This is a genomic window from Burkholderia sp. Bp9142, from assembly GCF_003853415.1.
Classification (GTDB): Bacteria; Pseudomonadota; Gammaproteobacteria; order Burkholderiales; family Burkholderiaceae; genus Burkholderia.
The window spans coordinates 1-56,043 of record NZ_QTPP01000051.1; the positions used below are offsets into that span (position 1 = coordinate 1).

43 protein-coding genes and 2 pseudogenes are annotated in these 56,043 nt (G+C 66.0%); 27 read left to right on the forward strand and 18 right to left on the reverse strand.

The window, feature by feature from the left end; translation table 11 throughout:
- Together DIE22_RS34135 and DIE22_RS34140 are read left to right on the forward strand one after the other, a co-directional pair.
- Positions 1–1,569 (forward strand): ATP-binding protein (locus tag DIE22_RS34135; protein WP_311767761.1); only part of this gene is annotated, 1,569 nt, incomplete at its 5' end.
- Positions 1,570–1,607: 38 nt separating this feature from the next.
- Complete coding sequence (locus DIE22_RS34140) at positions 1,608–3,449, forward strand: TnsD family Tn7-like transposition protein (protein WP_185640755.1); 1,842 nt, start codon at positions 1,608–1,610, stop codon at positions 3,447–3,449.
- A 261-nt stretch (positions 3,450–3,710) separates the two neighbouring features.
- On the opposite strand, the pseudogene DIE22_RS34145 reads toward DIE22_RS34140, so the two are convergent.
- Positions 3,711–3,980, reverse strand: a pseudogene (locus DIE22_RS34145) (dihydroxyacetone kinase subunit DhaK); the annotation flags it as partial.
- A 340-nt stretch (positions 3,981–4,320) separates the two neighbouring features.
- On the opposite strand from DIE22_RS34145, the gene DIE22_RS34150 reads away from it, so the two are divergent.
- The gene (locus tag DIE22_RS34150) at positions 4,321–5,583 is read left to right on the forward strand and encodes a collagen-like triple helix repeat-containing protein (protein ID WP_124607151.1); all 1,263 of its coding nucleotides are present in this window, start codon (positions 4,321–4,323) and stop codon (positions 5,581–5,583) included.
- 154 nt (positions 5,584–5,737) lie between these two features.
- Here the strand turns inward: DIE22_RS34150 and DIE22_RS34155 are convergent, their stop codons facing one another.
- The gene (locus DIE22_RS34155; RefSeq protein WP_124497095.1) at positions 5,738–6,883 is read right to left on the reverse strand and encodes a sigma-54-dependent Fis family transcriptional regulator; all 1,146 of its coding nucleotides are present in this window, start codon (positions 6,881–6,883) and stop codon (positions 5,738–5,740) included.
- A gap of 524 nt (positions 6,884–7,407) precedes the next feature.
- On the opposite strand from DIE22_RS34155, the gene msuE reads away from it, so the two are divergent.
- The gene (gene msuE / locus DIE22_RS34165) at positions 7,408–7,968 is read left to right on the forward strand and encodes an FMN reductase (RefSeq protein WP_124497093.1); all 561 of its coding nucleotides are present in this window, start codon (positions 7,408–7,410) and stop codon (positions 7,966–7,968) included.
- 36 nt (positions 7,969–8,004) lie between these two features.
- Positions 8,005–9,108 carry a dimethylsulfone monooxygenase SfnG gene (gene sfnG / locus DIE22_RS34170; RefSeq protein WP_124497092.1) on the forward strand — a complete coding sequence of 368 codons (1,104 nt, stop codon included), beginning with the start codon at positions 8,005–8,007 and terminating at the stop codon, positions 9,106–9,108.
- A 162-nt stretch (positions 9,109–9,270) separates the two neighbouring features.
- Here the strand turns inward: sfnG and DIE22_RS34175 are convergent, their stop codons facing one another.
- Positions 9,271–9,918: a LysE family translocator gene (locus DIE22_RS34175; RefSeq protein ID WP_124497091.1), complete on the reverse strand. Its 648-nt coding sequence runs from the start codon at positions 9,916–9,918 to the stop codon at positions 9,271–9,273.
- Positions 9,919–10,021: 103 nt separating this feature from the next.
- Between DIE22_RS34175 and DIE22_RS34180 the strand changes: the two genes are divergently transcribed.
- A complete protein-coding gene (locus tag DIE22_RS34180; RefSeq protein ID WP_124607152.1) occupies positions 10,022–10,870 on the forward strand; it encodes a LysR substrate-binding domain-containing protein in 849 nt (282 codons plus the stop codon).
- A gap of 24 nt (positions 10,871–10,894) precedes the next feature.
- Here the strand turns inward: DIE22_RS34180 and DIE22_RS34185 are convergent, their stop codons facing one another.
- A complete protein-coding gene (locus tag DIE22_RS34185) occupies positions 10,895–11,785 on the reverse strand; it encodes a LysR substrate-binding domain-containing protein (RefSeq protein ID WP_124497089.1) in 891 nt (296 codons plus the stop codon).
- A 153-nt stretch (positions 11,786–11,938) separates the two neighbouring features.
- Here DIE22_RS34185 and DIE22_RS34190 point away from each other — a divergent pair, with 153 nt between their 5' ends.
- From DIE22_RS34190 to DIE22_RS34205, 4 genes are all read left to right on the forward strand, one after another.
- Positions 11,939–14,992, forward strand: a complete 3,054-nt coding sequence (locus DIE22_RS34190; RefSeq protein WP_124497088.1) for an FAD-binding and (Fe-S)-binding domain-containing protein — start codon at positions 11,939–11,941, stop codon at positions 14,990–14,992.
- A gap of 180 nt (positions 14,993–15,172) precedes the next feature.
- Positions 15,173–16,060 carry a LysR family transcriptional regulator gene (locus DIE22_RS34195; RefSeq protein ID WP_124497087.1) on the forward strand — a complete coding sequence of 296 codons (888 nt, stop codon included), beginning with the start codon at positions 15,173–15,175 and terminating at the stop codon, positions 16,058–16,060.
- Positions 16,061–16,167: 107 nt separating this feature from the next.
- A complete protein-coding gene (locus DIE22_RS34200) occupies positions 16,168–18,162 on the forward strand; it encodes an aconitase family protein (RefSeq protein WP_124607153.1) in 1,995 nt (664 codons plus the stop codon).
- A gap of 60 nt (positions 18,163–18,222) precedes the next feature.
- Positions 18,223–19,674 (forward strand): MFS transporter, encoded by a 1,452-nt coding sequence (locus tag DIE22_RS34205; protein WP_124607154.1) that lies wholly within the window; start codon positions 18,223–18,225, stop codon positions 19,672–19,674.
- 55 nt (positions 19,675–19,729) lie between these two features.
- Here DIE22_RS34205 and DIE22_RS34210 read toward each other — a convergent pair whose 3' ends face one another.
- Positions 19,730–20,635 carry a LysR family transcriptional regulator gene (locus tag DIE22_RS34210; protein ID WP_124607155.1) on the reverse strand — a complete coding sequence of 302 codons (906 nt, stop codon included), beginning with the start codon at positions 20,633–20,635 and terminating at the stop codon, positions 19,730–19,732.
- A gap of 103 nt (positions 20,636–20,738) precedes the next feature.
- Between DIE22_RS34210 and DIE22_RS34215 the strand changes: the two genes are divergently transcribed.
- On the forward strand, positions 20,739–24,335 hold the full coding sequence (locus DIE22_RS34215; RefSeq protein WP_124607156.1) for an indolepyruvate ferredoxin oxidoreductase family protein: 3,597 nt from the start codon (positions 20,739–20,741) through the stop codon (positions 24,333–24,335).
- A gap of 118 nt (positions 24,336–24,453) precedes the next feature.
- On the opposite strand, the gene DIE22_RS34220 is transcribed toward DIE22_RS34215, so the two are convergent.
- Together DIE22_RS34220 and DIE22_RS34225 are read right to left on the reverse strand one after the other, a co-directional pair.
- Positions 24,454–24,762 (reverse strand): XRE family transcriptional regulator, encoded by a 309-nt coding sequence (locus tag DIE22_RS34220; RefSeq protein ID WP_124497082.1) that lies wholly within the window; start codon positions 24,760–24,762, stop codon positions 24,454–24,456.
- A gap of 87 nt (positions 24,763–24,849) precedes the next feature.
- Positions 24,850–26,004: a branched-chain amino acid ABC transporter substrate-binding protein gene (locus tag DIE22_RS34225; RefSeq protein ID WP_124497081.1), complete on the reverse strand. Its 1,155-nt coding sequence runs from the start codon at positions 26,002–26,004 to the stop codon at positions 24,850–24,852.
- 358 nt (positions 26,005–26,362) lie between these two features.
- Here DIE22_RS34225 and DIE22_RS34230 point away from each other — a divergent pair, with 358 nt between their 5' ends.
- On the forward strand, positions 26,363–26,569 hold the full coding sequence (locus DIE22_RS34230) for a hypothetical protein (protein WP_124607157.1): 207 nt from the start codon (positions 26,363–26,365) through the stop codon (positions 26,567–26,569).
- Positions 26,570–26,646: 77 nt separating this feature from the next.
- On the opposite strand, the gene DIE22_RS34235 is transcribed toward DIE22_RS34230, so the two are convergent.
- Positions 26,647–27,546, reverse strand: a complete 900-nt coding sequence (locus tag DIE22_RS34235) for a DMT family transporter (RefSeq protein WP_124607158.1) — start codon at positions 27,544–27,546, stop codon at positions 26,647–26,649.
- Positions 27,547–27,603: 57 nt separating this feature from the next.
- Between DIE22_RS34235 and DIE22_RS34240 the strand changes: the two genes are divergently transcribed.
- The 4 genes from DIE22_RS34240 (at position 27,604) to DIE22_RS34255 (ending at position 30,536) form a co-directional block, all read left to right on the forward strand.
- Positions 27,604–28,584 (forward strand): LysR substrate-binding domain-containing protein, encoded by a 981-nt coding sequence (locus tag DIE22_RS34240; protein WP_124607159.1) that lies wholly within the window; start codon positions 27,604–27,606, stop codon positions 28,582–28,584.
- A gap of 162 nt (positions 28,585–28,746) precedes the next feature.
- Complete coding sequence (locus DIE22_RS34245; RefSeq protein WP_124497078.1) at positions 28,747–29,406, forward strand: nitroreductase; 660 nt, start codon at positions 28,747–28,749, stop codon at positions 29,404–29,406.
- 33 nt (positions 29,407–29,439) lie between these two features.
- Entirely contained in the window at positions 29,440–29,907 is a 468-nt protein-coding gene (locus DIE22_RS34250; protein ID WP_124607160.1) for a sodium:proline symporter, read from the forward strand.
- A 155-nt stretch (positions 29,908–30,062) separates the two neighbouring features.
- Positions 30,063–30,536, forward strand: a complete 474-nt coding sequence (locus DIE22_RS34255; protein ID WP_124607161.1) for a hypothetical protein — start codon at positions 30,063–30,065, stop codon at positions 30,534–30,536.
- 155 nt (positions 30,537–30,691) lie between these two features.
- On the opposite strand, the gene DIE22_RS34260 is transcribed toward DIE22_RS34255, so the two are convergent.
- Entirely contained in the window at positions 30,692–31,999 is a 1,308-nt protein-coding gene (locus DIE22_RS34260; protein ID WP_124607162.1) for an MFS transporter, read from the reverse strand.
- A 704-nt stretch (positions 32,000–32,703) separates the two neighbouring features.
- On the opposite strand from DIE22_RS34260, the pseudogene DIE22_RS34265 reads away from it, so the two are divergent.
- Positions 32,704–32,961: pseudogene (locus DIE22_RS34265) on the forward strand (ArsB/NhaD family transporter); the annotation flags it as partial.
- Between the two features lie 38 nt (positions 32,962–32,999).
- Here the strand turns inward: DIE22_RS34265 and DIE22_RS34270 are convergent.
- Positions 33,000–35,105, reverse strand: coding sequence for a TonB-dependent siderophore receptor (locus DIE22_RS34270; RefSeq protein ID WP_124607163.1), 2,106 nt, complete (start codon positions 35,103–35,105; stop codon positions 33,000–33,002).
- Positions 35,106–35,505: 400 nt separating this feature from the next.
- Here DIE22_RS34270 and DIE22_RS34275 point away from each other — a divergent pair, with 400 nt between their 5' ends.
- The 9 genes from DIE22_RS34275 to DIE22_RS34315 all read left to right on the forward strand — a co-directional run bounded on the left by DIE22_RS34275 (position 35,506) and on the right by DIE22_RS34315 (position 44,583).
- Positions 35,506–37,086 carry an acetolactate synthase large subunit gene (locus DIE22_RS34275; RefSeq protein ID WP_124607164.1) on the forward strand — a complete coding sequence of 527 codons (1,581 nt, stop codon included), beginning with the start codon at positions 35,506–35,508 and terminating at the stop codon, positions 37,084–37,086.
- A 49-nt stretch (positions 37,087–37,135) separates the two neighbouring features.
- Positions 37,136–37,948 carry an SDR family NAD(P)-dependent oxidoreductase gene (locus tag DIE22_RS34280; protein WP_124497072.1) on the forward strand — a complete coding sequence of 271 codons (813 nt, stop codon included), beginning with the start codon at positions 37,136–37,138 and terminating at the stop codon, positions 37,946–37,948.
- A 15-nt stretch (positions 37,949–37,963) separates the two neighbouring features.
- Entirely contained in the window at positions 37,964–39,001 is a 1,038-nt protein-coding gene (locus DIE22_RS34285; protein WP_124607165.1) for a sialidase family protein, read from the forward strand.
- A gap of 12 nt (positions 39,002–39,013) precedes the next feature.
- The gene (locus DIE22_RS34290) at positions 39,014–39,529 is read left to right on the forward strand and encodes a VOC family protein (protein ID WP_124607166.1); all 516 of its coding nucleotides are present in this window, start codon (positions 39,014–39,016) and stop codon (positions 39,527–39,529) included.
- A 51-nt stretch (positions 39,530–39,580) separates the two neighbouring features.
- Entirely contained in the window at positions 39,581–40,186 is a 606-nt protein-coding gene (locus DIE22_RS34295) for an amino acid synthesis family protein (RefSeq protein ID WP_124497069.1), read from the forward strand.
- A gap of 25 nt (positions 40,187–40,211) precedes the next feature.
- Positions 40,212–41,090: an alpha/beta fold hydrolase gene (locus DIE22_RS34300; RefSeq protein WP_185640757.1), complete on the forward strand. Its 879-nt coding sequence runs from the start codon at positions 40,212–40,214 to the stop codon at positions 41,088–41,090.
- Positions 41,091–41,093: 3 nt separating this feature from the next.
- Positions 41,094–42,725, forward strand: coding sequence for a bifunctional 3-(3-hydroxy-phenyl)propionate/3-hydroxycinnamic acid hydroxylase (locus DIE22_RS34305; protein ID WP_124607168.1), 1,632 nt, complete (start codon positions 41,094–41,096; stop codon positions 42,723–42,725).
- Positions 42,715–43,047 carry an NIPSNAP family protein gene (locus DIE22_RS34310; protein WP_124497066.1) on the forward strand — a complete coding sequence of 111 codons (333 nt, stop codon included), beginning with the start codon at positions 42,715–42,717 and terminating at the stop codon, positions 43,045–43,047. The genes DIE22_RS34305 and DIE22_RS34310 overlap by 11 nt, the downstream gene beginning before the upstream one ends.
- A gap of 84 nt (positions 43,048–43,131) precedes the next feature.
- Entirely contained in the window at positions 43,132–44,583 is a 1,452-nt protein-coding gene (locus tag DIE22_RS34315; RefSeq protein ID WP_185640758.1) for an NAD-dependent succinate-semialdehyde dehydrogenase, read from the forward strand.
- A 54-nt stretch (positions 44,584–44,637) separates the two neighbouring features.
- On the opposite strand, the gene DIE22_RS34320 is transcribed toward DIE22_RS34315, so the two are convergent.
- Positions 44,638–45,366 carry an IclR family transcriptional regulator gene (locus DIE22_RS34320; protein WP_124497064.1) on the reverse strand — a complete coding sequence of 243 codons (729 nt, stop codon included), beginning with the start codon at positions 45,364–45,366 and terminating at the stop codon, positions 44,638–44,640.
- A gap of 311 nt (positions 45,367–45,677) precedes the next feature.
- Here DIE22_RS34320 and DIE22_RS34325 point away from each other — a divergent pair, with 311 nt between their 5' ends.
- Positions 45,678–46,733: a porin gene (locus tag DIE22_RS34325; protein ID WP_124607170.1), complete on the forward strand. Its 1,056-nt coding sequence runs from the start codon at positions 45,678–45,680 to the stop codon at positions 46,731–46,733.
- A gap of 61 nt (positions 46,734–46,794) precedes the next feature.
- Here DIE22_RS34325 and DIE22_RS34330 read toward each other — a convergent pair whose 3' ends face one another.
- The 7 genes from DIE22_RS34330 to DIE22_RS34360 all read right to left on the reverse strand — a co-directional run bounded on the left by DIE22_RS34330 (position 46,795) and on the right by DIE22_RS34360 (position 55,742).
- Positions 46,795–47,943, reverse strand: coding sequence for a porin (locus DIE22_RS34330; RefSeq protein WP_124607171.1), 1,149 nt, complete (start codon positions 47,941–47,943; stop codon positions 46,795–46,797).
- A 194-nt stretch (positions 47,944–48,137) separates the two neighbouring features.
- Positions 48,138–48,701, reverse strand: coding sequence for a cytochrome b (locus DIE22_RS34335; protein WP_124607172.1), 564 nt, complete (start codon positions 48,699–48,701; stop codon positions 48,138–48,140).
- Between the two features lie 151 nt (positions 48,702–48,852).
- On the reverse strand, positions 48,853–50,217 hold the full coding sequence (locus DIE22_RS34340; protein WP_124607173.1) for an aspartate aminotransferase family protein: 1,365 nt from the start codon (positions 50,215–50,217) through the stop codon (positions 48,853–48,855).
- A 55-nt stretch (positions 50,218–50,272) separates the two neighbouring features.
- On the reverse strand, positions 50,273–51,718 hold the full coding sequence (locus DIE22_RS34345) for an aldehyde dehydrogenase (protein ID WP_124497059.1): 1,446 nt from the start codon (positions 51,716–51,718) through the stop codon (positions 50,273–50,275).
- 276 nt (positions 51,719–51,994) lie between these two features.
- Positions 51,995–53,434 (reverse strand): APC family permease, encoded by a 1,440-nt coding sequence (locus DIE22_RS34350; RefSeq protein WP_124607174.1) that lies wholly within the window; start codon positions 53,432–53,434, stop codon positions 51,995–51,997.
- 285 nt (positions 53,435–53,719) lie between these two features.
- Complete coding sequence (locus DIE22_RS34355) at positions 53,720–54,664, reverse strand: helix-turn-helix domain-containing protein (protein WP_124497057.1); 945 nt, start codon at positions 54,662–54,664, stop codon at positions 53,720–53,722.
- Between the two features lie 376 nt (positions 54,665–55,040).
- On the reverse strand, positions 55,041–55,742 hold the full coding sequence (locus tag DIE22_RS34360; RefSeq protein WP_124497142.1) for a FadR/GntR family transcriptional regulator: 702 nt from the start codon (positions 55,740–55,742) through the stop codon (positions 55,041–55,043).
- Between the last annotated feature and the right edge of the window lie 301 nt (positions 55,743–56,043).

Consider the following 56,043-nt stretch of genomic DNA (forward strand, 5'->3'; position numbering starts at 1 on the left):
GTTCGGCGAGCGATTTATGCAGGCGCGTGGATAACGCGTTGTTCAACCGCCTCGCCCACAAAAATGCGGACAGGTTCGCCATGCAAGGAGATCCTCGAGGCGAAATACTACCAAGGTGACGACCTACCCCTAGAGTACAAGAGCAATCCGCTCATCTCGGCGTTAGGGCCGTTGTGGGACAGCAAATCGATGATGCGATCGCTCTCCGTCCCAGTTGCCTCATCCATCTCGGAGCGTTCTCGATCAGAGGAATATCGCTTGCATGTCATTGGCCGTTTATCAGGATTGGTTGTTCCAGTACCTGCGAGTTTGGAAATTTGCCATCTGGTGCAAATGATTGTTCGACAAAATTATGTCGGGCAAAGTGTATTCGTAGATAGTGCTGAAGGGGCTAAGGATAGGTATAGGTCGGTGCACGAGGGTAAGCTGATTCCAGTATTTGATCATGAGCGAACGCATGCATATTGCGCAGGAATATTTGGATTGTCAGGTGCAGGGAAGTCAAATGTGATTGAGGATGCTCTCAGATTTATACCGAGGACGATCAATCACGTGAACTACGGGTTGACTCAGGTCGTGGTAATTAAGGTTGATTGCCCTACTAGTGCAAGCCTGAAAGATATAATAAAGAGGATGATAGGGGAGTATGATAGATTGCTTGGATTGAAATATTTGGACCATATATGGAGGGGCGCAACGGTTATAGATCTGGCGAACCTCCTGTATCGCATTGCTCAGCGGCATCGGACGGGGTTGATTGTCATTGATGAGCTTCAAAATGCGCTCCGGGCTGTCGAAAGAAGTGACCCTCTATTCGATTTTTTTGTCGGTCTGACAAATGGGCGTGGCATACCGATTATTGTTATTGGCACGCCAAAATCTGAGCGACTGTTCAGAAAAACGCTTCGATCAGCGCGGCGAATTAGTAGTCATGGCGTGTTTCAGTGGAACGGCATGCGGGATGAGCGGGAGTGGAATCGGCTATGCGACCAATTGGAGAAATATCAGTGGCTTGCAAATGCAAGGCCGCTATCTCCTGATATAAGGAAAGAGTTCTATTTTAGAACCCAAGGGTTGCCGGGAATTGCCATCCCCTTGTATCAGCTAGCTCAATACAGTGCCATATACACCGGGATCGAGGAAATTACGAAGGACCTAATTCGTGATGTCTTTGAGGAGAGGATGGCCTCCTTGGCGCCGATGCTTGAAGCGATTCGTTCGAACAATAAAGCAAGGATGGCTCAATACGAAGATCTATTGGGCGATACGTTGAAGGATGTTGTTGCGACGATGGAGGCGCAGGCCAAACGCCACATGTACTTCGAGAATGCTATTCAGCATGACCGGGAGGAATCTGCAATTGATGCGGTTTCGAGATTATTGCTTCTCAACATGTCAGAGGAAGCCGCGTCAAATCTAGTTGACATCGTGCAAAAAGAGCTTCCCGCTGCTTCAACAGAAGAGTTATGTGCTGAAGCTATTCGGCGTTTCTATAGCCAGCAACCTCAAAAAAGATCGCCGAGTAACAGAAGGGAAAAGACCTCGACTGTGGCCGATCAATGCGGTTGAGTTATTTATTATCTCCAATTTGCAATAGGAGATCTTGGATGTCGATCGCACTATTCCCTCTTTGTGATAACGAAACGCTTGAAAGCAATTTTGGGCGTTATGCAGAATTCTTTGGACTTAAGTCCACGAAATGGTTGCGAGGGCAGCTTTTCGGATATTGTGGCAAGCCTGGTATAAGATTGCCAAATTCTATATCGAGGCTCGCTGAGCAGGCGCGTGATTATTGGCGAATTAGTGCTGAAGATGTAGTTAAAAATCATACAGAATATTTGTATGCAACAAGAATCGTGTCGCCGGCCATGCGAGTGGAGGTTCTCCGTAATATGTTGCAGCCACCGGAAAGGGGTTCGTCTGGTAGGGTGAGCGCCTACGGACAGAGGCGTGAGCGTATTCCGGGGTTGCGGTATTGTGAGGAGTGTTTGGCGCAATGGCGGGATAAGCGTGTTGAGGCGTATTGGAAATTGAATCATCAGTTGCCCGGGGTATTATACTGCGATGAGCATAAGATCGCATTGAAGGTGGTTGATCAAACCAGGGTTGATTATGATTTCGGGGTAACAATTGGGCGATGTGTGAGCGCTCTCGATCGTGTGATTATTCAACCGGCGTCTCAATCGGAGCTGAGAGCGCTTATGGATATCGCGAGGTTGAGTGTTGATCGAAGGAGATTCGACGAAAGCATTCCGATGCCGCTGAATTATCGTGACTTGCTGCAGAAGGGTGGATTTTTGCGGTTGGATTCAACCGTAAATAGAGTTGCCCTTGTTTCTGAGTGGTTGGAGTACTTTGGTCCGGAATACTGCTGTCTCACAGGTATAAATGCGCGACGAATTTTGAAATGGCTGGGCACTATTGAAGCGTGTGCATCTGTGGAAAAATTTTCCCATCCATTCATGTATGTTGCTGCTGAATCATTTCTCGAGAATCGAATATTATCTATGGGATCATTTGCGCCGGCTCGTCGAAGGAAACTAATTCCGGTGAGGTGCAAGGGTGAGAATCCACCATGTCTTGATCTGCCGCTGTGCACTGGAGCATTGCATCAAGATGGCGACATCTACAAAGTATCGGGGTACCTAATCAGGTCTGGTGGTTGGAAGGTGGTATGTTCGTGTGGAATATCATATCGCGTGCTGGATGTCTGTATAGACGAAGCGGCGAGAATGATTCCGTTTGCATACGGGGTGCGATATCATAAAAAATTCGTTGAGTTGTTAGAGAGAGGGTTTAGTCCCAAAAAAGCAGCGCGTGAATTGCATCTTGGCGAGACAACAGGATTGTTATGGGCGCGTAAAAGCGAGCCCAAGCACCACGAACCGATATCCATGGCGGAAATTAAAAAAAATCGAACAGAATGGTGTCGTCTCGTTGACGGCGCCCCCCGGACGATGCGTATCACGTCAGCCCAGCGTGCGAATCCCAGCTTGTATGAGATATTGAACAAGAACGATCATGTATGGTTTTCTAAATTCAATCGAAGTCACAGGTCGTGGCGAACTGAGGCACCATTTCACGTAAACGGGATAGATTTAGAGGGAGGAAGGGCTCGGAAAGCATGGTCTGAAATCATGCAGATGGAACCCCCGGTGCGTGCGACCCGGATTGCTATTCTCGATCGGGCGGGTTTGCCTCTGCACTTGGCTTCTGAGACTCACGCTCGATCTCCACTTTGGGCCGAATTGACGGAAACGCGCGAAGCTCATCGTGAAAGAGTTGTTTCATGGCTATGTTCGTTTTCGACGAAGCATCATATGCGGAAAGGTAATAACTCTATCAATGATGCGATTCGAGGAACGGGTCTAAACATGCGCAGTTTTACCCGTGAGCAGAAGGAGCGGATTCGAGAATTTGTATCGCAAAGTTCAAAGAGTGATACTTGAGAGATCGGCGCTATTTTTCGAGATTGAATGCTTTGCATATAAAATGCGGCATCGCACAATTAATTGTGCTCGACTCGATATGTCACATATTTTTATTAGCGCAAGGAGCACCGATGGCGCAGACATTGTGGTCTTGTGAGAGGGACTTTCCGATGGTCGGCTACGATTATCTGCAAACTCTGCAATCTTCGAGTCGATGCAATCTCTACCAACCGTAAGCGTTTCCGCAGGAAATTACCGCAGACTTTGTTGTACGCCGATAGCGAGCACGGCGTCGGTCGACGGCGACGTGAACACTTCGCCGCAGACGGCCGCGCTCAGCATCCCTTCGCCGACATAGCCACCGTGTGCGGGCTCGTGGCCGCTGCCGCCGCCGGACAGGATCGCGACGGGGCGCTGCGACGGCTCGGGCAGCGGCTGGCGGACGAGCACGTGCTCGTCGCCGAGGATCGCGAGATGCGGCGACTGCCGCGCGATGCCTTCGAGCATTTCGCGCACGACATCGGACGGGTGGTTCACGAGCTTTTTCATGGCGGCGGTTTCCTGACGGTGGGACGGCGGCCGGCGGCAAGCATGCGGTGCCGGCCGGGCGACGTACTGTGGATCGTAGGCGGCGCGACCGGAAACGGCGCGCCGCACGGTCAGCGTTACGTAACATCGAAGCATTCGTAGCACGAATGTAACGAAAACTGCGCCGCTCATGGGCCCGGAACGCGTCGGTCGTGATCGCGGGCGCTCGGCGCGCACCCGGTGCGGATACTGGCCTGGCGGCCGCGACGCCCGTTCGCCAGCGCCAATGGCATGGAAAATGCTAATTGTTCCCCCGGTCCATATTCGAACATTCCATCGCCCGGACCGCAAGGAGACCACCATGTATCGAACCCGCATGCTCACGTCCGCCGCGGTGCTGGCCGCTGTCGGCGTACTGACCGCCTGTGGCGGCAACGACGTCGCCGCGCCGTCGAGCGCGGCCGCCAGCACCAGCGGCGCGACCGTCACCGACAATCGGCCCGGTAACGTGACCGATGGCGGCTGGGGGACCAGCGGCGCACCGGGCACGAACGGGGTCATCAGCACGACGGGTCAGCTCGCCATCGCCGTCGGCAACACCGTCGCCGGCACGTCATTGCCGGTACTCGGCAACAACGTGACGCGCAGCGCCGGCGACACCATTGCGAGCGTCAGCACGATCTCCCGCGCGGCGAGCAATGCGTTGAGTGACGGCCTCGGGCGGATCGGCTCGACTGCCGACCCGGTCGGCACGACGGTCGCCGGGCTCGGCGAAGTCGTCGCCACCACGGGCAATCCGATAGCGGGCCTCGCGCAGACGATGCGCGCGCTCGGTTCAGGGCCGCTGGCACCACTCGCGCCCGTGACGACACCCGTCGACGCGGTGCTCGATACCGTGGCGGGCGGCCTCGGCACGGCGGGCAACACGATCGGCGCGACGCTGGCGTCGGGCGCCGTGCAACAGGTCACGCAACCGCTCGGCTCGGCCGTCACGCCGCTCGTCATCGCGGCCGGCCAGGCCACGCAGCAGGTCGGCGCGACGACGGGGCTCGGGCAACCGGTGGCCGGCCTGCTCGGTCAGGTCGGCGGCGCGGTGTCGACGGCAGGCTGGCGGCTGGGGATCCCGGCGCAGCCGGCCGTCGGCCCGGCGAGTGAGATCGTCGGCGCGGCAGGCGGGCTCGCCGGTGCGGTCGGTAACACCGTGACGAACGCGGGCGGGCTCGTCGACTACAACGGCCCGAACGGCATCGCGCCGATTCCCGGGCTCATCGTGAGTCTCGCCGGTGCTTCGGTCACGACCGTGCAGAACGGGCCGACGAACGGCGCGACGAGCGGCACGACGAGCGGCACGACGAGCGGCACGACGAGCGGGGCGGGGCCGCTCGGCGGCTTGCTGCCGGGACTCGGATCGACACCGCTCGGTTCGGTGACCGGCGCGCTCGGCGGCTCGACCGGCGCCGGTGCGGCAAGTCCGCTGGCACCGGTGACGAGTCTCGTATCGACGGTCACCGGCACGCTCGGGCGTGCAGCGGGCGGCGCGGGATCGAGCGCCGGTTTCGCGGCGAATCCGCTGGCGCCGGTGACGTCGCTGCTCGGCGGCGTGCCGGGCGGCGTCGGGAAGTAGTTGCGCACGATGCGGCGAGCAGGCTCGCTGCTTGCCGTTCGCGCCGGCCGTGGCGCGCTTCGCAGCGGTTTCACCGGCGCCACCGCCAACGAATCGCGGTGAGCCGGCCCGACCGCTGTCCGCATCGCAGAAGCGCGCCGCCGCGCGCTTGCGCCTACTTGACCGCCGCGATCGCCTTCGCGCGAATCAGCCGCGCACGCAGCACATTGCGGCTGATGCCGAGCAGTCGCGCGGCCTGGATCTGGTTGCGGTGACTGAAGTCGAAGGCGACGCGCATCACGGTGTCCTCGATGTGCTCGAACAGGTGCTCGTGCGCCTCGTCGAACAGCGCGCACAGCGCCAGTTCGAGCGCTTCCTGGGCGGGCGCGCAGCTACGCGCTTCTCGTGCGCCCACGGCCGTGACCGAAACGCCTGACGACGACAGGTCAAGGTCGGTGTCCAGCAGCGCATCGTGGCGGCTCACCAGCAGCGCGTGATGCATCACGTTCTCCAGTTCGCGGATATTGCCGGGCCACGAATGCGCTTCGAGCCGGCGCGCCGCGCGCGGATCGATACCGCGCGGCCCGTGGCCGAGGCGGCTGCGGTATGCGTCGAGGAAGTGGCGCGCGAGCGGCAGGATGTCGCCGGGCCGTTCGCGCAACGTCGGCACGTCGAGCCGCACGACGTTGAGCCGGTAGAACAGGTCGCCGCGAAACCGTCCGGCCGCCACCGCCTGCCGCAGGTCGACGTTGGTCGCGGCCACCACGCGCACGTCGACCGGGATGCCGGTGCGCGAGCCGACCCGCACGACCTCGCGCTCCTGCAGCACGCGCAGCAGCTTGACCTGCATCGACAGCGGCAGGTCGCCGATCTCGTCGAGAAACAGTGTGCCGCCGTTCGCGGCCTCGAACCAGCCGGGCTTCGCGCCGACCGCACCCGTGAATGCCCCTTTCTCATGACCGAACAGTTCGCTGTCGACGAGCGTGTCGGATAGCGCGCCGCAGTTCACGGCAACGAACGGCCCGTCGCCGCGACGGCTGACGTCGTGCACGTGGCGCGCGATCAACTCCTTGCCGGTGCCGGTCTCGCCGACGATCAGCACGTTCGCATCGCTCGGCGCGACGAGCCGCACGCGTTCGAGCAGCGCGAGCGAACGCGGATCGACGAACACGTGCGCACGGGCGCGGCCCGGTGCGTGGTGCGCGGAGTATATGGAGCGTGCGGAAAGCGGCGCGCCGCGCGACCGCGCGAGCGATTCGTCCGGCTGCGTGGTGACGACACGAAGATTGACCGGACGCGGCGCTGCAAGAAGAGTGGTCATGGCGGTGACGGCGTGAGTCGATCGAACGGACCGGACCCGCGCCGACGGGCGCCGTGGTCCCGCCGTGGTCCGGTTGCTGCCTGGTCAGCAGAGTGTTCCGTGTTTTGCGCCGCACGGGAAACATCGATTTCTGATAACGAAAGCGGGATTGCTGCGCAGGATGCAGTTGCGGGGACGTGCGCTGTTGCGACAGCGGATTCGACGTCGTCGCGATCGATGCGACGGTGCGTCACCGCCGCGATCGGGCGAACGGCGCGCGCGACACTGCTGATTGAGCAGCAGTGCATCAGCAACGCTGCTTCCGCCGGTTCATCTCACTGTGGAATATCGATGTGATGCGATTCCCGGAACGCTTGCCACGGCTGGCCATTTGGCCGCGGAAGCCGTGCACGGCAGGGGATCGAGGCAAACTTCGTGATGCAGATGATCGAACGATCGCACATCCGTCGACCATGGCACGCTCCTTGCGAACCCGACACCGTATCGGCGCGATAACGCGCGGCTCGACAACCGGATCGCATGGCATGAGCAACATCCTCAACGTCGTCGCCCTATCGGGCGGCCTGCAACGGCCGTCACGCACGCTGGCGCTGACCAACGCGATCGTCGCCGCGCTCGGCGACGCCTTGCCGATCGACACGCGGCTGATCGAACTCGGCGAGATCGGCAACCGGCTGGCCGGCGCGCTGAAGCGCGCGCAGGTCCCGCCCGATCTCGACGCGCTGATCCGCGCGATCGAGACGGCCGATGCGCTGGTGGTCGCGAGCCCCGTGTATCGCGCGTCGTACACGGGCCTCTTCAAGCACCTGTTCGACCTCGTGCATCACGAGTCGCTGGTCGATGTGCCGGTGCTGCTGGCGGCCACCGGCGGCAGCGAGCGCCACGCGCTCGTGATCGACCATCAACTGCGGCCGCTGTTCAGCTTCTTCCAGGCGCGCACGTTGCCGATCGGCGTGTACGCGGCCGAAAGCGATTTCGATCGCTACGAGATCGCGAACCCCGCGCTGCGCGCACGCATCGCACTCGCGGTCGACCGTGCGGTGCCGCAGTTGCAGCCGCGTGCGCCGGCCGCCGTGGCTGCGTAGCCCGTCTTTCGTTTTCCCCTTCGATCAGGACCTTTCATGAGCATTCACGAACCTTCGGCCGACGGCGTCAAATTCGCGTACTGGGTGCCGAACGTCAGCGGCGGCCTCGTCGTCAGCACGATCGAGCAGCGTACCGACTGGAGCCTCGAATACAACCAGACGCTCGCGCGCACGGCCGAGGCGGCCGGCTTCGACTACGCGCTGAGCCAGATCCGCTTCACGGCCGGCTACGGCGCCGAATACCAGCACGAATCGGTCTCGTTCAGCCAGGCGCTGCTGCACGCGACGACGAAGCTCAAGGTGCTCGCCGCGATCCTGCCGGGGCCATGGCATCCGGCCGTGGTCGCCAAGCAGCTCGCGACGATCGACCATATTTCGAACGGACGCATCGCGATCAACGTGGTCAGCGGCTGGTTCAAGGGCGAGTTCACCGCGATCGGCGAGCCGTGGCTCGAGCATGACGAACGCTATCGGCGCTCGAAGGAATTCATCCAGGCGCTGAAGGGCATCTGGACGCAGGACAACTTCACGTTCAAGGGCGACTTCTACCGCTTCAACGATTACACGCTGAGCCCGAAACCCGTGCAGAAGCCGCATCCGGAGATCTTCCAGGGCGGCAGCTCGCGCGCGGCGCGCGACAACGCAGCCAGTGTGTCGGACTGGTACTTCACGAACGGCAACACGCCGGAGAACCTGAAGGCGCAGATCGACGACATCCGCGCGAAGGCCGCCGCGAACCACCATCGTGTGCGGATCGGCGTCAACGCGTTCGTGATCGCGCGCGACACCGAGGAAGAGGCGCGGGCCGTGCTCGACGACATCATCCGGCACGCGCACGTCGAAGCCGTGCATGCGTTCGGCGATGCGGTGAAGGAAGCAGGCCGCGCGTCGCCGGAAGGCGAGGGCAACTGGGCAAAATCGACGTTCGAGGATCTCGTGCAGTACAACGACGGCTTCCGCACGAACCTGATCGGCACGCCACAGCAGATCGCCGAGCGGATCGTCGCATTGAAGGCGATCGGCGTCGATCTCGTGCTCGCCGGGTTCCTGCATTTCATCGAGGAAGTCGAGTACTTCGGCCAGCGCGTGCTGCCGCTCGTGCGCGAGCTCGAAGCGCAGCGTCAGGCGGTTGCCGCGTGATGCGCACGGGTGTGCCGCGGCCGGTTGCGGTCGCCAGGGACCGCGCGATCGTGTGAACGTCATGGCCGGCGATGCGTATCGCCGGCCGTCAACGATCGCTGCTTCACGACGGGCGGCGCGTGCGGGCCGGTGCTTCACCCGAAACACGACCTGCCGTACGCATCACGCGACCCCTGCCATTCTCGACGCCTCGACGAGCATCTGCACGCCGAGGCCACCGAGCACCGCCCCCATCGCCCAGCGCTGCGCAAGCAGCAGCGCCGGACGTCCGCGCAGGAGTTTCGCGATGCCGCTCGAGCAGATCGCGACCAGCCCGTTGGCCGACGCGAACGCCGCGATCAGCAATGAACCGAGAAACAGCGACTGGCCGAACACGCTGCCTTGCCGGTAATCGATGAACTGCGGCAGCAGCGACACGAACAGCATCGCGAGCTTCGGATTCAGCACGCTGGTGGTCGCGCCCATCGCGAGCAGCCGCAGCGGCTGCGCGTTCGGCAGCGCCTGCACCTCGAACGGCGAACGGCCGCCGGGCCGGACGGCCTGCCACGCGAGGTAGAGCAGATACGCGGCGCCCACCACGCCGAGCACGGTACCCGCGTACGGCACGCGAAGGAACAGCGTCGTGATCCCGAACGCGGCGGCGAACATGTAGAACAGGTAACCCAGCATCACGCCCGCCAGCGAAATCAGCCCGGCGGCGCGCCCCTGCGCGATCGAGCGCGACATCACGTAGACCATGTTCGGTCCCGGCGTGACCGCGAGCATCCCGCCGATGACCAGGAATCCGTAGAGCGAGCCGGAGGTATGCATGGTTGCTTCCCGCAATGAACGTCAACGGCATCCATTGTCCGACCATGGAGGAAGACAGTAAAACGGGATAAACTGAACCGATTAATCAGATTTTCTGAATGCCATGAAAAAGCTCGATCTCGATGTGCTGGCGATGGTGGTGGCCGTGACGGAGTCCGGCTCGTTCGCGCAGGGCGCGCAAGCGGTGCATCGGTCACCGTCGGCGGTGAGCATGCAGATCAAGGCGCTGGAGGATGCGCTCGGCAAGCTGCTGTTCATCCGCGACACGCGCAACGTCACGGCCACCGACGACGGCCGCATGCTCGCCGAATACGGCCGCCGGATGCTGGCGATGCGCGACGAGGCGTGGGCGTCGGTCGTGCGCCCGGAGATTCGCGGCCGCGTGACGATCGGCGTGCCGGACGACTACATCTCGTCGCTGCTGCCGCAGGTGCTCGGCAAGTTCGCCGCGATGCATCCGCGCGTCGAAGTGCGCGTGATCGGCCAGCCGAGCAGCGCGCTCGTGCCGATGCTGAAGGACAACACCGTCGACCTCGCGTGCCTCACGCGCATCAAGGGCGTGACCGGCGAACGGGTGCGGCTCGAGCCGATCGTGTGGACCGGATCGGCGAAGCGCAACGTGTGGGAAGAGCGGCCGCTGCCGGTCGCGTTGTTCGCGCACGGCAGCATGGCGCGCGATCACGCGATCAAGGCGCTGAAGCGGCAGAAGATTCCGTTCCGGATGTCGTATGAAAGCCCGAGTTTCCTCGGGCTGCTCAGCGTGGTCGAGGCCGGCCTCGCGGTGGCGCCGCTCGCGCGCTGCAGCATCCCCGCGCACCTCGTGCAGCTGTCGCCGAACGAAGGGTTGCCGCCGTTGGGCGAGATCGAGGTCGTGCTGGCGCGCAGCGCGCAGTCGGCCCGCCCGCCATGCGACTACCTCGCCGAACAGATTCTCGATGAATGGCGTGCGTGATCGCGCTGTCCGTCCGCCCGAACGTCAGCACGATTTCAGCAGCCATTCCCGAAACGCCACCAGCGACGGCAGCGTGTCGTTTTCCGGCGGATACACGAGGTAGTAGCTGCGCCGGCTGGTGATCGCGTCGCCGATCGACACGAGCTCGTTGCGGCTCAGCTCGTCTTCCACCAGCACCTTCGGCACGAGGCCGATCCCCATTCCGGCCCGCACGGCCTGGATCAGGTGCGACGTCAGCTCGAAGCTCGGGCCGATCCGCATCTCGCGATGATCGAGCCCGAAATGCGAGAACCATTCCGCCCAGGCTTGCTGATTGCTCGTCACGCCCAGCAGCGTCTGCCCGACCGCCCATGCCGGCGCGCGCGGGGCGGCCTTGCGGCGCCCGGCCGCGTCGGGGCGCGCGATCGCGATCAGGAACTCGTTGTACAGCCGATGCGCGTGCAGGCCGGGCCAGTCGCCCGTGCCGACGGTGATGGCCGCATCGAGATCGTCGGTATGGAAGTCGATGCCGCCGATGCGCGAATGCAGGTGCACGGTCACGCCCGGATGCGCGGCATAGAAGTCGTGCAGGTGCGGCAGCAGCCATTTCGAGCCGAAGGTCGGCAAGGTCGCGAGCCGCAGCGTGCCGGCGCCGGCCTGGTGCGACATCGCCTGCAGCGTCGCGCCGCGGATGCGCCCGAGCGCGCCGCTCAGCTCGACGAAGTAGCGCCGCCCGACTTCCGTCAGCTTCACGGAACGGCCCTCACGCCGGAACAGCGGCACGCCGAGCTGATCCTCGAGCGTCTGAACCTGCCGGCTGATCGCGCTCTGGCTCAGCGACAGCTCGTCGGCCGCACGCGTGTAGCTTTCGTGCCGCGCGGCGGCCTCGAACACCAGCAGCAGCGACATGGACGGGGTGAGGCGGCGGTAATTCATGAGTTTTATGCAAGTTTTGCCGGGGGAGAATTCGTTTGTTTCTCGTGCTGATTCGCAAGATACTGGATTTCCGGGTCGCGTGGAATCTTGCTCAAAACTCATGTTTCTGACCGAGGCAGCGCACCGGCTCCCCCCACCTCGCGCTTTCATCCCATGCCGATCGCTCCGTTGCCCCGTCCCGCCAGCCCGCCCGAGGGCCGTTACCGCGACTTTCTCGCCGCCCTTCGGGCCGCCGGATTCGCCGGCGAAATCCGCGCGGACCATGCGAACCGGACCGTGCAGGCCACCGACAACTCGATCTACCAGCGTCTGCCGCAGGCGGTGATCTGTCCCGCGCAGGCGGACGACGTGCGGCTCGTCGCGCGGCTGCTGGCCGAACCCGCGCACCGCGACGTCGCGGTGGCGGCGCGCGGCGGCGGCACCGGCACCAACGGGCAGTCGCTGACCGACGGCGTGGTCGTGGACCTGTCGCGCAACATGAACCGGATCCTGGAAATCAACGCCGACGAGCGCTGGGTGCGCGTGCAGGCAGGCGTCGTCAAGGACCAGCTCAATGCCGCGCTGAAGCCGCATGGCCTCTTTTTCGCGCCGGAACTGTCGACGTCGAACCGCGCGACGGTCGGCGGGATGATCAACACCGATGCGAGCGGGCAGGGCAGCTGCACGTACGGCAAGACGCGCGACCACGTGCTCGCGCTCGACTTCGTGCTGATGGGCGGCGAGCAACTGCACAGCGACGCGCTCGCGGACGACGAACTGGCGCGCCGCTGCGCGCGGCGGGACCGGGTCGGCAAGGTCTATCGCACCGCCCGCCGCATCAGCGACGAAAAGGCCGCGCTGATCGACGCGAAGTTTCCGAAGCTCAATCGCTGCCTGACCGGCTACGATCTCGCGCACCTGCGCGAACCGGACGGCCGCTTCAACCTGAACAGCGTGCTGTGCGGCGCCGAAGGCTCGCTCGGCTTCATCGTCGAAGCGAAGCTGAACGTGCTGCCGATCCCGAAGTATTCGGTGCTCGTCAACGTGCGCTACGCCGGCTTCATGGACGCGCTGCGCGATGCGCGCGCGCTGCTCGAGCTCAAGCCGCTGTCGATCGAGACGGTCGACTCGAAGGTGCTGATGCTCGCGATGAAGGATTTCGTGTGGAGCAGCGTGGCCGAGTATTTCCCGCAGGACGACGCGCGTCCGACGCTCGGCATCAACCTGATCGAATTCAGCGGCGACGATGCGCAGGACGTCGATGTGCGCGTGCGCGCGTTCGTCGACCATCTTCGCACCGACACGAGCGTCGAGCGGCTGGGCCACACGCTCGCGACCGGCGACGATGCGGTGAAGCGCGTCTATGCGATGCGCAAGCGCGCGGTCGGCCTGCTCGGCAACGTGCAGGGCGAGGCGCGCCCGCAGCCGTTCGTCGAGGACACCGCGGTGCCGCCCGAGAACCTGGCTGCATACATCGCCGAATTCCGCGCGCTGCTGGACGGCCACGGGCTGCAGTACGGGATGTTCGGCCACGTCGACGCGGGCGTGCTGCACGTGCGTCCGGCGCTCGACATGAAGGACCCGAAGCAGGCCGCGCTGGTGCGGCCGGTGTCGGACGCGGTGGCTGAACTCACGCAGCGGCATGGTGGCCTGTTATGGGGCGAGCACGGCAAGGGCGTTCGCTCGGAATATGCGCCGGCGTTCTTCGGCGAGCTGTATCCGTCGCTGCAGCAGCTGAAGGCCGCGTTCGATCCGCACAACCAGTTCAACCCGGGCAAGATCGCGACGCCGCCGGACAACACGCTGCGGCTGCTGAAGATCGACGAGGTGCCCACGCGCGGCGACCATGACCGGCAGATCGACGAGCGCGTCTGGCAGAGCTACGGCACGGCGATGCACTGCAACGGCAACGGCGCGTGCTACAACTTCGATCCGGACGACGCGATGTGCCCGTCGTGGAAGGCGACGCGCGAGCGCGTGCAGTCGCCGAAGGGGCGCGCGTCGCTGATGCGCGAATGGTTGCGTCTGCAAGGGCAGGCCGGCGTCGACGTCGTCGCGGCGGCGCGTGCGCGGCAGCCGTTTCTGCGCGGTCTCGCGGCCCGCTGGCGCAACAGCCGCGCGGCACGCAACGGTGAAGCGGATTTCTCGCACGAGGTATACGACGCGATGGCCGGCTGCCTCGCGTGCAAATCGTGCGCGGGGCAGTGCCCGGTCAAGGTCAACGTGCCCGAGTTCCGCTCGCGCTTTCTCGAGCTGTATCACCAGCGCTACCTGCGGCCGGTGCGCGACTACCTGATCGGCTCGCTCGAATTCACGATGCCGTGGATGGCGCGCGTGCCGGCACTGTACAACGGGCTGATGCGCGCCGGCTGGGTGCGCACGCTGCTCGAGCGGCACGTCGGGATGGTCGACAGCCCGCTCTTGAGCCGCTTCGATCTCGCGGCCGTGATCCGGCAGTGGCACGTGCGGCCGGCCGATCCGCAGGCGCTCGCCGCGCTGAGCGACGCGCAGCGCGCGCGCAGCGTCGTCATCGTGCAGGACACGTTCACGCGCTATTTCGACACCGAGCAGCTGGCGACGCTGATCGAGCTGGCCGCGCGCGTCGGCTTCCAGGTGTGGCTGGCGCCGCTCGCGCCGAACGGCAAGGCGTTGCACGTGCAGGGCTTTCTTCGCGCGTTCGGGAAGGCCGCGATTCGCAACGCGACGCAGCTGGCCGCGCTCGCGCGCTCGGGTGTCGCGCTCGTCGGCCTCGATCCGGCGATGACGCTCACGTATCGGCAGGAATACCTGAAGGTGACGGGGCTCGCCGACGTGCCGAAGGTCGCGCTGCCGCAGGAGTGGTTGCTGGATGCGATGCCGGAGGCCGGGGCGGGCGTGGGCGACGGATCGGCGGCGTACCGGCTGCTGCCACATTGCACCGAGAAGACCAACGCGCCGGACAGCGGCAAGCAATGGGCGCAGGTGTTCGCGCGGCGCGGGCTGCGCCTGGCGGTTCAGGCGACCGGATGCTGCGGGATGTCGGGGACCTACGGGCACGAGGCGCGCAACCTGCAGACGTCGAAGACGATCTATGCGCAATCGTGGGCCGCGCATGTCGACGCGCCGGAGCTGGAAGGCGAAGCGCTGGCGACCGGGTATTCGTGCCGCAGCCAGGTGAAGCGGATGTCCGCGCGGCAGGTGCGTCATCCGCTGCAGGCGCTGCTCGAGCACGTGCGTGCGGCGGGGTGACGGGGGATTGACGCGGCGCGGGCAGGTCGCGCTCGCGATGGCGCCGCCGGATGAGCGCATCGGCACTGCAACGCCTGCAGTGGCCGCACCGGACAGCGTGACGCATCCCCGCTGCTAATATGGCTGGAGACGGACGGCCCTGCCGGTCCGCAAGCCACACGTCTCCAAGGATCCCGCCGCATGCGTATCGATCCGTACAGCCTGGAACTGTTCATTTCCGTCGTTCAGGAAGGTTCCATCGCCCGGGCCGCCAGCCGCAACCATATCGCGCCGTCGGCGCTCAGCCGGCGGATCGCCGACCTCGAAGCGGCGATGGGCACGCCGTTGCTGATCCGCTCGCCGTCCGGTGTCGAGTTGACCGAAGCCGGTCGTCACGCGTTTTCCCGTGCGGTGTCGGTTCACGGCCAGTTGCAGTCGCTCGCGCGCGAGGTCCAGTCGCTGAGCGGTCAGGTCGCCGGCATCGTGCGTCTCCATGCGAACGCGTCGGCGATCGTCGGCTTCCTGCCGGAGCGGCTGAAGGCATTTCAGGCACGCTACCCGCTGGTGCAGATCGCGCTGACCGAAAAGATCAGCGACGAGGTGGTTCGCGCATGCCTGGACGACCGCGCCGACGTCGGCATCTCGGCGTGCGGCAAGATCCCCGGTGGGCTGGAGTCGTGGCACTTCGCCGACGATCCGTTGATGGTCGTGCTGCCGCTCGATCATGAACTCGCCGCGCTCCCCGCGCCGACGTTCGGCGACGTGCTCCGCTTTCCGCTCGTTGCATTGCAGGCAGGCGGCTCGCTCGACCAGACCCTGAAGGAACGCGCCGATGCGATGCGCATGCCGCTGAATCTGTCGGTGACGGTCAACAGTTTCGACGCGCAATGCCGGATGGTCGAAGCCGGGCTCGGCATCGGCATCGTGCCGACCAGCGCGGCGTCGGCGTTCGCCGGGTCGAACGGCTTCGTGCGCCGGCCGCTCGACGAGCCGTGGGCGCGCGAACGCGCGCTGCATGTCCACGCGCTCCGCAAATCGTCGCGCCTGAAGGCCGTCCAGGCGTTGATCGACGCGCTCGCGGCCGTCTGACGCCACGGGTTTACGCGGACATCGCGATCTGCGATGCCCCGCTTGCCGATCGAGCACTTCGTTTCCGGCAGCGCAGCCGTCTAGATTTCCGTTCAAGGAGAAATCAGATGGCGACAGTGGATCTGGCGGGCCGGATATTGTTTCTTTGCGACGATCCGGAGCGGGTCGAACGGCAGCTCGGCGGCACCGACCTGACGGAGGCCGCGGCGGGGCCGCTGCGGGACGACATATCGACCGATGAAATCACGCCGATGAGCGTGCTGACGCGCTTCGACGAGCGCCTTGGCCGCTTCCCGTATCTCGGCTTTCGAACCGGCGGCCGCAATCCGGTCGGGTCCGGTGCCGTGCTCGCCGGCGGCTTTCGCGTGACGGTCGCGGGGAATCGCTACGGCAAGGGATCGTCGCGCGAGCACAGTCCGCTCGCGGAATACCGCGCGGGCATCCGGCTCGTGATCGCGAAGAGCTTCGAGCGGATTTACCGGCAGAACGCGGACAACCTGGGACTGTTCACGTCGACGGATTTCGGATTGATCGAACGCATCCGGCGCGGCGAATCCATCGACATCGAGGAACTCGTCGCGTCGCGCGACAGCCTGGCCGCGTCGATCCTGCGCTGCGGCGGCCTGCTGCGCTACGGTGCGCAACACATGCGCGAGATCGAGTTCGCCGGCGAGACGGCCGATGCGACGGATGGCGCGGATGCCGCGGATGCCGCGCCGCGCACGCTCGCACAGAAAATTCTCGAGCGCCACGCGTTGCGCACGGAAGGAACCGGAACCTCGCGTGCGCCCGGCGCGGGCGTGTTCGTTCGCGCCGACTGGCGCTTCATCCACGAGTACTACACGGGGATGGCCACGCACATGCTGCATGCCGCATTCGGCAAGCCGCTGTCGCTGCATGAACCCGCGACGATTCTCGCGTTCGAGGATCACCTGTCGTATGCGCATCGCAGCGCGCTGCACGTGCGCAACGGGCTGCTTCCCGATGTGCGCGAGCTGTCGGACGCGCACCGGCAATTCGCGAAGGACTACGGGCTGACGAATCACGGCTACCTCGCTGAAATCGAATCCGGCAACGGCGGCATCGGCGAGGGCTCCGAAGGCATTTCGCACGCGATGATGGCCGAGCGCCATGCGTTGCCGGGCCAGGTCGTCGTCGGCACCGATTCGCACACGCCGCACAGCGGCGCCCTCGGTTGCATCGCGTTCGGCGTCGGGACCACGGACATGGCGAACGCGTTCGTCACGGGCGCGGTGCGGATGACCGTGCCGCCGTCGCTGCGGATCGAGTGCAACGGGGCGCTTTCGCGCGGCGTGACGGCGAAGGATCTCGTGCTGCATCTGCTTGCCGATCCGAAGATCCGCGCCGGCGCAGGGGTCGGCAAGGTGTTCGAGTTTGCCGGCACCGCCATCGCGCGACTGACGACCGACGAGCGCACGACGCTCACGAACATGACGGCCGAGCTCGGCGGCTTCACGGGCATCGTCGCACCCGATGCGGAGACGGTGCGCTTCCTCAAGGCGCGACGCGGCATCGACTTCGTGATCGAGCCGTGGATGTGCAGCGACGCCGGCGCACCCTATGCGGACGTGATCGAGATCGACTGCGCGCGCATCACGCCGATGCTCGCGGCACCCGGCGATCCGGGCAACGGCGTCGCGTTGCGCGATCTTCCGGAACGTCCGCGTATCGATATCGCGTATGGCGGCTCGTGCACGGCAGGCAAGCGCGAAGACTTCGACCACTATCACGAAGTGCTGGCGTGGGCGGCGGCGCGCGGGCTGCGCGTACCGGTCGGCGTCCATCTCTATCTGCAGTTCGGCACGTCGGACGTCCGCGACTACTGCGCGCGGCGCGGCTACCTCGACACCTTCGAACGGGTCGGCGCGATCCTGCTGCAACCGTCGTGCGGCGCGTGCGCGAACTGCGGGCCGGGCGCGTCGACGGCTGCGGGGCAAGTGACGATCAGCGCGATCAACCGGAATTTTCCGGGCCGGTCGGGGCCGGGCCAGGTATGGCTCGCGAGCCCGCCGACCGTCGTCGCGAGCGCACTGGCGGGCCGCATCGCTTCCTTTGCCGAATTGCAGGCGCAGTACCCGTAAGCGGCGCGGTGCCGCACGCGCGGCGGTCGCACATTCCAATGAAGAGATAAGGAGACAGACATGGCCATTCTGGAGCGCGCATCGAACCTGCGCGTCGCCGAACACACCGGAGCCGCAGCGACCGCATCGGCCGCGTCGGCGGCCGACATGGGCGCGATTTCGGCACGCCTCGACAGGCTTCCGGCGACGCGTGCGGTCTGGAAACTGATCCTGCTGCTCAGCCTCGGCTTCTTTTTCGAGCTCTACGATCTGCTCTTTACCGGCTACATCGCGCCCGGTCTCGTGAAGAGCCACATTCTCACGCCGACGACGGCCGGCCTGTTCGGCACGGCGGGCGTGGCGAGCTTCATCGCCGCGCTGTTCTGCGGACTGTTTCTCGGCACGGCCGCCTGCGGCTTCCTCGCCGACCGCTTCGGCCGCCGGTCGATCTTCACGTGGTCGTTGCTGTGGTACGTCGCGGCCAACACGGCGATGGCGTTCCAGGACACCGCGAGCGGCCTGAACTTCTGGCGCTTCGTGTCGGGAATGGGCATCGGTGTCGAGCTGATCACCATCGGCACGTACATGTCGGAACTCGCGCCGAAGCATCTGCGCGGCCGCGCGTTCGCGATCTGCCAGGCGATCGGCTTCTCGGCCGTGCCCGTCGTCGCGTTCCTGTCGTATCTGCTGGTGCCCGCGGCACCGTTCGGCGTCGACGGCTGGCGCTGGGTCGTGCTGCTCGGCGGGATCAGTGCGCTGTTCGTCTGGTACTTCCGCCGCAATCTGCCGGAAAGCCCGCGCTGGCTCGCGGGCAAGGGCCGCATCCGGGAAGCCGATGAAGTGCTCTCGCGCCTCGAGGCGCAAGTCACGCGGCAGTACGGGCGGCCGCTGCCCGAGCCCGGCCCGGCCGACCCCGTCCCGCGCAACGCGGGATTCGCCGACATGCTGAGGCCGCCGTACCGCAAGCGCACGCTGATGCTGGTCATCTTTCACATCTTCCAGACCGTCGGTTTCTACGGTTTCGCGAACTGGGTGCCGACGCTGCTCGTCAAGCAGGGGATCACCGTGACGTCGAGCCTGCTGTACACGACGATCATCGGGCTTGCCGCGCCGCTCGGGCCGCTGTTCGGCTACTGGATTGCCGACCGCTTCGAACGCAAGCACGTGATCGTGTGCATGGCTGCGCTCAATATCGTGAGCGGGTTGCTGTTCAGCCAGGCGTCAGCGGCAGTGGCGATCGTGACGCTGGGCGTGCTGCTGACGCTGGCCGGCAACATCATTTCGTTTACGTATCACGCGTACCAGCAGGAGCTTTATCCGACAGCCATTCGCGCGCGTGCCGTCGGCTTCGTCTATTCGTGGAGCCGCCTGTCGGCGGTGTTCAGCTCGTTCGTCATTGCGTTCACGCTGAAGGAATTCGGCGTCACGGGCGTATTCGTGTTCATTGCCGGTGCGATGGCGCTCGTCATGCTTGCGATCGGGCTGATGGGCCCGAAAACGCTCGGCCAGTCGCTCGAGCGTATTTCTCACTGAGCGGCACGCCGCGCGCGCGGCGGCCGGTGTCGCGTGCTGCTGCGCGCGATGCGGGTCACGTGCCGCATGCGTGAATCAGGAACTGCTGCAGCGCGGCGGCCGGCGCGCTCAGCTGCGCGCCCTTTGCCCAGATCATGCCGGCGTCCATTTGCGGGACGGCGTCCAGAATCGGCCGCGCTTCGATCCGCTTGCCTTCGAGCGACCACGGCCGGAACACCATGTCGGACAGCACGGTGACCCCAAAGCCGTGCGCCACCAGTCCGCGCAGCGCCTCCATCGAGCTGGTGCGAAACGCGATGTTCGGCACGATCCCTTTCTTTTTCCAGTAGCGCAGCGTCGACTGCTCGCCCTCGTCCACCGTGATCAGGATGTACGGATGCGCGGCGATGTCCTTCAGCGACGGCGCGTCGAGCTGCGCGAGCGGATGCGTCGGCGCGACCCACAGCTGTCGCCGCGAGCGGATCAGGACCTGGCTGCCGAACCGGCTCAGCTTGTCGACGTTCGACAGCAGCACCACGCCGATGTCGACGTCGCCGTCGAGGACCGCACGTTCGCTATCGGCCCGCTCCATGTCGCGCAGGTCGAACTCGATGAACGGATAGGTCGTGCGGAAGCGGGCGAGCAGTTCCGGCAGGAAATAGCCGAGCACCGTGTATGACGCGGCGATGCGCACGGTGCCGCGCATGTCGTGCGAGCGGAACGGCGGCTTGTGAACGGCATCGCGCGCGGCGTCGAGCACGCGGCGTGCGTGGTTGTAGAAGTCCTGGCCGTCGGGCGTGAGCGCGACACCCTGCGGCAACCGCTCGAAGAGCCGCGTGCCGAGCCCGTGTTCCAGCGCCAGCACCGCATTGGTGATCGCCGATTGCGACACGTGTTCGTTCGCCGCCGCCATCGAGAACTGGCCGGTCCGGGCGGCCGCAGCGAAGTAGCGCAACTGCCGGAGCGTGAGATCGAATGCCATCTGATTTTCGGATACCAGGATTGTCTATTTGTGATTTTACGATACCAATTCGGCTTCCTATACTGCGCTGAAAAATCACGCTTACCCCGGAGACAGTCCCGCCATGAACGCGCCAGATCCCGCCGTTGCGTCGCTCCAGCCGGCCGAAACGGCCGCCACGCCCGCCGCTTCCGTGTCGCTCGACGACAAGTACACGCTCGAAAAGGGCCGCGTCTACATCAGCGGCACGCAGGCGCTGGTGCGTCTGCCGATGCTGCAGAAGGCGCGCGACCTGAAGGCCGGGTTGAACACGGCCGGCTTCGTCTCCGGCTATCGCGGCTCGCCGCTCGGCGCGCTCGATCAATCGCTGTGGAAAGCGAAACGGCACCTGCAGGCGAACGACATCGTGTTCCAGCCCGGGGTAAACGAGGATCTCGCCGCGACGGCCGTATGGGGCACGCAGCAGATCAATCTGTGGCCGGGCGCGACGCGCGACGGCGTGTTCGGCATGTGGTACGGCAAGGGCCCGGGCGTGGACCGGACCGGCGACGTGTTCAAGCACGCGAACTCCGCCGGCAGCGATGCGCGCGGCGGCGTGCTCGTGCTCGCGGGCGACGACCACGCGGCGAAGTCGTCGTCGGTCGCGCATCAGTCGGAGCACGCGTTCATCGCGGCGGGCATTCCGGTGCTCTATCCGGCCAACGTGCAGGAATACCTGGACTACGGGCTGCACGGCTGGGCGATGAGTCGCTACTCCGGTCTATGGGTGGCGATGAAGTGCGTGACCGACGTAATCGAATCCACGGCATCGATCGACCTCGATCCGGACCGCGTGGAAATCGTCACGCCGACCGACTATACGATGCCGGACGGCGGCCTCAATATCCGCTGGCCCGATTCGCCGCTCGCGCAGGAGGCGCGGCTGCTCGACGAGAAGTGGTACGCGGCACTCGCCTATGTCCGCGCGAACCGGCTGAACCGCATCGTGATCGATTCGCCGACGCCGCGCATCGGCATCATCACGGCGGGCAAGGCGTATCTCGACGTGCGCCAGGCGCTGAGCGACCTCGGCCTCGACGACGAAACCTGCGCGAAGATCGGCCTGCGCGTGCTCAAGGTCGGCTGCGTGTGGCCGCTCGATGCACAGGACGCGCGTGCATTCGCCACGGGCCTGGAGGAGATCCTCGTCGTCGAGGAAAAGCGCCAGATTCTCGAATACGCGCTGAAGGAAGAGCTGTACAACTGGCGCGAGGACGTGCGTCCGAAGATCTACGGAAAATTCGACGAACGCGACAACGAAGGCGGCGAATGGTCGGTGCCGCGTGGCGACTGGCTGCTGCCCGCGCACTACGAGTTGTCGCCGGCACTCATCGCGAAGGCGATTGCGCGGCGTCTGTCGCGTGCGGACCTGCCCGACGACGTGCGCGCGCGCATGCTCGCGCGCGTCGCGATCATCGATGCGAAGGAGCGCGACGCGGCGAAGCCGCGCGTGTCGGTCGAGCGCAAGCCGTGGTTCTGCTCGGGCTGTCCGCACAATACGTCGACGAACGTGCCGGAAGGCTCGCGCGCGCTGGCGGGGATCGGCTGCCACTACATGTCGATGTGGATGGACCGCAAGACGGAAACGTTCAGCCAGATGGGGGGAGAAGGCGTCGCATGGCTCGGCCAGATGCATTTTTCCGGCGACAAGCATGTGTTCGTGAATCTCGGCGACGGCACCTACTTCCATTCGGGCCTCCTCGCGATTCGCGCGGCGATCGCGTCGAACGCGAACATCACGTACAAGATTCTCTACAACGACGCGGTCGCGATGACGGGTGGTCAGCCGGTCGACGGCGTGCTGACCGTGCCGCAGATCGCGCATCAGGTGAGCGCGGAAGGCGCGAAGCGCATCGTGATCGTGACGGACGAGCCGGAGAAGTACGACGCCGGTGTCGCGCTGCCCGCCGGCGTCGACGTCCATCACCGTGACCGGCTGGATTCGATCCAGCGCATGCTGCGCGACATCGCGGGCACGACGGTGCTGATCTACGACCAGACCTGCGCGACCGAAAAGCGGCGGCGCCGCAAGCGCGGCGCCTACCCCGATCCTGCCCGCCGCGCGTTCATCAACGACGCCGTGTGCGAAGGCTGCGGCGACTGTTCGGTGCAGTCGAACTGCCTGTCCGTCGAACCGCTCGATACGCCGCTCGGCACGAAACGCAAGATCAACCAGTCGTCGTGCAACAAGGATTTCTCCTGCGTGAAGGGCTTTTGTCCGAGCTTCGTGATGGCCGAGGGCGCGCAGCTGCGCAAGCCAGCGGCGGCGCGCGGCGGCAGTGTGGACACCGTCGACTTCGATGCGTTGCCGATGCCGACGTTGCCTGCGCTCGCGGGCGCGTACGGGATTCTCGTGACGGGCGTCGGCGGCACGGGCGTCGTGACGATCGGCGGCCTGATCGGCATGGCCGCGCATCTCGAACGCAAGGGCGTCACGGTGCTCGACATGGCCGGTCTTGCGCAAAAGGGCGGCGCGGTCCTCAGCCATGTGCAGATCGCGGCGACACCCGACGCGCTGCACGCGACGCGCATTGCCACGGGCGAAGCGCGGCTCGTCATCGGGTGCGACGCGATCGTGGCGGCATCGAACGACGTGCTGTCGCGTACCCGGCATGGCGTGACGGTCGCCGCGATCAACAGCGGCGCGACCCCGACCGCGGAGTTCGTCAAGAATCCGAAATGGACTTTCCCGGGCACGCAGACCGAGGCGGAGCTGCGCGAGAGCATCGGCGACGGGTGCGCGTTCATCGACGCCAACACGCTCGCGCTTGCGCTGCTGGGCGATTCGATTTACAGCAATCCGCTGCTGCTCGGCTTCGCGTGGCAGAAGGGCTGGCTGCCGCTGGAACGGACGAGCCTGCTGCGTGCGATCGAACTCAACGGCGTGTCGGTCGAGAAGAATCAGCACGCATTCACGCTGGGGCGCTATATCGCGCATCATGGCGCTGCCGCGGTCCAGCCGATCGTCGAGCCCGTTGCCGCGCCGCGGCGAACCGTGGTGCGGATACCCGAATCGCTCGACACGCTGATCGGCGCGCGGCAAGCGTTGCTGACCGCGTACCAGAACGACGCGTATGCGCGGCGCTATCGCGACGTGGTCGACCGCATCCGGGCCAGGGAGGCGGGGATCGGCGGCGCGTCGGGGCTGCCGCTGACGCGCGCCGTCGCCGCGAATCTGGCGAAGCTCATGGCGTACAAGGACGAATACGAAGTCGCGCGCCTGTATGCCGATCCCGCGTATCTGGAGAAGCTGCGTCAGCAGTTCGACGGCGTCCCGGGGCGGGACTACACGCTGAACTTCTATCTGGCGCCGCCGCTGCTGGCGAAGCGCGATGAACACGGGCACCTGCGGAAGAAGCGCTTCGGCGCATGGGTGCTGCCGGCCTTCCGTGTGCTGGCGAAACTGAAGGGGCTGCGCGGCACGCCGTTCGACGTATTCGGGCACACGGCCGAACGGCGCGACGAGCGCCGGTTGATTGCCGACTACATCGCGCTCGTCGACGAGTTTTGCGCGACGCTCGACGCGGAGCGTCTTCCGGTCGCGTTGCAACTCGCGAACCTTCCCGACGACATTCGCGGCTTCGGCCACGTGAAGGCGCGCAACATGGCGGCAGCGGAGCAGAAGCGGGAGCGGTTGCTGGCGGCGTACCGGATGCCGATGCGATCGGCCGCCAGTGCGTGACGTTCATCGGCGGCGGGCGCGGCTTACTGTCAGGCCGGGCTCGTCGTCATGCGTCATGCGGGCGGATTCGCGCGACGCGCGATGCGGGATGGTGCGGCGGCCGATCGGCCGCGGCCGTTCATGAATCGCCGCTTCGGCGCTTCAGCTTCAGGGAACGCGGCTTGCCCGCCGCCGGAAACGCGCCGACGCCGCGCGGCCGTTTCGGCTCGATGCCCGTCTTGCCGATCACGTGCCGGAAATCGATCTCGTGCGCGGCGAGCGCGCCGATCAGGGTCGCGATGACCGCGAGGTGGGAAGGGACGGTGCCCTTGCTCGAATAGTTGGTGATGGAACTTTCGTTCATCCGGATCAGGCGGGCGAACTCGCGCGCCGTCAACTGCGCTTTCTTCAACTCCTGTTGAAACTCCGCATACGCCATTGCACACATGTCGCTTCATCTCCGCAAAACCTGAATTGGCCCGCGAGGCGCCGGCGCCGACGGGTGGCGTTCCCGTCGTGCCGGCGTCGCGGGGCGTTACATCTTCACCTGGTCGAGGAAGGTCTTCTTGCCGGTCTTGTAGCCGTAGATCGAGATGATCCCGTGCGTCAGGTCGCCCTTCGTGTCGAACGTCGTCGTGCCGATCACGCCTTCATACTTCGTCGACGGCATCGCGGCGAGGATCTTCGCCGGGTCCGTCGAGTTCGCGCGCTTCATCGCGTCGACCGCGATGTAGACCGCGTCGTATGCGAACGGTGCATCGAACTTGATGCCCTGGTTGAAGCGCTTCTGGTACTTCGCGAGGAACGCCGCGCCGCCCGGCATCTTCTCGAGCGCCGCACCGGCCTGCGAGCACAGCACGTTGTCGGCCGCCGGGCCGGCCAGCTCGGCGAGCGAGTCGGTGCACACGCCGTCGCCGGACAGGATCTTCGCGCGCAGGCCGAGCTGCTTCGCCTGCTTCGCGAGCGGGCCGCCGGTGGCGTCCATGCCGCCGTACATGATCGCGTCGGGGTTCTCGCCCTTGACCTTCGTGAGAATCGCGCGGAAGTCGACCGCCTTGTCGTTGGTCGCGTCGTGCGACAGCACCTTCAGGCCAAGCGCCTTCGCCTTCTTCTCGAATTCGTTCGCGAGACCCTGCCCGTAGGCGGTCGAATCGTCGATCACCGCGACGCTCTTCACGCCCTTCGACTGCGCATAGCTCGCGAGTGCCGGACCTTGCTGCGCGTCGGTCGCGACCACGCGGTAGGTCGTCTTGAAGCCCTGTTGCGTATAGGTCGGGTTCGTGGCCGACGGCGAGATCTGCACGATGCCCGCGTCGCTGTAGATCTTCGACGCCGGGATCGATGTGCCCGAGTTCAGGTGGCCGATGACGGCGACGACCTTGTCGTCGACGAGCTTCTGCGCGACCTGCGTGGCCTGGCGCGGGTCGGCCGCGTCATCCTGCGCGTCGAGCTGCAGCGTGATCTTCTTGCCGCCGATCGTCAGGCCCTTCGCATTGATCTCCTCGACCGCGAGGCGCGCACCGTTCTCGTTGTCCTTGCCGAGATGCGAAATGCCGCCCGTCGTCGGTTCGACGCTGCCGATCTTCACGACCTGGTCGGCCATCGCGCCCGACGCGGCCGCGAATGCGGCGGCTGCCAGTGCGACGGTGATCAGGGGTTTGCAGCGCATGCCGACAGTGCTTCGTTCCATCTGCCATCTCCGTTGATTGATGTTTCTGTTGCAGTCCGGTCGTCCGCGCGCCCTTGTGAGGCGGTCGGTGTGCCGGACGAGTCTTCGTGACCCGTGAGGGTTTGCATGCCGCCGGGCAGTCGATGTCGATGAACGACGCCGGCGCCACGCAGTGCCCGGGCGAGCCGGCGATTTCGTCTGACTAAATGAAATCCGTATGAATATATCCGAACGCATGTGCGCTCGCTTCTGCGAATTGCGCAATCCTGCGCAAATGTGAGGCGATCGCGCGGCTGTTTCGTCGGCCTGCCGTGCGAGGGTGTGGCCGTCTCGCGCCATCGAATGTTCCGATTATTCGGCCTGGCTGATACCGATGGCCATGAACAGTGCGATGCAATCAATCACGAACTGTTCGGTCGATTTGTCTGCACACTTTTTGGCGCTGCTCGGGAATGCGCAATCGCGCTCATCGCAATGCCGCGCCGAGGCCGCCATCTGGTTGATGCAACTAACGGTCAAGCCCGATGGCGTTGACGAATTGGTATCGACTCACACGAGCAGCGCATGTATTTCGCTGCGCAGATGACGGGGCCAGGCTTGACCGGACTGCTGCCGGCTCCCGGTTCGCTTGAACCGGTCCTGCCGTTCGACGAAGCCGAGAGCCTACGTCCGTCCGCGCAAGGCCACGAAGATCACGCCTGCGACCGCCAGCAGGCCGCCGCACAGCGTCTCGGTGCCGGGCCGCTCGCCCGTCAGCGCCATCGACAGCGCGGTCGCGACCGCCGGTGTCAGGTAGAGGAAATTGGCGGCGCGCGCCGCGCCGAAGTAGCCGAGTGCGAAGGTCCAGGTTGCGTAACCCAGCGCGGCGGGAAAGACGCCGAGCACCAGGACGGCGAGCGCCGTGTCGTGTGACGCGCCGCCGCCGAGCGACACGAGCGCGCCGGGCAACCACGGCGTGAGCAGCAGCGCACCGGCCAGCAGCGTATACGCGGCGCAGGGCAGCGCGCCGTACACGGGAATCAGCCGCCGCTGCAGCACGAAATAGCTGGCCGAACACAGTGCCGCGCCGAGGATCAGCGTGCTTCCGGAGCCGAGGACGAGGCCGCCCGGCTGGCCGTGCGCGATCACGGCGATGCCGGCCAGGCTGACCAGCGAACCGAGCCATCCCCAGCGATTGAAGTGTTCGCGCAGAAACACCGCGGCCAGCAGCGCCGTGAAGATCGGCAGCGTGTTCACGATGAAGCTCGCCGCGCCGGCCGACACGGTTTGCTCGCCGGTATTGAGCAGCGCGTTGTAGAGTGCGATGCCGAGAAAGCCGCAGACGAGAAAGCGCAACGCGTCGCCTTTGGCCGGCATTCGAGGCCGCCGCCACGCGAGCCATGCGATCACGAGCACCGCCGCGGTCGCGAAGCGTGCGGCCGCGAGTTGCAGCGGGGCCAGCCCGTGCAGGCCGATCCGGATGAACGGGAAGGCGGAGGCCCACGAGACGATCGTGAACGCCACCGCACCGGCCGCGACGAGCGGCAGTCGCGCGCCGCGCGACGAGGAGGAAAGCGTATTCATGCGGCAATGGTGCGGCGTGGCGAGATGTTAAGCTAGCGCACAGATCGACCTGCGGATATGACCATGGCTCACAGCTCGGTGCGACGCCGGGCCGATGGCTCGGCGCACACGCGGCAGCGTGTGGCGGACGCGCTGCCGGCCGTCATGTCGGCACCCGGCCCGCGGCCGCCGCTGGCGAGCCTGGAGACCGTCTGCACGGTGGCGCGTCAGGGTTCGTTTCTGGCGGCCGCCGACGTCCCCGGCGTCACGCACGGCGCGATCAGCCGGCGCGTGGCGGCCGTCGAGAACTGGTTGGGCATGGCGTTGTTCGAACGTCATGCGCGCGGCGTGCGGTTGACGCCGGACGGCCAGCGCTTCGTCGGCCGGATCGAACATGCGTTCGCCATCATCGACGGCGCGGCCGATCAGTGGCGCACGCCGCGCACGCCGCGACTGGTCAGAATGAGCGTGGTGCCGGCGTTCGCGCAGCTCTGGCTGCTCGAGCGCCAGCATGCGCTGGAGAGCGAAGCGCCGGCGTTGCGCATCGAACTCGGCATCGAGCTTCGCAATGTGGATATCGCCGCCGGCGAAGCGGATCTGTCGATCCGGTACGGGCGCGGCAACTGGCGTCAGCTCGAGACCCGCGCGTTCATGCCGGAGACGCTCTATCCGGTCGCGCATCCGCGGCTGGCCACGCAGCTGGCCGCGCTGCGCCGTCGAAACGGTGACGCCGCGCTGCTCGAGATGCCGCTCCTGCACGACTCCGACGTGACCGGCTGGCGTACCTGGTTCGACGCGCTCGGCATTCCGTTCAAGCCGCGCGCGCAGGATCGCCGTTTCGAGGACTACAACCTGGTGCTCGCGGCGGCCGAAGCGGGGCTCGGCGTGGCGTTGGCGCGGATGCCGCTCGCGGATGCGTATCTCAAGCGCAGCGCGCTCGTCCGCGTGAGCCGGCATGAGGTCGACTCGCTGCTCAGGTATCACTTCGTGCATGCGAAGGGCGAGAATCGTCCGGAGGTGCTCGCGCTGATGGAGCGGATGCGGGCCGCGCTGGGATAGGTGGCAGCGGCGTCGAGGGGCGCGACGAAGGCGGCGCGGATGCTGCCGCCGCTCGACCCGGGATACCGGATCGTCGACAATGCGACCGCGGAAAATCGCGGGATCCGATAGATAAACGAGAATCTAACGTGTTGAACCGTTCGAATGCAGAGGGAATGAGGAATGAATAGACCTGACAAGTCGTCGAAAGCGCGTGCGGCGCTCGACCAGCTGTTTTCGGGCATGGCGCCCGCGGACGCGCAGCAGCGCGCGTCGCGCCCGGGCAATCCGTTCGAGGCGGCAGGCGACCCCGCCGGCGCCGACGGCCGCGTCGAAGTCACGCTGTCGACCAGAATCCAGTTGCGCGGCTATCCGGGCGCGGATGCGTTCATGAAGCGCATGGCCGAAGCCTGGGGTCTGACGTGGGGCCCGTACGACGCCGTGCGGGCGACGGCGACGCTGCCGTCCGGCTGGCGCTCGCGCCGGCTGCCGGAAGTCACGCAGATCGTCGACGAGCGCGACGTGCTGCGTGCGGAAAGCAGCCTGCAGGGCGGCGAGATGTCGTATCTGAAAGTGCATCCGCGCTACTACATCGATGCGCGCAAGGGGTTCGGCTGGCGCAAGTCGTCGAAGGCGTCCGACGATCCGGATCTCGACGGCCCCGACTGGAACTGCTACGTGATGGATCGGGAGAAGTCCGTCGAAGTGCACGAGCTGACGACGTCGTCGTCGAAAGCCGACATGGACGATGCGCGCGCGACGTTGCTGAAATGGCTCGACGAGCACTATCCGAAGCATCGCGATCCGTTCGCGTACTGGACGGACTGCGAACGTCCGTTGTAAGGCCGCACGGCGTGCGGCCATCGCGGAGGGCAATTGAAACACAACGGTCCCGTCCCGATTCTCTGGGCAGCGTTCGCCGCGGCGGTCGGCTCGACCGTCATCGAGCTGCTGCTCTGGCCGATCGTCGGCGAGGATGCGATCCACAACCTGCTTCGCGACGCACGCCTCACTGCCGCCATCGTGATGGGGCAGTCCGTGCTCGGCCCGTCCGCGGGGTTCGATCCGGCGATCATGGGCGTGGCGACGCTGGTGCATGCCGCGCTGTCGCTCGCCTATGCGGCCGTGCTGGCGATGGTGGTCCGCCACCTGTCGGCCGGCGCCGCGCTGCTCGCCGGCGGCGCGTTCGGACTCGTTCTCTACGGCATCAACCTGCACGCGTTCACCGCGATCTTTCCGTGGTTCGTTCCGGTGCGCGGCGCGATCACGCTGCTCGCCCATCTGGTCTTCGGGGTGACCGCGGCGGGCGTCTACTGCATCGTCCGGCGCCCGCCGCGAGCATGATCGCCGGCGGTTGCCGCGTCGCGCTTGCGCATCACGACCCCTGGAATAATCCGGCGTGCCCTGTCGTTTAATGGTCGGGTGACCCTATACGAAGCCGGGCGCCGTCCGTGACGCCAAGGGTCGAGTGGCCGGGGGCAATCATGCAGGAGCCGATCATGTACAACTTGTTTCGGTTCGGGATGGGCATCGTCTGTCTCGGGTGTTCGGTATGCGTCCTGGCGCAAACGTACGACGACTCGTCGGAAGACGGCGCTCGCTGCCGTGCGGTCGTCGCGCAAGCGGAAATCGACGGCACGGAACAGCAGATCGTCGGGCGGGCGTGCCGGCAGAGCGACGGCACCTGGCAGATGGTGTCAAGCCCGGACGGCAGCATCGTGTGGTATCCGGATACCGCCTATCCGTACACCGACCCGTGGTACTGGGGGCCGGCGGTGTTCGTCGGCACGGGCGTGAGTTTCGTCTTCATCGACCGCTTCCATCATCGCCATCACTTCGACCACTTCGGTCATTTCGGTCACTTCGACGGGGGGATGCGCGGCCGAGTCGGCGTTCCGATGGGGGCGGGCTTTCATCGTGGCCCGGCCTTCGTCGGCGGCGGCCACGGATTCGGCGGCATGCGGCGGCATTGAGCCGCCGTATGTTCGCGTTCAGACCAGCATGCTTGCGGCGTAGTGCTGCTGGCTGGTATGAACCGGCCTTTGGCGCATACCCTTGCGACGTTGCCTGAATGTCGCATGGCGGCGAATCACAATCCGGTCAGCGGCTCCACCGTCGAGACCTTTCGCTAGGTGGCATGACTGGGCGAAACCGTGGCGGCGCGCGCGGGTACCAGGCGTACCAGGAGAAGCATCCCCATCAACAGCAGGCTCGCCACCACCGAGAGGGCGACATACGGCGTGCCATAGCGGCTTGTGAGCATGCCCATCAGTCCCGAGCCGAACGCGCCGCCGAGCGATCCCAGCGCGCTGATCATTGCGATGCCGGCCGGCGCGCTACGCTTGTCGAGCTGCGCGGACGGAATCGTCCAGAACAGGATCGGCACCGTGAACATGGATAGCTGAGCAATGCCAACCAGCACGACAGTGGCACGGATATCGCCTGCCGCGATCCGTAGCAGCAACAGGCACAGCGCGGTGGCAAGGAAGCAACCGGCCAGATGCCAGCGTCGCTCCAGGCAGCGATCGGAACTGTACGCGATCAGCACGTTGCCAACCATGGTGAATGCGGAGATCAAGCCAGACAGCGAGCCGATGGTTGCAATACTGGAGACGCCGGCCGCCTTCAGGATGGTGGGCGTCCAGAACGTGACGGTGCTCAGGCCCAGATGAACGCTGAAGTAGACGACGGTCAATCCGATCACGCGCCTGTCGAACAGGATCGAAAGCAACGTTGCCCGGCCCGCTGGAACCACCGCCTTGTCGTGCGTGGCCTGGAGATCGCGCGCGAGCATTTCTCGTTCTGTATTGGAAAGCCAGGTCACGCCTTCAGGACGATCGCTCAACAGGAATGGCGCGAGTACCCCAAGTGCAATTGCCGGCAGGCCCTCGAGCAGGAACAGCCACTGCCATCCGCGGAGCCCCCAGCTGCCTTGCATCTGGTTCATGATCCAGCCCGATAGCGGGCCGCCGGTGATACCGGCGATTGGCACGGCGAGCAGAAGGATGCTGTTGATGCGCGCACGCACGGCATCGGGGAACCAGTACGAGAGATACAACATCAAGCCTGGAAAAAATCCGGCCTCTGCCGCCCCCAGCAGGAAGCGCACGAAGTAAAGCGACGCTGCGCCGCTCACGAACATCTGCGCAACCGTACACAAACCCCACAGCACCATGATCCGCAGCAGCGTCCGCTTCGCGCCAATGCGTGCGAGCAACAGATTGCTAGGCAGCTCGAACGCGGCATAGCTCACGTAGAACACGCCCGTCGCGACACCAAAGACAGTCTCGCTCAAACCGAGGTCCGTCAGGAACTGCAGCTTGGCGAAGCTGATGTTCACCCGGTCGACGAAGTTCAGGACGTAACACAGAAACAGGAACGGCAAGATGCGCAGCGCGATCTTTTGGTAGAGCCGTGAGGACCGAAACAGGGACATTGACATTCCTCTTCGTCGGGGCTGGATAACGACTCGATCCTTGCCGTGCGCGCGCCAGTTGGCACAGTGAGCGGATCTCGGGGCACACATCCGTCAGAGTCGTCGACCGCAACGGCGGACGCTGGCACGACGGAAATGGTCTATTGGACCGACGCACACAAACCCGTACGGTTTGCTGCCATCACGCTTGATCCTGCGGCAAATTCTAGGTCGACGACGAGGCATCATGCTCTCGGTGTTTTCCACTAAATCCCGTAATTTGGAATTTATCGTAAGTAATTTGGCCAAATATTTAGACGAAATATAGTGAAAATTCCGCCATGAGGAATGGTTGTGTAATGGAGTTGCAAGGCGCGCCATCGCGCGACGGCGCGTCGTCTGACGGTAGACGGCGCCCGGATGCAGGATCGCGGCGCAACTGCGATCTGCCATGTTTGATTGGTTCGGGAAGCAGCCTGCCTCGCGCACGACGCGGCGGGCCGCCTGCAATGAGCGCCTTCGTTCGCGAGTACGCCGTCCAGGTCTCGCGAGTCGCGGCCGAGCAGCACCTCGAAACGCATGACGCGCACGAGCGGTATGCCAGCGAGGGCTCGGTCACTGGCGCCGCACTCGTGCTCGAGTGCCTGCGCACCGTGCAGGTGCGCCAGGGGCACCTGCGGCGAAGACGCCTGACACACGATGCCCGGAGTCAGGCGTTTCTGTTCTTGCCCGCCGGACTGATCGCGAGTTCGACGATCGGTGCCGCGCAAAGCCCGCACGCGGCGATCGACGCGATGCTCATCGGCGTCGACCTGGGCCCGAATCTGCCCGTCACCGGATCGCTCGCAACGATTCCGTGGCTCGCCGCGATCCGGCGCGAAGGGTAGCGGATCGGCTTCGGGGAATTTCTCGCAGTCGGTGCATGCGTGATGTTGCCGGCCTTGCTGCTCGCGCTGGCTGCGCGGCTCGCGCTCGTCGCCTGACGCGTGACGCATGACCCACGTCAGGCGACCGATTCGACCTAGAACGAATAGGCCAGCGACGCGAACAGGCTGCGCGGCGCGCCCGGCGTGACCCACAGGCTGTTGTACGAGCTGACGTAGGTCGTGCGGTTGAACAGGTTGTTCAGGACGACTGACGCACGCAGGTGCTTGTCGACCTGCACATAGCCGTTGAGCTGCACGGTCGCGTAGGCGGGCAGCGCGAAGCCGTCCTGCGTGTTCGCGGTGTTGCCGGCGCGGCGGCCGACGTAGATCACGCCCGTGCCGACACCGGCCTTGTCCGCGAACGGCAGCGCCGTTTCGTACATCAGCAGCGCACTGCCGCTCAGGCGCGGTATGTCGACGAGCCGCGCGCCGGGCGTCAGCACCGTATCGCGCGTGACTTCGGCGTCGACGTACGCGAGGTTGACGATACCGCGCAGGCCGTGGCCCAGGTCGCCGTTCCATTCGAATTCGACGCCGCGGCTACGCACTTCGCCGGCCGCGCGCGAAAAGCCGGCATTCGCCGGATCGGCGGTCAGCACGTTGCGCTTGTTGACGTGGAACGCCGCGATGGTGGCGAGCCAGCGCGTGCCGGCCCATTTCGCGCCGGCTTCATAGCCATGCCCCTTCTCCGGGTCGAACGCGCGGCCGTCGGCATCGGCGCCGTTGTTCGGCCGGAACGAGTACGCCGTGTTCGCATACAGCGACAGCGCGGGGCTCATTTCGTACACGACGCCGAGGCGCGGGCTCACCGCCGTCTGCAGCTGGCTGGTCGTCACGCCTTTCAGGCGATTCTCGACCGACTGGTGGAAGCGATCCCAGCGCAGCCCGGCGAGGACTTTCCAGTGCGGCCCGAACGCCAGCGTGTCCTGCGCGTAGAGGCCTTGCCCGTCGTCGCGCTCGAGCAGGTTGGTCGCGGTGCGCGGCGCGGGCGCCGGCTGGCCGTAGACCGGAGCGAAGATGTCGATCGCGTACGGCGCGGCGGCGGTCGGCGTCGAGCGCGCAACGAACTGGTCGTAGTTGAAGCGATACGCATCGACGCCCATCACGAGCGTGTGGCCGATGCCGCCGGTGCGGAACTTGCCGGTCGTCTCGAGCCGGCCTTGCAGGTCGTTCGAGTGAAACGCGACCTGCCGATAGCGGCGCCACAGCGTGCGGCCGTCCGGCTGCAGCGCGAACGCTTCGGACGAGCGTCCGGACAGGTCGGTGTCGCGCTGAGCGAAGCCGGCGTTGATCGACCAGCGGGCATCGATGCGATGCTCGAGCGTGAACTGGTGGCCCGTGTTGCGCACGTCGTAGTCGCCGTCGCGCGGCTCGCCGAGGAAGCGCGATGCCGGAATCGCGCCGAGCTGGCCGTTGACCGCCACCACGCCGCGATCGAGCGGCGCGCGCTGGCGCACGCTCTCGAACTCGTAGTGGAGCGTCGTGTCCGCGCCGATGTCCCACGTGAACGAGGGGGCGAACAGGTAGCGTTTGCTCGACACCGTATCGCGGAAACTGCCGTTGTTCTCGTTCATCGCGACGAAGCGGTATGCGAGCGATTTCGTGACGGGCCCGGTCGAATCGAGCGTCTGGCGCAACGCGCCGTAGCTGCCGGCCGACACGCCGACGGTGTTCGAGCGCGCGAACTGCGGCTGTTTCGTCGTGTAGCTGATGAGCCCGCCCGGATCGCCGCGGCCGTACAGCGCGGACGCGGGCCCCTTGAGCACTTCCATGCGCTCGAGGTTGGCGGTGTCGCGCGGGACGCTGATCCCGCGATTCCACGAGAAGCCGTTGACGAGGTAGTCGGTGCCCGATGTGTTGCCGTCACCGGCGAAGCCGCGCACCGCGTAGTTGTCCCAGAGGCCGCCGAAGTTGTTCTGCCGCGCGACGCCGGCGACCCAGTCGTACAGGTCTTCGCCGCGCGTCGCGGCGACGGTCTGGGCCAGTTTCGCGTCGACGCTGCTGACCGCGAACGGGATCTCCATCACGTCTGTCTCGGTGCGTGTCGCGCTCGTCGATTCGGGCGCGCGAAACGGGGCGCTCGCGCGTTGCCCCGAGACCTCGATGGCGGGCAGCGACAACTCCTGCGCATCGGCGGCGCTCAGGCCGGCCGTGCCGACGACGATGGCCATCGGTGCGGCCGCCCAGTTCTTCCTGCTCATACCCCGTCCCTTGATGTGGTTGGCGTTCGGGCACGGCGGACCGTCTCGCGCCGGCATTTGTGTTCCAAACAGTACATTCGCGCCGAAATTTAATGGAAATGAGAGGCATTTGCAATCGTAAGTTGATGGCCCGCGTGCAATACGAAGCGCCCGGCAACGGCGCGGCGGTCGCCGGCGCTTGTTCGACCGTCCTGATCATCAAATTCCGAATGGCGGGAATCTGGTTAAGCATGGATGACGCGTGGCGAACTGGAGATTGGTGGTTTTTCCCGTAAATTCCCGGAATTGATGGGGTAAACGTGGACCGCGCCGGGGCGGTGTCGGCGTCTTTGTTGTTTGACAAATCCCGTAACTCGGGATTAAAGTAAAAACCATCTCATTCAAACCGTCGAGCTGCCGCATGAACATCCCACAGTTGGAGATCGATACCGGAACACGAAGCGGAGCGAGCGTCGTGCTCGAGACGGCGCGTGATGCGGGCGTCGACGTCTGTTTTGCCAATCCCGGCACCACCGAGATGCCGTTCGTCGGCGCGCTCGACACCGTGGCGGGTGTGCGCTCGATCCTCGGCCTGTTCGAGGGGGGCTGCACCGGCGCCGCGGACGGCTATGGCCGCATGGCCGGCAAGCCGGCGATGACGCTGCTGCATCTCGGGCCGGGGCACGCAAACGGCATCGCCAACCTGCACAACGCGCGCCGCGCCCGCACGCCGATCCTGAACATCGTCGGCGATCACACGCGCGACCATCTGAAGTACGACGCACCGCTCACGTCGGACATCGAGTCGCTCGCCCGCCCCGTGTCGGTGTGGTACCGCAGCGTCGCGCGCGACACGGATCTCGCGACGGATACGGCCGATGCGATCTCGGCCGCGACGGGCGCGCAGCGCGGCGTCGCGACGCTCGTGCTGCCGGTCGATCTCCAGTCGGCCCAGATGCGCGATGCGGCGTCGCCCGCCGTCGTTCGCCCGGCCGAGGTGTCGTTCGACCCTGCGCAGGTCGAGCGGGTCGCGGATCTGCTGCTCAGCGGCCATCGCGCCGTGCTGCTGATGGGCGGTCGCGCGCTGTCGGCCCGCGGGCAGCGCGCGGCGGCGCGCATCGCGGCGGCGACCGGCGCGACCTGCTTCAGCGAAACCTTTCCGGCGCGCGCCGAGCGCGGCGGCGGCCTGCCGGACATCGACCGCCTGCCTTACTTCCCCGAGCCGGCGCTGGCCGCGCTGGCCTGCCGGCGCGTGGTGCTGGCGGGCGCGCTCGCGCCCGTCACCTACTTCGGCTACGAAGGCATTCCGGGCGAGCTCGCGCGGCCTGAGGACATCGTGACGCTGGCCGCGCCGGGCGACGCGGCCGACGACGCGCTCGACGCGCTGGCGGACCGCATTGGCGCGCCAGGGAACGCCGACGGCGTGCCAGTCGAGCGCTGGCAAGTGGAAGAGGTGCCGCTGACCCCGCAGGCCGTCGGCCGCGTGCTGGCGAATGCCTTGCCCGACGACGCGATCGTGTCGATCGAGGGCGGCACGTGCGGCTATCCGTTCGTGACCGCGTCGGCACGCGCACGTCGCCACACGATCCTCACGAATACGGGCGGCGCGATCGGCCAGGGTTTGCCGGTGGCGCTCGGCGCCGCCGTCGCGTGCCCGGAACGCCGCGTGTTCGCGCTGCAGTCCGACGGCAGCGCGCAGTACACGATCCAGGCGCTGTGGACGATGGCGCGCGAGCGTTTGCCGATCGTGATGCTGATCGCGTCGAACCGGCGCTACGGCATCCTGCAGACCGAACTCGCGCGCAGCGGCTTGCCGGCCGACACGCCGCACGCCAGCCGCCTGACGCTGCTGGACGATCCGCCGATCGACTGGCTCGCGCTGTCGCGCGGCTACGGCGTGCCGGCCGAGAGTGCGAGCACGGCGCAAGCGCTGATACAGGCGCTCGACGACGCGCTCGCGCACACCGACGGGCCGAGGCTCATCGAAATGTGCCTGTCCTGATCGCGCGATTCGCATTCCCCTTCAATCCCGACTCTCACCTTTCATCGCTATGGATCTGCAACTCCACGGAAAAGCCGCGTTCATCACCGGCGGCAGCATGGGCATCGGCAAGGCCGTCGCGCTCGAGCTGGCCCGCGAAGGCGTCAACGTCACGATCGCCGCGCGACGCATGGCACACCTCGAAGCGGCCGCCGCCGAGATTCGCGCGGAACTCGCGCCGCTGGGCGACACGGCGGGTGCCATCCTGCCCGTCACGGTGGACACGACCGACATGGCGTCCGTCGAAACGGCGATGGCCGCGAGCGTCGAGCGCTTCGGCCGGCTGGACATCCTGCTGAACGGCGCCGCGCATCCGGGCGGCCTGGTGCGGGCGGAACTGGAAAACGCCGACCCGCAGGGGCTGCTCCAGGACATCGACATCAAGGTGGTCGGCTACCTGCGTTGCGCGAAGGCGGCCGCACCCTACATGCGGCGCAACGGCTTCGGCCGGATCGTCAATATCGGCGGCCTGACGGGCCGCGGCAGCAAGCAGCTGTCCGGCATGCGCAACGTGGCGATCGTGCACCTGACCAAGACGCTGTCCGACCAGCTCGGCCCGTTCGGCATCACGGTCAACACGATTCACCCCGGCGTCGTCGAGACGCCGCACATCCACGAACTCTACGAGAAAGAGGCGCAGAAGCAGGGGCTCACGGCCGCGGAGGTCGAGGCGAACTACGTCAAGGTCACGCCGATCCGGCGCGTGCTGCAGCCCGAGGAAATGGGGTGGATCGTCGCGTTTCTCGCGTCGCCGAAATCCGGCTCGATCACCGGCGAGTCGATCGGCTGCGACGGCGGGCTCACACGCGGCATTTTTCTCTGACACAAGGAGCATTTCATGACCGCAACCGTACTGGTCGCCACGGCCGGGCAAGGCATCCTGCGCTCGAACGACGACGGCAAGACCTGGCATCGCCTCGGGCTCACCGAGCCGATCGAGTTCGACGGCATCGTGCGCGCGCTCGCGGTGGATTCCGCGACGCCGTCGCGCGTCTATGCCGGCGCCGATGCCGGGCTATGCATCAGCGAGGATGGCGGCGCGCACTGGTTTCGGCCCGAGAACCTGCTGAACGGGCAGACGGTCTGGTCCATCGCGATCGATCCGTCGAATCCCGCGGTGCTCTATGCGGGCACCGGCGCCCCGTCGCGCGCCGCGCTGTACAAGTCGAGCGACGCGGGCCTGACGTGGGAGAGAACGGCGCCCGAGTTCCCCGAGTTTTGCGCGGGCGTCAATCGCCCGCGGCTGCTGACCATCTGCGTGGATCCGGACGACGGCCGCAACGTCTGGTATGGCGTGGAGGAGGGCGGCGCGTGGCGCAGCCGCGATGCCGGGGCGAGCTGGACGCGCGTGGACGGCCCCGGCACGGCGATCCGCAACAGCGACATTCATGCGATCGCCGTGCTGTCCGCCACGGCGGAGCGGCCCAAGACGACGGTGCTGCTGACGGTGAACGCGGTGCATGTGAGCGAGGACGATGGCCAGACCTGGGACGGCAAGCTGTCGCGCGATCGTTTCGACGGGTTGTACTACACACGCACGGTCGTGCAGTTGCCGAAGCCGGACGGCGACCTGCTGATGGCGATCGGCGACGGCACGCCGGGCACCCGAAGCCGCATCTATCGCTCGACCGATCGCGGCTACGCGTGGCACGAGACGGATCTGCAGGTGCCGCCGAATTCCACCTTCTGGGCGTTCGGCGTCCATCCGGCCCGGCCGGAACTCGTCTATGCGGGCACCAAGTACGGGCACCTGTTCTGCTCGCGCGACGGCGGCCGGAACTGGACCAGGGAATGGCGCGATTTCAGCGAGATCACGGCCGTCGCGTGGACGCCGTTCGAGGCGCCGCTCGTCGCCCACGCGCAGTCCACCCATTGAGCGGAGCGAACGATGACACCGTCCGACATCCAGCGACACGCCGAGCACGCGAACGCGAGCGGGCTGCCGCTGCCGACGCCGCGCGTCCAGCGCACCCACCTGTCGCTGTTCGTGCGTGACCCGGTGCGCTCGAGCACCTGGTACGCCGAGGTGCTTGGCATGACGGAAACCGCGCGCGGCGAGCAATGGGTGTTCATGTCCTTCGGCCAGAAGCACCATGACATCGCGCTGATTCGCGCGGCGTCCGACGCGGAGCTCGGCACGATCGGCCTGCAGCACTACGGGCTCGAGATCGCCGGCGGCCTGACCGAGCTGCGTCGCCTGTACGGCATGCTGATCCGCCGCAACGTGCCGATCGTCAAGATCACCGATCACAAGGTCGGGATCGGCGTGTATTTCCCGGATCCGGACGGCAACCGCCTCGAATTCTTCTGCGAAACCGTCACGGACGACGAAGAGGGCAAGCGCGTGCTGCACCGGTACAACGCACCGAGCGATCCCGTGCAGCTCGAGCCGCTGTTCGACTGACGCGCCGGTCCTTCATTTCCGCATAACCGAACATTTTATAGAGGATTCCTGATGAGCAAGATCGCCAATTTCGAAGGCTTTCATATCCGCAAGTGGTACACGCAGATCGAGGATTCGCTCGCGAACGAATCCGGCCAGCTCGCGGATGGCGAGCCGTTGCGCAAGATCGTGATCGCCGCGGCCGTTCACAACCCGTATGCGGGGCGCTTCAGCGAAAACCTCGACGACCTCGTGCGCCCGTCGCCCGCGCTCGGCAAGGAGTTCGCGCGGCGCATCGAGTCGCTGGCCGCGGGCCGCGCGATCGAGAGCTATGGCAAGGCTTGCCTGGTCGGCTCGGCCGGCGAGTACGAACACGGCAACGCGTTCCTGACGTCGATCTTCGCGGAGCCGATCCGTGCGGCGCTGGGCGGCGGGAAGTCGTGGGTGCCGTCGAGCGGCAAGCGCGGCCCGGTCAATACGGTGATCGACGTGCCGCTCGCGCACAAGGATGCGCTCTACGTGCGCTCGCACTACGACACGGTGACGTGCCTGTTCCCCGATGCGCCCAACGACGACGAAGTGCTGGTGATCTTCGCATTCGCGACGCGCGGCCGCCTGCATGCACGGCTCGGCGGGCTGAAGGCGAGCGAGATCGTCGGTCGCGACGGTCTGGTCTGAGCGGATGCGGGCCGGGGAGCACATGATGAATACGGCATCCGTCAAGGATGGGTGGGTCGACAGCGATGGGCTGCGGCTGCACTACGTGAGCTGGGGGCGCGACGATGCGCCGGCCGTGGTGATGCTGCACGGCTTGCGCAGTTACGCGCATACGTGGGAGCCCGTCGCCGATGCGCTCGTCGACCGCTACCGGGTCGTCGCGCTCGATCAGCGCGGACGCGGACGGAGCGACTGGGATCCGCGGCGGGACTATTACGCGGCGGCCTACGTGCGCGATCTCGACGCATTGGTGCGCGCGCTCGGCCTGCAACGATTCGTGCTGGTCGGGCATTCGATGGGCGGGGCCAATGCGTTCGTCTACGCAGCGGCGCGACCGGAACGGCTCGCCGGTCTCGTGATCGAGGACATGGGCCCGGGCGCGTCGGCCGGTTCGCCGGGCTCGGCGCGCATCAAGCGTGAGCTGAAGGAAACGCCGGCCGCGTTCGCGTCGTGGGGCGATGCGCGCGCATTCTGGCGACGCCAGCGGCCGAACATCACGGAAACCGCGCTCGATTCGCGCATCGCGCACTCGCTGAAAGAGGCCGGGCAAGGGCGGATCGTATGGCGTCACGACGCCGACGGGATTGCGGCGGCGCGGCTGGCCGCGACGCCGGAGCAACTCGTCCATCTGTGGCCGCCGATCCTCAACCTGCACGTGCCGACGCTGTTGTTGCGCGGCGGCGATTCGGATTTCCTGTCCGCGGACGTGGCGGCCGAAATGACGGCCGCCAACGCGGGAATCGAGCGGATCGATATTCCCGGTGCGACGCATTACGTCCATGACGATCAGCCGGCCGCGTTCAATCATGCATTGCGTACCTGGCTCGATCGTCTGGACGATCCGGCGTGGCGGGCGGGAGTCTGACGAATGAAAATGAACCATGCGAACCGGACGTCGGTCGCGATCGTCGGCGCGGGACCGAACGGTGCGGCGATGGCGAACCTGCTCGGCCTCTATGGCGTCGCGACGGTGGTCATCGAGAAGGCGCCGCAGATCGTCGAGTTTCCGCGCGCGGTCGGCATCGACGACGAGGCGCTGCGGCTGTTCCAGACTGCGGGCCTCGCCGACGAACTGAGCCGCGACATCATCCAGAACGTGCCGCTGCGCATGTTCAAGGCGAACGGCGAATGCTTCGCCGACATCCGCCCGTCGATGCGCGAGTTCGGCTGGTGGCGGCGCAACATCTTCATGCAGCAACTGGCCGAGCGAACGCTGCGCGACGGGCTGGCACGCTATCCGCACGTCTCGCTGCGGACCGGCGAGGAAGTGGTCGGTATCGACCAGGACGACGAAGGCGTCACGCTGCAGGTACGCCGTGCCGACGGGCAGCACTACGCGCTCGAGGCCGACTACGTGGTGGCGGCCGACGGCGGCCGCAGCCCGATGCGCGAGTGGCTGGGCGTCAAGCTGGCCGGCGCCACCCATCCGATGAAGTGGGTCGTGGTCGACGTGAAGAACGCCGGGCTCGACCAGCCGTGCACGGCGCTGAACTGCGACCCGCGGCGCCCGAACGTCTGCGTCTATCTGCCGTTCAATTTCCGGCGCTGGGAGTTTCTCGTGTTCCCGCACGAGGACGAGGAGGCGATCGCGAAACCGGAATCGATACGCGCGCTGATCGCGCCGTACGTCGACGATGTCGACCGCCTCGAGATCGTACGCGCCCGGACCTACACGCACCATTCGCGCGTGGCCGAAAGGTTCGTCGTCGGCCGCGTGGCGCTCGTCGGCGATGCGGCGCACCTGACGCCGCCGTGGGTCGGGCAGGGCCTGAATGCGGGGTTGCGCGACGTGGGCAATCTGGCGTGGAAGCTGGCGGGCGTGGTCAACGGCGCATTGCATCCCGACGTGATCCGCACCTACGAATCGGAGCGGCGCGATCACGCGAAGGCGATGATCGACCTGGCGGACACGTTCGGCGCGATGCTGATGCCGACCAACCGGCTCGTCGCCTTCCTGCGCGATCGTTTCCTCGGGCTCGTGCGGTATGCGCCGGGCCTGAAGGACTACATCGTGCAGATGCGTTTCAAGCCGATGCCGAGCTACACGCGGGGCGTCGTGCTGCCGGGGGCGCCGGACACCGCGGTCGGCAGGATGATCGCGCAGCCCGACGTCGAGACGGCCGACGGCATGCGCCGCAAGCTCGACGACGTGCTGGGCCCGTGGTTCGCGATCGTCGGCTGGCAGTGCGATCCGCAGGCATGCCTGAGCGACGACGATCGCGCGTACTGGGCGGCGCTGGGCGCGACATTCGTTCAGGTCAACCGTTCGCGCAGCGGCACCGGCCGCGCGCGGCGGGTGACCAGTGCTCACGGCAGCACGTGCGTCGAGGACGTCGACAACGCACTGGCTGACTGGTTCGACCGGCATGCCGGCCCGCTCGTGGTGGTGCGCCCCGATCGCTACGTGGCGGCGCAGACGGATGCGGTGGGGATGGCCCGCGTGACCGCGGCCTTTCAGGCGTTCGCGCCGCGACAACGGGAGGAAGCCCATGTTTGTTGAGCAACGCACCTATACGCTGGTGCCGGGTGGCGTCGCCGAATATCTGCGCCTGTACGCGGAGTGCGGGCGCACGGCGCAGGAGCAGGCGCTCGGCACGATGGTCGGCTGTTTTGCGACGGAAGTCGGGCCGCTGAACCAGCTCGTCTATCTGTGGGCATTCGATTCGCTGGACGATCGCGCCCGGCGTCGCGCCGTGCTGATGGCCGATCCCGCGTTCAGGACGTTTCGCGGCAAGGTCCGGCATCTGCTCGTCAGGCAGGAAAACCAGATTCTCCGGCAGGAAATCGGCGGCCTGTTGCGTGCGCCGAGCCAGGCCGCGTGATGCGATCGTCGCGCCGTCCGCGCCCATCGTGCAGTCTCTACCGAGGTACCCGTCTTGATTCCGTATACACCGCTGACTTCGCGCATGACGCCTGACGCGCAACGCGATTACGCTCCGCTCCATCTGTATGTCGATGGCCGGTTCCTGCAGGCCGACGGCCGGCGCACGCAGCCTGTGCTCGATCCGGGAACCGGCCGCGTGCTCGGCGAACTGCCGCATGCGACACCGGACGATATCGACGCCGCGGTGCACGCCGCGCATCGCGCGTTCGCGGCGTGGCGGCGCGAGTCGCCGCTCGTGCGCTCGGACATCCTGCGCCGCGCCGCTGCGCTCGTGCGCGAGCGCGCCGCGACCATCGGCCGCCACATCACGATGGACCAGGGCAAGCCGCTTCGCGAGGCGATCGCCGAGGTCATGTCGTCCGCCGAACAGCTCGAATGGCATGCGGAGGAGGGGCGTCGCACCTACGGCCGCGTCGTACCGTCGCGTTCTCCCGACGTCGCGCAGACGGTATTGCGGGAACCGATCGGCGTGTGCGCGGCGTTTTCTCCGTGGAATTTCCCGTTCAGCCAGGCGATGCACAAGATCGCGGTCGCGCTTGCGTCAGGGTGCACGCTGGTGTTGAAAGGGCCCGAGGAATCGCCGAGCGCGATCGTCGCGCTCGCCCGCATCTTTCACGATGCCGGATTGCCCGCGGGCTGCCTGAACATCGTCTGGGGCGTGCCGGGCGACGTGTCGACGCAACTGATCGAGTCGCCGCTGGTGCGCAAGATTTCGTTCACCGGTTCGGTGCCGGTCGGCAAGCAACTGGCCGCGCTCGCCGCGTCGCACATGAAGCGCATGACCATGGAACTGGGCGGGCACGCGCCGGTGCTCGTCTGCGCGGATGCGGACATCGAGCGCGCCGCGACGATGCTGGCGGCGTACAAGTTTCGCAATGCCGGGCAGGTCTGCGTGTCGCCGACGCGGTTTTTCGTACAACGCCCGGTGTTCGAACGATTCGTCGCCACGTATCTCGACGCGGTTGGCAGGATTCGCGTCGGCCACGGACTGGAAGAGGGAACCACGATGGGGCCGCTTGCCCACGAGCGACGCGTGTCCGAGATCGGCGCCTTCGTTGCCGACGCAAAGGCGAAAGGGGCGGATATTGCCGCGGGCGGGACGGTCCTGCCGGGGCCGGGGCACTATTTCGCGCCAACGGTCGTGCTGGGCCCGGCGCGCGACACGCGCCTGATGAACGAAGAGCCGTTCGGCCCGATCGTGGGAATCGTGCCGTTCGACGCGCTCGACGATGCGCTCGCCGAGGCCAACCGCTTGCCGTTCGGCCTCGCGTCGTATGCGTTCACGGATTCGGCGCGCAACGCGCACCGGATCGGCCGCTTGCTGGAAGCCGGCATGGTCAACATCAATCACTTCGGGATGGGGCCCGCGGAGATCCCGTTCGGCGGCGTGAAGGACAGCGGTTTCGGCAGCGAGGGAGGAACGGAGACGTTCGACGGCTACCTGGTCACCAAATTCATCACGCAGATGAATTGACGGCGCGCACCTCGACGATCACGCGTGGCGCCGCGCGCGATGCCGTGCGAATGCTCAGGTGGCTGCGCCGATCCGTGCGGTGGCGTCGATCAGGAGTTTGCCGAGCACATGCTCGTCGAACAGCGCGAAGTGCTCGGCGCGAAAGACCAGCGACAGGCTGCTGTTGATTTCGCCGCTGCTGGCGGTGCGAATCGGCGCGGCGATGCCGACGAACCCTTCGTCGAGCTCGCCGCGTGAGATCCAGTATCCCGCGTCGGCGATCTGCTGGCAGACGCGCCAGAACTGCGTCCAGTCGGCCGCGAACGCGCCGAGCTCGGCGTTGTGCCGTTCGTGCAGGCGTTTCAGGCGCGCGCGCGACATCGCGGCCACGATCACTTTCGACGACGCACCCAGGAACAGCGGCATGATGCGGCCGCGGCCGAAGCCCAGTTGCAGGTTCTCCGCGCCGGTTTCGTGCATGACGTTGATGATCTGCTCGTCGAACAGCGTCGACACGAGCGCATCGCCGCCGGTGACCTGAACCAGCTTCTGGATGATGGGTTTTGCGGCGGTGAGCGTCGGGTCCGACTGCCGCATGTTGTAGTCGAGATGGATGATGCGCGGGCCCAGCGTGTAGCGGCCGTTGCTGCCGACGAGCAGGCCGACGGAGGCCAGTTCCTTCACGTAGCGGTAACACGTGGTTCGCGAAAAACCCATGTGTTCGGCGATCTCTTCGGCCGTCATCGATGTCGCGGACGAAGAGAAGACGTCGAGGATGGACAGCATTTTGGTGAGGCTCGACATGACGTGACCCGGGATTCAGACGGCTTGCGGCAATGGAACGGGAAGGGCGAATTCGGTTCGGGCTGCCGGGCTGCGGCATGGAATGCGGCACCGGTGGCGACAGGGCCGTAGTCTAACTTAAGTCGCTCAGGCGGCAACCGGAGCCGCGTGAGCGATTGTGCAAGGAGCAGGCCAGCCTGCGGCACGGGACGGTCTCCGTAAATTGATACGTATTCCTATTTTAATAGACGATGTCATGCCGGATCAACGCCGCCACCTTGCCGGTCGGTTCATGGGCGCGTTGACCGGAAAAATTTGATGAGGAGAAGCAGATGAAAGCGTTGTTCCGGATGGTGGCATTGTGCGGTTGCGGTGCCGTTGCACCGACGTTCGCACAATCGAGCGTGACGCTCTACGGTACGCTGGACACGGGCGTCACGTATACGAGCGACGTGGCGTCCGCGCCGCGCGGCGGGCGTCAGCTCGCGTTGCAGGCGGGCGTATCGCGCAACGACGTGTGGGGCCTGACGGGCAGGGAGGATCTCGGCGGTGCCAACTTCGCCGTGTTCCGGCTCGAAAGCCAGTTCCAGACGTCGGACGGTACGCTGACCGTGCCGGGCTCCGCGTTCAGTTCGCAAGCATACGTCGGGCTGGGCGGCGACTGGGGCACCGTGACGCTCGGGCGCCAGTTCGATTTCGTCGGCGATCTCATGCCGGCCTTCGCGGTTGGCGCGAACACGCCGGCCGGCCTGCTCGCGTGGGGGTTGCCGGCGAATGCATCGGCGGGCGGCGCGCTCGACAACCGCGTGTGGGGCATTCAGGTGAACAACGCCGTGAAGTACGTGAGTCCCGCGTTCGGCGGTGTGACGTTCGGCGGCATGTGGGGCTTCGGCAACGTGCCCGGCACCGTCGCGCGCAGCAGCGTGCAGAGCGCGATGCTGTCGTACACGCACGGCGCATTCAGCGCCGCGCTCGCCTATTTCGGCCAGCATGACGTGACCGCCGGCGGCAATCTTCGCAACTTCTCGGGCGGGGCCGGCTACAACTTCGACCGGTTTCGCGTCTTCGGCATGGTGTCGGACGTGCGGATCAGCGCCGCCGCGCCGCTGCGGGCCACCACCTACGACGCCGGGCTGACCTATGCGGTCACGCCATCGTTGCAGCTGGGTGGCGGGTTCCAGTTCCAGCAGCGCGGCGGCGACGTCGGCTCGGCCAATCAGGTCACGCTGAGCGCCGATTATTCGCTGTCGAAGCGTACCGGCCTGTATGCGGTGTTCGCACGCGGGCACGACAGCGCGTACGGCGCCCAGGTCGAGGCCGCGCTCGGCGGCGCGGCGGCCGGCTCGACGCAGACCGCGGTTCGCGTCGGGGTGCGGCATCAGTTCTGACAGCCCGGAGCGGCACGGGCTGCCGCGTCGGCCACGCGCGCCCGTTCGCCGCCCGCCGGGTTCAGAAGCGATGCATCATCCCGACGCGCAGGGCCAGCTGGTTGCGGCCGGACGACTGCCCGGCGGTGCCGAGCACGTGTGCGTGGTCGAAGTCGGTGCCGGTGTTGCCGGTCGCATGCTGGTACGCGCCCTGGATGTACGTCGAGGTCCGCTTGCTGAGGTCGTAGTCGAGCATCATCGATACCTGGTGCCAGCTCGGCGATGCATCGCCCGCCGCCGTCGCGACATGCGCGCGCGTGTAGGTATACGCAGCGCCGAGCCAGACGTCCGGCCGGAAGAAATACTGGCCGTTGACCTCGAAGTTGTCGAATTTCCACGCGCTCTGCGAGCCGGCTGCCGGCTGGTTCGCGAAGTAGAGATTCGATTCGGGGTTGTATACGTCGACGTGCGAATACGCGGCGGACAGCGTCAGCTTGTCGCTGAACTTGTACGACGCGCCGGCATCGATGTTCTGCTGCGCGCGGCCGCTGAAGACCGTATCGTCGCTCGACAACGCGCCGCCCGCGGTCGCGCCGCCGTTGTTGGCCTTCAGGTACGCGACGGCCGCGGAGAACGCGCCCATCTGGTACTGCACCGCGGCACTGTAGACCCGGTTCCGGGCAAAGCCGCCCGCCTGGTTCGCGAGTCCGTAGAGCACCTCGCCCTTGAAGCCGGCGTACGCGGGCGACACGTACTTGACGCTGTTCTGGATGCGGTAGTCCCAGTCGGCATTGTCGTTGTCGTACGGGTGGGCGCCGAAGTCGCCGAGCCAGTTGCCGGTGGCCGTGAACGGGCTCCACATGTCGAGCGTGGGATCGTACTGGCGGCCGAACGTGAGCGTGCCGAACCGGTCGGAATCGAGCCCGACGTACGCCTGCCTGCCGAACATCCGCGACGTCACGCCGAGCGCCCCCGTGCTCGCGTTGAAACCGTTCTCGAGCTGGAAGAGTGCCCTCAGTCCGCCGCCGAGGTCTTCCGTGCCTTTCAGCCCCCAGTTGCTGCCGACGGTGTCCCCGCTGACCATCTGGTAGGCCTTGCTGCCGCCCGCGTTGCTCGTGAAATTGACGCCTTCGTCGATCAATCCATAGAGCGTCACGGTACTCTGCGCGTGTGCCGTCAGGCCGAATCCCATGGCGCCGGCGGTCGAAACGACCGCAATCATCTTCTTCATCGTCGATCTCCAGGTGAGTGCCGGTATGGCGAGGCGGTACCGTTCCCGATGGCGTGCCAGTGCGTCGGACGCCCCGGGGTGGTCCGCTTATAGTTAGTAAAACGAAATATATGGATCGAAAGAAACCGGGCGCCGTGATCGGGCGGCCCGGATGCCGAACGTTGCCGGGATCCCGGCAACGTGTCGGAGCGGCGTTACAGCATGCGCCGCAGTACGTCGTTCTCGCGGTTCGGGTCGAAGAACCGGTGTTTCAGCGCGGCGAGAACATGCAGCACGACGAGCACGAGCAGCGTGTAGGCCAGTATCCGGTGCAGCCACTGGAATGCCTCGAACCAGTGGTCGTTCTTCGGCAGCAGCTCGGGCACGCGGAAGAAGAAGAACGGCACGCCGTCGCTCTGCGTAAACGTACTGGACATCGAATAGCCCATCAGCGGCACGATGATCGCGAGCGCATACAGCAGGTAATGCCCGATCCTGGCGAGCGTGCGGTCCAGCTTCGGCAGGCTCGACGGCAGCGGCGGCAACGGCTTCATCGAGCGAATCGCCAGCTGCGTCACGACCACCAGCAGCGTAAGCACGCCGAACTCCTTGTGGGTCGGGTAGTACCAGTCGAACTTGGCCGGCAGGTTGTCGTCGAGCCGGACCATCGTCCATCCGGTCCAGAGCTGCGCGCCGATCAGGATCGCCCTGACCCAGTGCAGCAGCCGAAGCACGAGCGGATATTTCTCGACCGTGAATGCAATGGCCTGGTTTTCCATTTGACTTGTCTTCCTTGAAAGCGAAATTGCACCGGGCGGGACGCCGATCGTCGACTTCGACGTCCCGCGACGCGCTTCATCGAACCCCGGGCCGGAGGGCGATGCGCACGACCCTTCGACGAAAGAGCCGTGCGCCCGGCGGTCCGTGCGGTCAGGCGATCGATCGCGAATCCGCGCAGCACTCCTGCAGCGCCTCGCGCAGCGTCAGCGCGATGAAGTCGGCCTCGTCCTGCAGCAGCGTCAACGGCGGCGACATCACGACCTTGTTGGCGATCGCCCGGACCAGGACCCCGCGCCTGCGCGCGGCGTCGGCCACGCGCGCCGCGAACCCCTTGCCCGGATCGAGCGGGGTGCGGCTGGCCTTGTCGGTCACGAGATCGAGTGCCAGCATCAGCCCTTTGCCGCGAACGTCGCCGACGGTCTCGAAGTCGGCCTTCAGCGGCAGCAGTTGCTCGAGCAGGCGCCGGCCGCCCCGTGCCGCATTGCCCGGCAGGTCCTCCGCTTCGACGATGTCGAGCACCGCGAGCGACGCGGCGCACGCGAGCGGATGCCCGCTGTACGTATAGCCGTGCATGATCACGTGCGAGAAGCCTGCGCCATGCTCGATCGCCTGCGCGATGCGCCCGTTGTACAGCGTCGCGCCGAGCGGGACGTAGCCGGCGGAAATGCCCTTGGCGACACACAGGATATCGGCGGCGACACCCCATCCGCGGCTGCCCAGCATGCTGCCGGTGCGGCTGAAACCGGTGACCACCTCGTCGGCGATCAGCAGGATGCCGTTCCGGTCGCACACGGCGCGCACGCGCGCCCAGTAGTCGGCGGGCGGGACGATCAGGCCGCCCGCGCCCTGTACCGGTTCCGCGACGAACGCGGCGATGGTCTGCGGGCCATGGAACGCGATCGTTTCCTCGAGCTGCCGGATGCAATGCTCGACGAGTTGCTGCGGATCGTCGCAGTTCCACGGGTTGCGATAGAGCCACGGCGTGTCGAGCAGCACGCAGCCGGGCAGCAGCGGACCGTGATTGTAATGGTAGACGCCGTTGCCGCCGATCGACGTGCCGCCGACGTGCACGCCGTGATAACCGTTGCGCAGCGACAGGAATTTCGTGCGCGACGGCTCGCCTGCGGCGACCCAGTACTGGCGCGCCATCTTGAGCGCGGTCTCGACCGCGTCGGAACCGCCGCTGCCGAACATCACCCGCTGCATGTCCTCCTGCGCGAACATCGCGCACAGGCGGTCGGCCAGGTCGTACACGCGCGGATGGGCGACGCCGTCGAAGGTCTGGTAGTAGGACAGCTCGTCCATCTGGCGAGCGATCGCGGCCTTCACTTCCGGTCGATTGTGGCCGACGTTGACGTTCCAGAGTCCGCCGACGCCGTCGAGCATGCGGTGGCCCTCGACGTCGTACACGTAGTTGCCGTCGCCGCGCTCGATGATCACGGTGGGGGTCGTGTGCCCGGCGGCTGCCGAGCTCATCGGGTGCCAGAATCGCTTTTGTCGCTTTTGATAGTCCATGGTCTTTCTCTCACGAAGTGCTTGAACACATTGCGGCGCCGCGTGCGCCGCGGGATCACAGGGCTGCGCTGATGATCTTTTCCTCGAGGTACGCGTCGAGCGCGGCCTTCGACAGGTCGCGCCCGATCCCGCTCTGCTTGGTGCCGCCCCACGGCAGGCGCGCGTCGATCGGGCTCCAGGCATTGATGGCGACCGCGCCGACGTCGAGCCGCTCGGCGACGCGGTGCGCGGTGCCGACGTCCTGCGTCCAGACCGAAGCGGACAGGCCGAACGGCGTATCGTTGGCGATGCGAATGGCCTCGTCCTCGCTGTCGAACGGCATGACCATGCCGACCGGGCCGAACACTTCGTCGCGGGCGATCCGCATGCCTGGATGCACGCCGCCCAGAATCGTCGGGCGCATGAAGCAGCCGCGCGGCGGCACCTGTTCGTCGCCCGCGAGCATGACCGCACCTTCGGCGAGCGCGCCTTCGACGTGCGCGCGCACGCGCGCGAGGTGACGCGGGTTGATGAGCGCGCCCATCTGCACGCCGGGCTCCGACGGCGGGCCGACGCGGATGGCGCGGGCGGCGTCGGCGAGGCGCGCTTCGAGTGCGCGCGCGATCGAACGATGCGCGAGCACGCGCGAGCCGGCCGCGCATGTCTGCCCCTGATTCGCGAACATGCCGGCCATCAGCGACGGGATCGCACGGTCGAGATCGGCATCCGCGAAGACGATCTGCGCGGCCTTGCCGCCGAGTTCGAGCGTGACGCGCTTGAAGGTCCTGGCCGCGACGCCTGCGATCGCACGACCGACTTCGGTGCTGCCGGTGAAGCTGATCTTGCTCACGAGCGGGTGCGCGACCAGCGCGGCGCCGACTTCCGAACCGACGCCGTGGACGATGTTGACGACCCCGGCGGGAAGGCCGGCTTCGCAGACGAGTTCGCCGAGCCGCGACAGCGCGAGCGGCGTGTCCTCGGACGGCTTGATGACCACCGGGCAGCCGGCCGCGAGCGCCGGTGCGAGTTTCCACACGGCGATCATGAGCGGCGCGTTCCACGGGATGATCTGCCCGGCGACGCCGACCGGCGCGCGCCGCGTGTAGTTGAGTGTCGGGCGGCCCATGAAGCCGTCGGTCGGAATCGTGCGGCCCTCGAGCTTGTCGGCCCAGCCGGCGAAGTAGCGCAGCGTGTCGATGCTCATCGGGATGTCCATCATGCGCATCTCGGCAAGCGGGCGGCCTTGTTCGACGGCCAGGCATTCCGCCAGCGCGTCGCGATCGCGCTCGATCAGATCGGCCAGCCGCAGCAGCCAGCGCGCCCGGGCCGACCCGCCCGCGCGCGCCCATGCGTCGTCGTGCAGCGCGTCGTGTGCGGCGCGCACGGCGCGATCGACGTCTTCGGCGGTCGACGCCGGCACGGCGGCGACGTGGTCGCCGGTCGCCGGCGCCAGCTTTTCGAAGGTACGGCCGGCAGATGCATCGCAATGCCGGCCGCCGATCAGGTTCTGAATTTTCATCATGGTGTCCGTATTTCACAGGGGCGGGCCGTCGGGCCGCGCCGGTCGAGGCGATGAGGGCTGCCACGGCACGGCTTCGACGTCGGGTCCACTGTATGTCGATCAAATGGCGGACCTTGTCCGCTATCGGCAATCGTTGCCGCGTGACCGGGATAGGGAATACCCGCGCGGGGCCGTGCCGGCGCGATGTATCGATGCGTCGCGTGCCGGCAGCGGGAAAGTGTCAGGGGGCGGGGCGAGGCGATGCCGGTGCCGCGCGCGGCACCGGCCGGGAGGCGGTTACGGGGTGGCGCGTCCGAGTTCGCGGTACAGGTCGGGGTCGCTGCGCTTCAATCGCAATGCGGCGCGGATACCGAGCGCGCCGATGGCGAGCAGGAAATACGGAAACATCGCGACGAAGGTCGAATCCGATCCGCTCAGCACGGACAGGTTGCGCACGACCAGCACGAGGCATGCGCCGAGTGCGATCACGCTGACGAGCGGCGCGATCAGGCGGTGCACGAGGCCGGCATCCCGATGGTCGCGCGCGAAGAACGCGATGACCGAGGCCGCCACGAGGATCTGCACCGCGATGATGCCGATCGTGGCCAGCGCGCTCATCCACGAGAACACGACCGCGAACGGATCGAGGCGGAAGGCGGCGGAGCCGACGATGGCCCCGAGTGCGATCAGCGTCTGCACTTTCCCGGCGACGTCCGGGCAGCGATGCACGGGGCAGGTATGGCCGAGCTTGCGCCACAGCACACGTTCACGGCCCATCGCGTAGAAATAGCGCGTGATCGTATTGTGGAACGACAGGATCGCCGCGAAGAGGCTCGTGACGAGCAGCACGTTCATGGCGTCCGTCGCGATGCCGCCGAGCAGCCGGCCGCTGACGGCAAACCAGAGATTGGCCGGATCGCGGGCCGCCTGCGCGGCGATCCGGCTTTCGCCCCACGCCTCGACGATTGCCCACGACGACAGCGCATAGAACACCATGATGAGGATCACGGCCAGGTACGTGGCGCGCGGGATCGTGCGTTTCGGGTCGCGGGCCTCCTCGGAGAAGATGGCCGTTGCCTCGAAGCCCATGTACGAGCCGAGGACGAACACGAGCGCGGTGCCGAGCCCGGGTGCAAACACCATCGCGGGGCTGAACGGTTTCGCGCTGAAGCCGCCGGCGCTCGCGCCGTGCACGACGATCGCGAGATCGAGCAGCATCACGATCGCGATCTCGCCGATCATCAGCATGCCGAGCAGCCGGCCGCTGAACTCGATGCGTCGCGCGCCGCAGAAGTGGACCGCGGCGACGCAGGCGAGTGCGAACGCCCACCACGGCACGTCGACGCCGTAGTGCCGCTGGATGCTGTCGTTCAGGAAGAAGCCGAACATGCAATAGATCGCGATCTGCACGGCGTTGTACGCGACGATCGCGACGAACGCGCCGCCCACGCCGGCCGGACGTCCGAGCCCGTTCGCGATATACGCATAGAAGGCGCCCGCGTTGGAGATGTGCCGGCTCATCGCTGCGTAGCCGATGCTGAAGATCAGGTACATGACGCCCGCCAGCACGAATACGCCGGGCACGCCGGGACCGTTGCCGAGCGAGAAGGCCGCGGGCGTTGCACCGACCATCGCGGTGAGCGGCGCGGCGGCGGCGACGACAAAGAAGACGATGTGGGAAAGTCCGACGGCGTTTTTGCTGAGCCCTGCTTCGGACCGGGATGACAGTTCGTTCATGAGTAGTCCCGCTGACCGGATCGTCCGTCAGGAATCGACCGCGGCATGCCTGATCAAAGTCCCTGCGTCGCGGGCCGATCCTGACGATCCGGCAGCGGAGGCTGCCGTCCGCCGGCGACACAGGTATGCGCTTCGACGGCCGCCCGGTGTGGCGCGCGGAGCGCGCGAGCAAGCCGACGACAAAATTTACGGCGCGGAAATGCCGGACGTTGTCCGCTATCGGCAATCCGCATGCACCGGGCGGCAGGGGATTACCCGGATGCGGCGCGCCGCATATGCGCGGCCTCAGCTCAGGCGGGGCGTGTGCGACGGGAGCTCGTGGAAATGTTGCTGGTAGTAGGAGGAAAAGCGTCCGAAGTGGCAAAAGCCGAACTGTGCCGCCGCATCGCCGATCCGCATCGTCTCGGGTGTCGTCATCAGGAAGCGTCGGACGGCGTTCAGCCGGATCGAGCGGAGGTAGGCCGTCGGCGTGGTGCCAACGACGTTCTGGAAGCTGTATTGCAGCGTGCGGCGGCTGATTCGAAGGTGATGGCAGAGATCGATGACGGTCGGTACGTCGTCGCTTTCCAGCGCGATCTCCTGGCTGCGGCGAACGATGTAGCTCTGCGTCGAGGCCGACGGCAGCGCACCGGCATCCGATTCGTCGGACTGCACGAGGTCGAGCAGGATGCCGACGACGCTGTGCGCGAGCACGCGTTCGTCGAATGCATCGCGAGCCGTGAGCGAGCCGCTGTCGAGCGCCTGGCAGAGCACGCGCTCGAGGCCGTCCAGCGCATTGCCGTAGCGCGCCGGCGAGATCGGCAGCACCGGCTGCTTCAGGATGCGCGCGGGCAGGTTCGCGAGTTCGTCGAGCTCGCGATCGGCCGTGAGCGTGCGGTCGATCGTGAAGGCGAGCACTTCGGTGTCGCACGGAAGATGGGCGACGAACTCCTCGCCGCCGCGCAAGGTCAACAGGCTCGGGCGCTCGACGGTGCGCCCCTGGACCACCGGCGCTACCGCGCTTGCGATGGGCAGCGCGAAACAGAGGCGGTTGCGCGGTGCCAGCCCGTGCTGCATGACGCGCTGGTTGATGCGTTCGCGAAAGACGTGAAAGCGCTGGCCTGCGACCTGGCGCAGCGTGGTCGTGGCAGTGCCTGGGCTGATCTGGTCGTAGTGCTGCGACCAGTTCACGATCGCCTGGGAGTGGAGGAACACATCGGAGAAGCGCAGGGTTTCAGCGTGCAGGTTCATGGTAGGGCTAATGCGTCTCTTCTCGAATTCGATGCTGGCCGAAGCCCGCGCACGCCGGCCGGGATCGTTGCCACCCGGCCGGTGTCGACGATCATATCCAGAAATAAAACGTCGAGTGAACGCGTCGGCCAGCGCCTGCCGCTGGCCGCGTCACCTGCAAGCGTTGCGTCGCGGATGGCGGCGGTCGACCGCAAGGAGAATGAAATAAACATCCGGAATGCGGGACATACCGAATGATTATTCGCGACAGAGTGCAGAATGAATTCACTGAATCCCATTATAAGGGATTCAATTTAATATTGAGATGGGGTTTGCACGCGGTGCCGCGCGACATTGCAACCCGGGTGCGAAGGCGCGCGGGGCACCCCGGTACCGGTCAATCCGGGTCGGATTTCAGGTCGCCGTCGAGCCAACGCGCTTCGGACGCGCGAAGATGTGCGCGGATGGCCGTCTGCGCCGCGATCGGGTCGCCGGCCTGCAACGCATGGAGCACGTCCTCGTGCTCCTGCACGGCGGCAGTCCAGGTCTGCGGATTCTCCGCGTGCCCACGCATGGCCGCCGCGATCGGGTCGTGGCGGCTGTCGAACAGCTCGCCGACGAAGCGGGTCAGCACCGAATTACCGGCGGCTTCCGCGATCAGCATATGGAACTGCCGATCGGCTTCGATGGGCGATTTGCCGGCCTCCGCGAGCCGCTTCATGCGCTGAACCGTGCGGCGCAGCCGGTCGAGCATCGCGGCCGTCATCCGCGCCGCGGCCAGCGCGGCGACGCTGCCTTCGATGGCCGCGCGCGCCTGCATCAGTTCCGACGGACTGTCGCCCAGCGTGACCATCGTGCCGACATCGTCGGCCGCCGTATCGCGGACATAGACGCCGGAGCCCATCCGGATCTCGATCTGGCCACCAATTTCGAGCGCGATCAACGCCTCGCGAAGCGACGGGCGCGATACGCCGAGCGTCAGCGCCAGCTCGCGCTCGGGCGGCAGGCGCTCGCCGACCCTGAATTCACCCTGACGAATCAACGCGACGATCTGGGCCGCGACCGATTGGTAAAGCCGCTTTGGTTCTGTCGATTTCATTCGATGGATCTTTGTCAATGCGCTTTCAGCGCAAGCGCGCGTCGCAGAGTCTATCACGCGCGCTGTATCGGCTCGGACAGCGGCCTGCCGGGGTGGATGTCCGGGTTTCCACCATTGGTAAGATCGGATTGGAATATATAAATTGGCTTGACCAATGATGATTGAATCGACGGGTTTCTTCTGGATTGGACTGACCAGGCGGAATCGATGTCGGCCCTGCCCAAGGAGAATTGAAATGAACGCGTCCCACCCGTGAACGTGAGAGCAGAAGCAGGAGGTGGATCCTCGCGGGCCAACGGCA

What these genes read in the sequence shown, in the direction of transcription:
- DIE22_RS34295 (WP_124497069.1), top strand. Translation starts at nt 39,581, where the DNA reads ATGAGCAAGATCGCCAATTTCGAAGGCTTTCATATCCGCAAGTGGTAC.
- DIE22_RS34360 (WP_124497142.1), bottom strand. Translation starts at nt 55,742, where the DNA reads ATGAAATCGACAGAACCAAAGCGGCTTTACCAATCGGTCGCGGCCCAG.
- DIE22_RS34305 (WP_124607168.1), top strand. Translation starts at nt 41,094, where the DNA reads ATGAAAATGAACCATGCGAACCGGACGTCGGTCGCGATCGTCGGCGCG.
- DIE22_RS34235 (WP_124607158.1), bottom strand. Translation starts at nt 27,546, where the DNA reads ATGAATACGCTTTCCTCCTCGTCGCGCGGCGCGCGACTGCCGCTCGTC.
- DIE22_RS34355 (WP_124497057.1), bottom strand. Translation starts at nt 54,664, where the DNA reads ATGAACCTGCACGCTGAAACCCTGCGCTTCTCCGATGTGTTCCTCCAC.
- DIE22_RS34280 (WP_124497072.1), top strand. Translation starts at nt 37,136, where the DNA reads ATGGATCTGCAACTCCACGGAAAAGCCGCGTTCATCACCGGCGGCAGC.
- DIE22_RS34175 (WP_124497091.1), bottom strand. Translation starts at nt 9,918, where the DNA reads ATGCATACCTCCGGCTCGCTCTACGGATTCCTGGTCATCGGCGGGATG.
- DIE22_RS34215 (WP_124607156.1), top strand. Translation starts at nt 20,739, where the DNA reads ATGAACGCGCCAGATCCCGCCGTTGCGTCGCTCCAGCCGGCCGAAACG.
- DIE22_RS34335 (WP_124607172.1), bottom strand. Translation starts at nt 48,701, where the DNA reads ATGGAAAACCAGGCCATTGCATTCACGGTCGAGAAATATCCGCTCGTG.
- DIE22_RS34350 (WP_124607174.1), bottom strand. Translation starts at nt 53,434, where the DNA reads ATGAACGAACTGTCATCCCGGTCCGAAGCAGGGCTCAGCAAAAACGCC.
- DIE22_RS34315 (WP_185640758.1), top strand. Translation starts at nt 43,132, where the DNA reads ATGACGCCTGACGCGCAACGCGATTACGCTCCGCTCCATCTGTATGTC.
- DIE22_RS34340 (WP_124607173.1), bottom strand. Translation starts at nt 50,217, where the DNA reads ATGGACTATCAAAAGCGACAAAAGCGATTCTGGCACCCGATGAGCTCG.
- DIE22_RS34230 (WP_124607157.1), top strand. Translation starts at nt 26,363, where the DNA reads ATGAACAGTGCGATGCAATCAATCACGAACTGTTCGGTCGATTTGTCT.
- DIE22_RS34205 (WP_124607154.1), top strand. Translation starts at nt 18,223, where the DNA reads ATGGCCATTCTGGAGCGCGCATCGAACCTGCGCGTCGCCGAACACACC.
- DIE22_RS34225 (WP_124497081.1), bottom strand. Translation starts at nt 26,004, where the DNA reads ATGGAACGAAGCACTGTCGGCATGCGCTGCAAACCCCTGATCACCGTC.
- DIE22_RS34220 (WP_124497082.1), bottom strand. Translation starts at nt 24,762, where the DNA reads ATGTGTGCAATGGCGTATGCGGAGTTTCAACAGGAGTTGAAGAAAGCG.
- DIE22_RS34320 (WP_124497064.1), bottom strand. Translation starts at nt 45,366, where the DNA reads ATGTCGAGCCTCACCAAAATGCTGTCCATCCTCGACGTCTTCTCTTCG.
- DIE22_RS34150 (WP_124607151.1), top strand. Translation starts at nt 4,321, where the DNA reads ATGTATCGAACCCGCATGCTCACGTCCGCCGCGGTGCTGGCCGCTGTC.
- DIE22_RS34200 (WP_124607153.1), top strand. Translation starts at nt 16,168, where the DNA reads ATGGCGACAGTGGATCTGGCGGGCCGGATATTGTTTCTTTGCGACGAT.
- DIE22_RS34345 (WP_124497059.1), bottom strand. Translation starts at nt 51,718, where the DNA reads ATGATGAAAATTCAGAACCTGATCGGCGGCCGGCATTGCGATGCATCT.
- DIE22_RS34255 (WP_124607161.1), top strand. Translation starts at nt 30,063, where the DNA reads ATGTACAACTTGTTTCGGTTCGGGATGGGCATCGTCTGTCTCGGGTGT.
- DIE22_RS34270 (WP_124607163.1), bottom strand. Translation starts at nt 35,105, where the DNA reads ATGAGCAGGAAGAACTGGGCGGCCGCACCGATGGCCATCGTCGTCGGC.
- DIE22_RS34240 (WP_124607159.1), top strand. Translation starts at nt 27,604, where the DNA reads ATGACCATGGCTCACAGCTCGGTGCGACGCCGGGCCGATGGCTCGGCG.
- DIE22_RS34275 (WP_124607164.1), top strand. Translation starts at nt 35,506, where the DNA reads ATGAACATCCCACAGTTGGAGATCGATACCGGAACACGAAGCGGAGCG.
- DIE22_RS34325 (WP_124607170.1), top strand. Translation starts at nt 45,678, where the DNA reads ATGAAAGCGTTGTTCCGGATGGTGGCATTGTGCGGTTGCGGTGCCGTT.
- sfnG (WP_124497092.1), top strand. Translation starts at nt 8,005, where the DNA reads ATGAGCATTCACGAACCTTCGGCCGACGGCGTCAAATTCGCGTACTGG.
- DIE22_RS34210 (WP_124607155.1), bottom strand. Translation starts at nt 20,635, where the DNA reads ATGGCATTCGATCTCACGCTCCGGCAGTTGCGCTACTTCGCTGCGGCC.
- DIE22_RS34180 (WP_124607152.1), top strand. Translation starts at nt 10,022, where the DNA reads ATGAAAAAGCTCGATCTCGATGTGCTGGCGATGGTGGTGGCCGTGACG.
- DIE22_RS34310 (WP_124497066.1), top strand. Translation starts at nt 42,715, where the DNA reads ATGTTTGTTGAGCAACGCACCTATACGCTGGTGCCGGGTGGCGTCGCC.
- DIE22_RS34195 (WP_124497087.1), top strand. Translation starts at nt 15,173, where the DNA reads ATGCGTATCGATCCGTACAGCCTGGAACTGTTCATTTCCGTCGTTCAG.
- DIE22_RS34300 (WP_185640757.1), top strand. Translation starts at nt 40,212, where the DNA reads ATGAATACGGCATCCGTCAAGGATGGGTGGGTCGACAGCGATGGGCTG.
- DIE22_RS34190 (WP_124497088.1), top strand. Translation starts at nt 11,939, where the DNA reads ATGCCGATCGCTCCGTTGCCCCGTCCCGCCAGCCCGCCCGAGGGCCGT.
- DIE22_RS34285 (WP_124607165.1), top strand. Translation starts at nt 37,964, where the DNA reads ATGACCGCAACCGTACTGGTCGCCACGGCCGGGCAAGGCATCCTGCGC.
- DIE22_RS34185 (WP_124497089.1), bottom strand. Translation starts at nt 11,785, where the DNA reads ATGAATTACCGCCGCCTCACCCCGTCCATGTCGCTGCTGCTGGTGTTC.
- DIE22_RS34140 (WP_185640755.1), top strand. Translation starts at nt 1,608, where the DNA reads ATGTCGATCGCACTATTCCCTCTTTGTGATAACGAAACGCTTGAAAGC.
- DIE22_RS34330 (WP_124607171.1), bottom strand. Translation starts at nt 47,943, where the DNA reads ATGAAGAAGATGATTGCGGTCGTTTCGACCGCCGGCGCCATGGGATTC.
- DIE22_RS34260 (WP_124607162.1), bottom strand. Translation starts at nt 31,999, where the DNA reads ATGTCCCTGTTTCGGTCCTCACGGCTCTACCAAAAGATCGCGCTGCGC.
- DIE22_RS34290 (WP_124607166.1), top strand. Translation starts at nt 39,014, where the DNA reads ATGACACCGTCCGACATCCAGCGACACGCCGAGCACGCGAACGCGAGC.
- DIE22_RS34245 (WP_124497078.1), top strand. Translation starts at nt 28,747, where the DNA reads ATGAATAGACCTGACAAGTCGTCGAAAGCGCGTGCGGCGCTCGACCAG.
- DIE22_RS34155 (WP_124497095.1), bottom strand. Translation starts at nt 6,883, where the DNA reads ATGACCACTCTTCTTGCAGCGCCGCGTCCGGTCAATCTTCGTGTCGTC.
- msuE (WP_124497093.1), top strand. Translation starts at nt 7,408, where the DNA reads ATGAGCAACATCCTCAACGTCGTCGCCCTATCGGGCGGCCTGCAACGG.